The organism is Paracoccus salsus (assembly GCF_021556615.1).
GTDB lineage: Bacteria > Pseudomonadota > Alphaproteobacteria > Rhodobacterales > Rhodobacteraceae > Paracoccus > Paracoccus salsus.
The window spans coordinates 1-55,960 of record NZ_JAKGGD010000004.1 but is presented as its reverse complement, the minus strand read 5'-3'; the positions used below and the strand labels follow the sequence as shown (position 1 = coordinate 55,960).

52 protein-coding genes and 4 pseudogenes (1 of these 56 cut by a window edge) are annotated in these 55,960 nt (G+C 66.0%); 25 read left to right on the top strand and 31 right to left on the bottom strand.

From position 1 onward, the window contains the following. Both xylB and rpsD read left to right on the top strand, forming a co-directional pair. Positions 1 to 737: the 3' portion of a xylulokinase gene (xylB, locus tag L1965_RS09520; protein WP_235756200.1), read on the top strand. Its footprint begins 682 nt before the window's first position; 737 of the gene's 1,419 nt are visible here — the last part of the coding sequence; its start codon lies beyond the left edge, outside the window; the stop codon is at positions 735 to 737. 132 nt (positions 738 to 869) lie between these two features. After that, positions 870 to 1,490, top strand: a complete 621-nt coding sequence (gene rpsD / locus L1965_RS09515; protein ID WP_235756199.1) for a 30S ribosomal protein S4 — start codon at positions 870 to 872, stop codon at positions 1,488 to 1,490. 139 nt (positions 1,491 to 1,629) lie between these two features. Here the strand turns inward: rpsD and L1965_RS09510 are convergent, their stop codons facing one another. After that, positions 1,630 to 2,895, bottom strand: a complete 1,266-nt coding sequence (locus L1965_RS09510) for a glycosyltransferase family 4 protein (RefSeq protein WP_235756198.1) — start codon at positions 2,893 to 2,895, stop codon at positions 1,630 to 1,632. 124 nt (positions 2,896 to 3,019) lie between these two features. On the opposite strand from L1965_RS09510, the gene hisC reads away from it, so the two are divergent. Together hisC and L1965_RS09500 are read left to right on the top strand one after the other, a co-directional pair. Next, positions 3,020 to 4,111: a histidinol-phosphate transaminase gene (gene hisC / locus L1965_RS09505; RefSeq protein ID WP_235756197.1), complete on the top strand. Its 1,092-nt coding sequence runs from the start codon at positions 3,020 to 3,022 to the stop codon at positions 4,109 to 4,111. Next, positions 4,108 to 5,034 (top strand): prephenate/arogenate dehydrogenase family protein, encoded by a 927-nt coding sequence (locus L1965_RS09500; protein WP_235756196.1) that lies wholly within the window; start codon positions 4,108 to 4,110, stop codon positions 5,032 to 5,034. Before hisC ends, L1965_RS09500 begins: the two co-directional genes overlap by 4 nt. Positions 5,035 to 5,039: 5 nt before the next feature. Here the strand turns inward: L1965_RS09500 and L1965_RS09495 are convergent, their stop codons facing one another. Continuing rightward, a complete protein-coding gene (locus L1965_RS09495; protein WP_235756195.1) occupies positions 5,040 to 6,077 on the bottom strand; it encodes a DUF2125 domain-containing protein in 1,038 nt (345 codons plus the stop codon). Between the two features lie 121 nt (positions 6,078 to 6,198). Between L1965_RS09495 and L1965_RS09490 the strand changes: the two genes are divergently transcribed. From L1965_RS09490 to L1965_RS09480, 3 genes are all read left to right on the top strand, one after another. Then, complete coding sequence (locus L1965_RS09490) at positions 6,199 to 6,765, top strand: gamma-glutamylcyclotransferase (RefSeq protein WP_235756194.1); 567 nt, start codon at positions 6,199 to 6,201, stop codon at positions 6,763 to 6,765. Positions 6,766 to 6,849: 84 nt separating this feature from the next. Next, on the top strand, positions 6,850 to 8,229 hold the full coding sequence (locus L1965_RS09485; RefSeq protein WP_338421480.1) for a hypothetical protein: 1,380 nt from the start codon (positions 6,850 to 6,852) through the stop codon (positions 8,227 to 8,229). A 3-nt stretch (positions 8,230 to 8,232) separates the two neighbouring features. Further along, positions 8,233 to 9,954 (top strand): peptidoglycan -binding protein, encoded by a 1,722-nt coding sequence (locus L1965_RS09480; RefSeq protein ID WP_235756193.1) that lies wholly within the window; start codon positions 8,233 to 8,235, stop codon positions 9,952 to 9,954. Between the two features lie 3 nt (positions 9,955 to 9,957). On the opposite strand, the gene L1965_RS09475 is transcribed toward L1965_RS09480, so the two are convergent. From L1965_RS09475 to L1965_RS09465, 3 genes are read right to left on the bottom strand one after another with little or no spacing between them, the layout of a single operon-like run. Beyond that, positions 9,958 to 10,296, bottom strand: a complete 339-nt coding sequence (locus L1965_RS09475) for an SMR family transporter (RefSeq protein WP_235756433.1) — start codon at positions 10,294 to 10,296, stop codon at positions 9,958 to 9,960. Continuing rightward, positions 10,296 to 11,333, bottom strand: a complete 1,038-nt coding sequence (locus L1965_RS09470) for a YihY/virulence factor BrkB family protein (protein ID WP_235756192.1) — start codon at positions 11,331 to 11,333, stop codon at positions 10,296 to 10,298. The genes L1965_RS09475 and L1965_RS09470 overlap by 1 nt, the downstream gene beginning before the upstream one ends. Before the next feature lie 54 nt (positions 11,334 to 11,387). Next, positions 11,388 to 12,131: a hypothetical protein gene (locus tag L1965_RS09465; protein WP_235756191.1), complete on the bottom strand. Its 744-nt coding sequence runs from the start codon at positions 12,129 to 12,131 to the stop codon at positions 11,388 to 11,390. A 147-nt stretch (positions 12,132 to 12,278) separates the two neighbouring features. On the opposite strand from L1965_RS09465, the gene purB reads away from it, so the two are divergent. From purB to gap, 4 genes are all read left to right on the top strand, one after another. Next, complete coding sequence (purB, locus tag L1965_RS09460; protein ID WP_235756190.1) at positions 12,279 to 13,592, top strand: adenylosuccinate lyase; 1,314 nt, start codon at positions 12,279 to 12,281, stop codon at positions 13,590 to 13,592. An 82-nt stretch (positions 13,593 to 13,674) separates the two neighbouring features. Continuing rightward, entirely contained in the window at positions 13,675 to 14,697 is a 1,023-nt protein-coding gene (locus L1965_RS09455; RefSeq protein WP_235756189.1) for a FliG C-terminal domain-containing protein, read from the top strand. 60 nt (positions 14,698 to 14,757) lie between these two features. Beyond that, entirely contained in the window at positions 14,758 to 14,901 is a 144-nt protein-coding gene (locus L1965_RS09450; protein ID WP_235756188.1) for a hypothetical protein, read from the top strand. Between the two features lie 185 nt (positions 14,902 to 15,086). After that, positions 15,087 to 16,088, top strand: coding sequence for a type I glyceraldehyde-3-phosphate dehydrogenase (gene gap, locus L1965_RS09445; protein ID WP_235756187.1), 1,002 nt, complete (start codon positions 15,087 to 15,089; stop codon positions 16,086 to 16,088). An 81-nt stretch (positions 16,089 to 16,169) separates the two neighbouring features. On the opposite strand, the gene L1965_RS09440 is transcribed toward gap, so the two are convergent. Beyond that, positions 16,170 to 17,156 (bottom strand): LLM class flavin-dependent oxidoreductase, encoded by a 987-nt coding sequence (locus tag L1965_RS09440; RefSeq protein ID WP_235756186.1) that lies wholly within the window; start codon positions 17,154 to 17,156, stop codon positions 16,170 to 16,172. A 118-nt stretch (positions 17,157 to 17,274) separates the two neighbouring features. On the opposite strand from L1965_RS09440, the gene L1965_RS09435 reads away from it, so the two are divergent. The 3 genes from L1965_RS09435 to L1965_RS09425 are packed head-to-tail and all read left to right on the top strand — an operon-like array spanning position 17,275 to position 20,969. Further along, positions 17,275 to 17,808, top strand: coding sequence for a 2Fe-2S iron-sulfur cluster-binding protein (locus L1965_RS09435; protein WP_235756185.1), 534 nt, complete (start codon positions 17,275 to 17,277; stop codon positions 17,806 to 17,808). Beyond that, positions 17,805 to 18,767: an FAD binding domain-containing protein gene (locus L1965_RS09430; RefSeq protein ID WP_235756184.1), complete on the top strand. Its 963-nt coding sequence runs from the start codon at positions 17,805 to 17,807 to the stop codon at positions 18,765 to 18,767. The genes L1965_RS09435 and L1965_RS09430 overlap by 4 nt, the downstream gene beginning before the upstream one ends. 3 nt (positions 18,768 to 18,770) lie before the next feature. Further along, positions 18,771 to 20,969, top strand: coding sequence for a xanthine dehydrogenase family protein molybdopterin-binding subunit (locus tag L1965_RS09425; protein ID WP_235756183.1), 2,199 nt, complete (start codon positions 18,771 to 18,773; stop codon positions 20,967 to 20,969). Between the two features lie 12 nt (positions 20,970 to 20,981). On the opposite strand, the gene L1965_RS09420 is transcribed toward L1965_RS09425, so the two are convergent. After that, the gene (locus L1965_RS09420; RefSeq protein ID WP_235756182.1) at positions 20,982 to 21,896 is read right to left on the bottom strand and encodes a DMT family transporter; all 915 of its coding nucleotides are present in this window, start codon (positions 21,894 to 21,896) and stop codon (positions 20,982 to 20,984) included. 135 nt (positions 21,897 to 22,031) lie between these two features. Here L1965_RS09420 and chrA point away from each other — a divergent pair, with 135 nt between their 5' ends. After that, a complete protein-coding gene (gene chrA, locus L1965_RS09415; protein WP_235756181.1) occupies positions 22,032 to 23,444 on the top strand; it encodes a chromate efflux transporter in 1,413 nt (470 codons plus the stop codon). A gap of 432 nt (positions 23,445 to 23,876) precedes the next feature. Here the strand turns inward: chrA and L1965_RS09410 are convergent, their stop codons facing one another. Both L1965_RS09410 and L1965_RS09405 read right to left on the bottom strand, forming a co-directional pair. After that, positions 23,877 to 24,620: a cytochrome c biogenesis CcdA family protein gene (locus L1965_RS09410; protein ID WP_235756180.1), complete on the bottom strand. Its 744-nt coding sequence runs from the start codon at positions 24,618 to 24,620 to the stop codon at positions 23,877 to 23,879. Positions 24,621 to 24,737: 117 nt separating this feature from the next. Then, complete coding sequence (locus tag L1965_RS09405; protein ID WP_235756179.1) at positions 24,738 to 27,413, bottom strand: ribonuclease E/G; 2,676 nt, start codon at positions 27,411 to 27,413, stop codon at positions 24,738 to 24,740. Positions 27,414 to 27,562: 149 nt separating this feature from the next. On the opposite strand from L1965_RS09405, the gene L1965_RS09400 reads away from it, so the two are divergent. Continuing rightward, entirely contained in the window at positions 27,563 to 27,982 is a 420-nt protein-coding gene (locus tag L1965_RS09400; RefSeq protein WP_235756178.1) for a hypothetical protein, read from the top strand. Between the two features lie 151 nt (positions 27,983 to 28,133). Then, positions 28,134 to 29,030: an alpha/beta fold hydrolase gene (locus L1965_RS09395; protein WP_235756177.1), complete on the top strand. Its 897-nt coding sequence runs from the start codon at positions 28,134 to 28,136 to the stop codon at positions 29,028 to 29,030. On the opposite strand, the gene L1965_RS09390 is transcribed toward L1965_RS09395, so the two are convergent. The 4 genes from L1965_RS09390 to L1965_RS09375 are packed head-to-tail and all read right to left on the bottom strand — an operon-like array spanning position 28,983 to position 32,344. After that, entirely contained in the window at positions 28,983 to 29,810 is an 828-nt protein-coding gene (locus L1965_RS09390; protein WP_235756176.1) for a glycosyltransferase family 25 protein, read from the bottom strand. The genes L1965_RS09395 and L1965_RS09390 overlap by 48 nt on opposite strands. A gap of 1 nt (position 29,811) precedes the next feature. Continuing rightward, entirely contained in the window at positions 29,812 to 30,420 is a 609-nt protein-coding gene (locus tag L1965_RS09385; protein ID WP_235756175.1) for an inner membrane-spanning protein YciB, read from the bottom strand. A gap of 16 nt (positions 30,421 to 30,436) precedes the next feature. Next, on the bottom strand, positions 30,437 to 31,336 hold the full coding sequence (locus L1965_RS09380) for an EamA family transporter (RefSeq protein ID WP_235756174.1): 900 nt from the start codon (positions 31,334 to 31,336) through the stop codon (positions 30,437 to 30,439). 57 nt (positions 31,337 to 31,393) lie between these two features. Continuing rightward, positions 31,394 to 32,344, bottom strand: a complete 951-nt coding sequence (locus L1965_RS09375; protein ID WP_235756173.1) for a DUF1223 domain-containing protein — start codon at positions 32,342 to 32,344, stop codon at positions 31,394 to 31,396. Positions 32,345 to 32,586: 242 nt separating this feature from the next. Between L1965_RS09375 and acnA the strand changes: the two genes are divergently transcribed. Continuing rightward, positions 32,587 to 35,358, top strand: coding sequence for an aconitate hydratase AcnA (gene acnA / locus L1965_RS09370; protein WP_235756172.1), 2,772 nt, complete (start codon positions 32,587 to 32,589; stop codon positions 35,356 to 35,358). A 170-nt stretch (positions 35,359 to 35,528) separates the two neighbouring features. Here acnA and ggt read toward each other — a convergent pair whose 3' ends face one another. The 10 genes from ggt to yajC form a co-directional block, all read right to left on the bottom strand. Beyond that, on the bottom strand, positions 35,529 to 37,340 hold the full coding sequence (gene ggt, locus L1965_RS09365) for a gamma-glutamyltransferase (protein WP_235756171.1): 1,812 nt from the start codon (positions 37,338 to 37,340) through the stop codon (positions 35,529 to 35,531). A gap of 227 nt (positions 37,341 to 37,567) precedes the next feature. Next, positions 37,568 to 38,110, bottom strand: coding sequence for a DsbE family thiol:disulfide interchange protein (locus tag L1965_RS09360; protein WP_235756170.1), 543 nt, complete (start codon positions 38,108 to 38,110; stop codon positions 37,568 to 37,570). Continuing rightward, positions 38,103 to 38,246 carry a heme exporter protein CcmD gene (gene ccmD, locus L1965_RS09355; RefSeq protein ID WP_235756169.1) on the bottom strand — a complete coding sequence of 48 codons (144 nt, stop codon included), beginning with the start codon at positions 38,244 to 38,246 and terminating at the stop codon, positions 38,103 to 38,105. The genes L1965_RS09360 and ccmD overlap by 8 nt, the downstream gene beginning before the upstream one ends. Continuing rightward, positions 38,243 to 38,968, bottom strand: coding sequence for a heme ABC transporter permease (locus tag L1965_RS09350; protein WP_235756168.1), 726 nt, complete (start codon positions 38,966 to 38,968; stop codon positions 38,243 to 38,245). The genes ccmD and L1965_RS09350 overlap by 4 nt, the downstream gene beginning before the upstream one ends. A gap of 41 nt (positions 38,969 to 39,009) precedes the next feature. Next, the gene (ccmB, locus tag L1965_RS09345) at positions 39,010 to 39,666 is read right to left on the bottom strand and encodes a heme exporter protein CcmB (protein ID WP_235756167.1); all 657 of its coding nucleotides are present in this window, start codon (positions 39,664 to 39,666) and stop codon (positions 39,010 to 39,012) included. Positions 39,667 to 39,829: 163 nt separating this feature from the next. Continuing rightward, positions 39,830 to 40,459: a heme ABC exporter ATP-binding protein CcmA gene (gene ccmA / locus L1965_RS09340; RefSeq protein WP_235756166.1), complete on the bottom strand. Its 630-nt coding sequence runs from the start codon at positions 40,457 to 40,459 to the stop codon at positions 39,830 to 39,832. Further along, positions 40,456 to 40,809 carry an Mth938-like domain-containing protein gene (locus tag L1965_RS09335; protein WP_235756165.1) on the bottom strand — a complete coding sequence of 118 codons (354 nt, stop codon included), beginning with the start codon at positions 40,807 to 40,809 and terminating at the stop codon, positions 40,456 to 40,458. Before L1965_RS09335 ends, ccmA begins: the two co-directional genes overlap by 4 nt. Further along, entirely contained in the window at positions 40,809 to 41,789 is a 981-nt protein-coding gene (secF, locus tag L1965_RS09330) for a protein translocase subunit SecF (RefSeq protein WP_235756164.1), read from the bottom strand. The genes L1965_RS09335 and secF overlap by 1 nt, the downstream gene beginning before the upstream one ends. Before the next feature lies 1 nt (position 41,790). Next, positions 41,791 to 43,455 carry a protein translocase subunit SecD gene (gene secD / locus L1965_RS09325; protein WP_235756163.1) on the bottom strand — a complete coding sequence of 555 codons (1,665 nt, stop codon included), beginning with the start codon at positions 43,453 to 43,455 and terminating at the stop codon, positions 41,791 to 41,793. Between the two features lie 34 nt (positions 43,456 to 43,489). After that, positions 43,490 to 43,822, bottom strand: coding sequence for a preprotein translocase subunit YajC (gene yajC / locus L1965_RS09320; protein WP_235756162.1), 333 nt, complete (start codon positions 43,820 to 43,822; stop codon positions 43,490 to 43,492). A gap of 294 nt (positions 43,823 to 44,116) precedes the next feature. Here yajC and mazG point away from each other — a divergent pair, with 294 nt between their 5' ends. Next, entirely contained in the window at positions 44,117 to 44,956 is an 840-nt protein-coding gene (gene mazG / locus L1965_RS09315) for a nucleoside triphosphate pyrophosphohydrolase (protein WP_235756161.1), read from the top strand. A 7-nt stretch (positions 44,957 to 44,963) separates the two neighbouring features. Here the strand turns inward: mazG and L1965_RS09310 are convergent, their stop codons facing one another. Both L1965_RS09310 and dusA read right to left on the bottom strand, forming a co-directional pair. Further along, positions 44,964 to 45,773: a sulfite exporter TauE/SafE family protein gene (locus tag L1965_RS09310; RefSeq protein ID WP_235756160.1), complete on the bottom strand. Its 810-nt coding sequence runs from the start codon at positions 45,771 to 45,773 to the stop codon at positions 44,964 to 44,966. Positions 45,774 to 45,822: 49 nt separating this feature from the next. Next, the gene (gene dusA, locus L1965_RS09305; protein WP_277882956.1) at positions 45,823 to 46,800 is read right to left on the bottom strand and encodes a tRNA dihydrouridine(20/20a) synthase DusA; all 978 of its coding nucleotides are present in this window, start codon (positions 46,798 to 46,800) and stop codon (positions 45,823 to 45,825) included. A 113-nt stretch (positions 46,801 to 46,913) separates the two neighbouring features. On the opposite strand from dusA, the gene L1965_RS09300 reads away from it, so the two are divergent. The 3 genes and pseudogenes from L1965_RS09300 (at position 46,914) to L1965_RS16240 (ending at position 49,307) form a co-directional block, all read left to right on the top strand. Continuing rightward, positions 46,914 to 48,002 carry a site-specific integrase gene (locus tag L1965_RS09300; protein ID WP_235756158.1) on the top strand — a complete coding sequence of 363 codons (1,089 nt, stop codon included), beginning with the start codon at positions 46,914 to 46,916 and terminating at the stop codon, positions 48,000 to 48,002. 122 nt (positions 48,003 to 48,124) lie between these two features. After that, positions 48,125 to 49,231 (top strand): annotated as a pseudogene (locus L1965_RS09295) (DUF932 domain-containing protein); the annotation flags it as partial. Beyond that, positions 49,206 to 49,307: an AmiS/UreI family transporter gene (locus tag L1965_RS16240; RefSeq protein ID WP_439332077.1), complete on the top strand. Its 102-nt coding sequence runs from the start codon at positions 49,206 to 49,208 to the stop codon at positions 49,305 to 49,307. The pseudogene L1965_RS09295 and the gene L1965_RS16240, both read left to right, overlap by 26 nt. Before the next feature lie 431 nt (positions 49,308 to 49,738). Here the strand turns inward: L1965_RS16240 and L1965_RS09290 are convergent, their stop codons facing one another. The 3 genes from L1965_RS09290 to L1965_RS09280 are packed head-to-tail and all read right to left on the bottom strand — an operon-like array spanning position 49,739 to position 51,776. Beyond that, complete coding sequence (locus tag L1965_RS09290; protein WP_235756157.1) at positions 49,739 to 50,527, bottom strand: metal ABC transporter permease; 789 nt, start codon at positions 50,525 to 50,527, stop codon at positions 49,739 to 49,741. After that, positions 50,527 to 51,291: an ATP-binding cassette domain-containing protein gene (locus tag L1965_RS09285; protein ID WP_235756156.1), complete on the bottom strand. Its 765-nt coding sequence runs from the start codon at positions 51,289 to 51,291 to the stop codon at positions 50,527 to 50,529. The genes L1965_RS09290 and L1965_RS09285 overlap by 1 nt, the downstream gene beginning before the upstream one ends. Further along, positions 51,288 to 51,776, bottom strand: a complete 489-nt coding sequence (locus L1965_RS09280) for a transcriptional repressor (protein ID WP_439332071.1) — start codon at positions 51,774 to 51,776, stop codon at positions 51,288 to 51,290. Before L1965_RS09280 ends, L1965_RS09285 begins: the two co-directional genes overlap by 4 nt. An 86-nt stretch (positions 51,777 to 51,862) precedes the next feature. Between L1965_RS09280 and L1965_RS09275 the strand changes: the two genes are divergently transcribed. Then, positions 51,863 to 52,864, top strand: coding sequence for a zinc ABC transporter substrate-binding protein (locus L1965_RS09275; RefSeq protein WP_235756432.1), 1,002 nt, complete (start codon positions 51,863 to 51,865; stop codon positions 52,862 to 52,864). A 291-nt stretch (positions 52,865 to 53,155) separates the two neighbouring features. Here L1965_RS09275 and L1965_RS09270 read toward each other — a convergent pair whose 3' ends face one another. The 3 genes and pseudogenes from L1965_RS09270 to L1965_RS09260 all read right to left on the bottom strand — a co-directional run. Then, the gene (locus L1965_RS09270; RefSeq protein WP_235756154.1) at positions 53,156 to 53,329 is read right to left on the bottom strand and encodes a hypothetical protein; all 174 of its coding nucleotides are present in this window, start codon (positions 53,327 to 53,329) and stop codon (positions 53,156 to 53,158) included. Between the two features lie 21 nt (positions 53,330 to 53,350). Further along, entirely contained in the window at positions 53,351 to 53,695 is a 345-nt protein-coding gene (locus tag L1965_RS09265; protein ID WP_235756153.1) for a hypothetical protein, read from the bottom strand. A gap of 199 nt (positions 53,696 to 53,894) precedes the next feature. After that, positions 53,895 to 54,473, bottom strand: a pseudogene (locus L1965_RS09260) (VirB4 family type IV secretion/conjugal transfer ATPase); the annotation flags it as partial. Positions 54,474 to 54,518: 45 nt separating this feature from the next. On the opposite strand from L1965_RS09260, the pseudogene L1965_RS16115 reads away from it, so the two are divergent. Then, positions 54,519 to 55,439 (top strand): annotated as a pseudogene (locus L1965_RS16115) (DUF7146 domain-containing protein); the annotation flags it as partial. A 104-nt stretch (positions 55,440 to 55,543) separates the two neighbouring features. After that, positions 55,544 to 55,960, top strand: a pseudogene (locus tag L1965_RS09250) (transposase); the annotation flags it as partial.

Below are 55,960 nucleotides of genomic sequence, written 5' to 3'. Positions count from 1 at the left end.
GTGCGGGCGACAACGCCGCCACCGCGATCGGCGCGGGAATCACCGGGCCGGGACCGGGGCTTGTGTCGCTTGGCACCTCGGGGGTGGTCTTCGCGGCGACCGACCGCTTCCTGCCGGCGCCCGAGACCGCCATCCACGCCTTCTGCCATGCGCTGCCCGGTCAATGGCACCAGATGGGCGTGATCCTGTCCGCTGCCGGCTGCCTGGAGTGGTGGTCGCGCATCGCCGGACGACCGGCGGCTGATCTGCTGGCCGAACTGGACCCGGCTTCGATCGCGCCGGGCCGCATCGCCTTCTGGCCCTATCTGTCGGGAGAGCGCACGCCGCTGAACAACCCGGCGCAGCGCGCGGGCTTCACCGGGCTTTCGTCGCGCAGCACCCGGCCCCAGTTGACCCGCGCGGTGCTGGAGGGCGTGGCGCTGGCGCTGGCCGAGAACATGGCTGCCTTGCGGACGGCGGGCGGCGGTGCCGACTCGCTGATCGCGATGGGCGGTGGCGCGCGGTCCGACCTTTGGCTGTCGATGCTGGCACAGGCGACCGGCGTGCCCGTACTGCGTCCCTCGGGCGCCGAAACCGGCGCCGGCTTCGGTGCGGCGCGGCTGGCGCTGATGGCCGCGACCGGCGCCGGCGCCGAGGTGCTGACCACGCCCGACATCGCGGCCCGCTTCGATCCGGACGCCGCGCTGCTGCCCGCATGGGGCGAGGCCTTGTCGCGGTTGCAGGACCAGCGCGCCTGAGACTCTGGTTGACACCGTCCCGCAGCCCTCTATAAGCGCGCACTTCATTGGTGTTGGTGGCCCTCGCAAGGGGATGCCTGTCGGGCGCAAGCCAAAGGACAACGCCCTTCGACAGATAGAAGGAGATCAGCCGTGACCAAACGCACGTCTGCCAAGTACAAGATCGACCGCCGCATGGGCGAGAACATCTGGGGCCGCGCCAAATCCCCGGTGAACCGCCGCGAATACGGTCCCGGCCAGCACGGCCAGCGCCGCAAGCAGAAGCTGTCGGATTTCGGCACCCAGCTGCGCGCCAAGCAGAAGCTCAAGGGCTATTACGGCGACCTGACCGAAAAGCAGTTCCGCCGCATCTATGCCGAGGCCGAGCGTGTCAAGGGCGACACCGGCGAGAACCTGATCGGCCTGCTGGAGCGTCGTCTGGACGCCGTCGTGTATCGCGCCAAGTTCGTGCCGACCATCTTCGCCGCCCGCCAGTTCGTGAATCACGGCCATGTCGAGGTGAACGGTCAGCGCGTGAACATCGCGTCCTACCGCGTCAAGGAAGGCGACGTCATCTCGATCCGAGAGCGTTCGCGTCAACTGGCCATCGTGCTGGAAGCCGTCGGCCTGCCCGAGCGTGACGTGCCCGATTACCTGGACACCGACCACAACAAGATGACCGCGACCTTCGTTCGCACCCCCGCGCTGGGTGACGTGCCCTACGCCGTGCAGATGGAACCGAACCTGGTCGTCGAATTCTACGCGAAGAACTGATCTTCGAGACAGCGAACACGCTGAAAGGGGCCGCATCTTCGGATGCGGCCTCTCTCATGACGGTCCTCTCGTGCGGCATCGCCACCCGGGCAGATCGCAAGGCGCGGAGGCACGATGCCGGCCCGTCTGCGGCCGGCATTCAACCCGCTGCCGCCGCCTCGCGATAGACATCGACCATCCGGTCCACCTTCTTCTCCCAGTCGAAATCCCGCCGCACGATTTGCTGGCCCGCCTGCCCCATGCGCGCGCGCAGATCGGGATCGTGCGCCAGCGTGGCGAAGGCGTTGGCGAGGCGCTGGGGAAAGTCCTCGCGTGGCGCCGGATGGACCATGATGCCGCTGTCGGCGTTCAGGTAGTCCAGCGGACCGCCCCAGGCGCTGGCGACCACCGGCAGACCCATCGCCATTGCTTCCAGCACCACCGCCCCACCGCATTCGCGCAGCGAATTCAACACCAGCGCGTCGGAGCCGGCCAGAACCTCGGCGCAGCGTTCCTGCGGCTGGAACCCGTGAAAGGTGACATGATCCGCGATCTGCAGGTCGGCGGCCAGCGCGGCAAGATCCGCGCGTCCCTCGCCGTCACCCAGCAGATCCAGCGTCACATCCGCCCCACCCTCTCGTGCCAGCGCGACCGCGCGCAAGGTGATGTCGATTGCCTTCCAGCCGACGAACCGGCCCAGAAAGGCCAGCCGCAGCCGGTCAGGCCGGGGCGCGGCTCTTTCCTGCTGCGGCGCGCGCCAGCGGGTGAAGTCGATGCCGTTCTCGATCAGCGTCACGATATGGGGGTGCCGCGGGTCGGGCAAGGCCCGGCGCGTGCGTTCGTTGGCGACCAGCAGGACGGCGGCCTTGTGCTTGCCGGGATTGATGCGGTTGAGCAGCAATGCGATCCGGCGACCGACCCCGATCGTGGCGCGCGTGGCGCCCCCCTCGTAATCCTCATAACCCGGCGGATAGTCCATGCCCCCATTCATCGGCCCGATCACCAGCGGCACGCCGAAGCGGTGCAGGTTCGACGGGATCAGCGGCGACACCGGAATCGGCTGATGGATCAGGTCGACCTCGCCCTCGGCGACCAGCTGGCGTATCAGCCGAGCCTGATAAAGCTCGTTCAGCCATGTCATCAGCCCGCCGCCGATCAGATCGCGGACCCGTTCGGGAAAACGCGAGAAGCCTTGCCAGATCATCCGGTGCCAGCGCGTGTCAGGCACGAAATGCATCCGCTCCGGATCGCAGTCGGGCAGCGCCAGCAACTCTTCGGCGTTGCGATGGTGGGCGATCAGATGGACGGGATGGCCGCGACGCGACAGGATGCGAAAATAGTTGAGCGGCAGAAACGCCTCGCCGCCGAACCGGGCCGAGGCATTGGGCGCGACGATCAGCACCTTGGGCAGATTGCGATCAGACATGGCACTTCACCGTTACTCGTGACCGGGCCCTTATCGGCCAGCGGACGCGGAAGGGCAAAGAATTTCCGCACTTCCAATGAACGCCCGTGCCGATTAGACCGGCCCGGACCGAAGGAAAGGCCAGATGACACAGATCACCCCGCAGCCCGGCATCATGGACATCGCGCTTTACGTCAGCGGCGAAAGCAGCCTGGCGGGGCATCAGCAGGTGCTGAAACTCTCTTCGAACGAAAACCCGCTGGGGTGCAGCGACAAGGCGCGTGCGGCATTCGCCGCCGCGGGCCGGGATCTGCACCGCTATCCCTCGACCGATCACGCTGCCCTGCGTGCCGCCATCGGCGAGGTGCATGACCTTGACCCCGACCGGATCATCTGCGGCGTCGGATCGGATGAGGTGCTGCAATTCGTGACGCAAGCCTATGCCGGCGTGGACGACGAGATCATCACCACCGAGCACGGCTTTTCCATGTATCCGATTCTGGCGCGGATGGTCGGGGCGATCCCGGTGACGGTCCGCGAGGCCGAACGGCGCGTCGATATCGACGCGATCATCGCCGCCGTGACCGCACGCACGAAGATTGTCTTCATCGCGAATCCCGCCAATCCGACGGGCACGATGCTGGACCAGGATGAGGTGCGGCGGCTGGTTGAAGGACTTCCCGCGCATGTGATCCTTGTCCATGACGGAGCCTATACCGAATTCGCCGGGAATTCCGACGGAGGCCGGTCGCTTGTGGACCGTCACCCCAACGTGGTGATGACGCGCACCTTCTCGAAGATCCACGGCCTTGGCGGGCTGCGGATCGGCTGGGGCTATGCACAACGTTCGATCATCGACGTGCTGAACCGTATCCGCCAGCCCTTCAATCTGTCGAACGCGCAGATGGCCGCCGCCGAGGCCGCGATCCGCGATACAGCGTTCAGTGCAGGATGCGCCGATCTGAACGCGCGGATGCGGCAGCAATTGCGGGAATCGCTGATCCGGCTGGGACTGGATTGCGACGAAAGCTTCGCGAATTTCGTGCTGGCCCGGTTCGCAGACCCCGCCGAGGCCGGGGCCGCAGACGCCGCCTTGCGCATGGATGGCATCCTCGTGCGCCGCGTCAGCGGATATGGTCTGCCCTCGGCGCTGCGCATCACGGTGGGTGACGAGGCGGGCTGCGCACGCGTCGTCCACAGCCTCGGCCGCTTCATGGCCGAACGGAGAGGGGCATGAGCGTGATCTACGACCGTGTGGCGCTGATCGGGCTGGGGCTCATCGCAGGGTCGATGGCCCACGCGATGCGCGAGGGCGGGCTGGCGCGAGAGATCGTCGGCCATGCCCGCAGCGCGGCGACGCGCCAGACCGCGCGCGAGATCGGTTTGTGCGACCGCGTGACGGACAGCGCGGCCGAGGCGGTGGACGGTGCCGATCTGGTGGTGCTGGCCGTGCCGGTCGGCGCGATGGGCGATGTCGCCGCCGAGATCGGGCCGCGGCTGAAACCGGGTGCGACCGTGACCGATGTGGGCTCTGTCAAGCAATCGGTGATCGATGCTGTCGGGCCGCACATCCCCCAGACCGTGCATTTCATCCCCGGTCACCCGCTTGCCGGGACCGAACATTCGGGCCCACGGTCGGGCTTTGCGTCCCTGTTTCGCAACCGCTGGTGGCTGTTGACGCCGCTGCCGGACAGCGACCCCGAGGCAGTCGCGCGGCTGTCGGGCCTGGTGCTCGCAATGGGCGCAAAGACGGACAGCATGGAGGCTGGCCATCACGATCTGGTTCTTGCCGTGACAAGCCATGCGCCGCACCTGATTGCCTACACGATGGTGGGCGTCGCCGACCACCTGAGCCGGGTCACGGACGAAGAGGTGATCCAGTATTCGGCCGCCGGCTTCCGCGACTTTACCCGGATCGCGGCCAGCGACCCGACCATGTGGCGCGACGTGTTCCTGCACAACAAGGAGGCGACGCTGGACATTCTTGGCCGCTTCACCGAGGAGCTGTTCGTCCTTCAGCGCGCGATACGGATGGGCGACGGGCAGCAGCTCTTCGACTATTTCACCCGCACCCGCGCGATCCGTCGCGGCATCATCGAGGCCGGACAGGACACCGAGGCCCCCGATTTCGGACGCTCAATCGTGGCACCGAAGGGCTGAGCCGGCTACATCGCGCGCGGAAAGTGCGGCGCGGGACCGATCTCGACATCGCCGATGAACAGCCTGCCCGACTTCATGACGACCGGGAAGCGCAGTTCGCCCTCGATCGGTTCGGGCAGCATCAGACCGTCCTCTTCGCTGTTCTCGGGGAACGGCATCCGTCCGATGCCGTTAATCAGCGCCGATGCCAGCATCGCCGCATCCGTCGGAATCAGCCCCGCGTCGCTGGCCCGACGCAACAGGGCCGCGCCATCGCGCGTATAGATCGCCAGTCGCCCTTCGACGCGGCCATCCGCCGATCTGCGCAGATATCCGGCCAGCCGTGCCCTTGCATCGCCCAGTTGCAGATCCAGCCCCTCGCTGCGCAGTCCTACGGGTTGCGGCGGCACCGTCGCCCCGGAAACCGAATCCAGATCGAGGATTCCGTCCAGCCACAGCGTCGCCATGCCCGTCAGCGACACTGTCCCCGGCACCGATACCGCCGCGATGCCAAGATGGGCGAGGGCGTCGAGATCCAGCGCCGTCAGCGAAAGATCGACATCAAAGGCCGAACGCGCGCCGCGCGGTGCGGCGTGGCCCAGCCCGACCATCTGGCCGCTTGCGAAGATGCCTTCGGCCAGCAGCCACGCGTCCAGCGAAAGCGCGGCAAGGTTCAGTGTTGCCTGACGGACCGCACCACCATGCAGGGGCGAAAGGCGCAGGCTGAACCCGCCATCACGCAGCGTCAGCGGCAGGCGGCGACCGTTCAGGCGCAGCATCGCCTTGTCGGGCAGGCCGATCCGCGCCTCGGCCGGGGATAGCGGTGCAATCCATGCCTCCAGCCAGGGCAGGTCCAGGCCAAGCTTGTCCCCCTCATAGACCGGCCGCGTCAGCCGCACCCCGATCCGGTCGTGCCGGCGCAGCGGCGCCACTGCCTCGACTGCCAGACCGGGGTGCGCGCCAGCCTGCGATCTGACCCGTTCCGCCATCCAGCTTTCGCCGCCCAGCCAGAAAACGCCGGCTGCCAGCAGCATCAGCAACAACAGCCCATAAATGAAGCGCATCGAACCCCCTGCCCCGCCCCGCGGCCCCGCCCTGGCTTCTGCGGCGCCCAGTCGGGGCGCGGGGCTTTCATCCGGGCGCATCGTGACCTAGTTTTCCATCCCAAGGAAGGGTTCGACCAAGATGCAAAAAAATTCCTGGGTTTTCGGCTATGGCTCGCTGATGTGGGATCCGGGCTTCAGACCGGTCGAGACCGTCAAGGCGCGACTGACAGGCTATGCACGCAGCTTCTGCCTGCGATCAACCCGTTATCGTGGCACGGAAGATGCGCCGGGCCTGGTCCTTGGTCTGGACGCCGAACCGGGCGCGATCTGCAGCGGCCTGGCGCTTCGTATTCCCGATGACCAGCATGACGAGATCATGGTCTATCTGCGCGAGCGCGAGCTGGACACCGGCGCCTATCGTGAAATGGTGCTGCCATTGACGCTTGAGGACGGGCGGCAGGTCGAAGCGCTGTCCTATGTGATGCGGCGCGACCACTGGCAATACGCGGGCGGGTTGTGCCGGCGCGAACAGGCCCGGATCATCGCACGGGCCCAGGGCGGGCGTGGTCCCAATTGCGACTACCTGTTCAATACCGCCCGCCATCTGGCGGAAATCGGACTGGCCGATGAATGGCTGGACCAGTTGGCGGACGAGGTACGTCGGCTGCTGGCGACCGAATTGCCGGAACAGGACAATCCGACCTGACTTTCGGATCGCTTGGCAAGTGGCAGCACCCGCCCTACAATCGCCTGATCACGAATTCGGCAACGATAACGGGACCGAGATCTCTTGAGCGATCCAGACAGCGGCCAGAGGCCGGACGACCCCGAAGGCGCCGCCCGACCAGAGGAAGACCGGCTGCACCTGCCGAACCGGCGCATCACCGCGACACGTGCCGGCGGCGCAATTCCGCCCGCGACGCCGCATTTCTCGCAGCCGGTTCGGCAGATCGTGCTGATGCTGACGGTGCTGGTGCTGGTGCTGGCCGGGGGATGGGTGGCTTACAGCCGTATCCTTCCGATCTTCATGGCGAATCGCTGGCTGAACGGGCTGATCCTGACCGTCTTCGCCGTCGGTGTCCTCGCCTGCTTCTGGCAGGTCGGGCAGTTGGTGCGGTCAGTCAGCTGGATCGAGCGTTTCGCCGATCGCCGCCGCAATGCCGTTGAAAAAGGCGTCGCCGCCCGTGGCAGCGCGGACAGCGATGTTCCGCCGCGGCTGCTGGCACCGCTGGCCGCGCTGCTGGGCATGCGCGGGCCATCGGGCGGGGTCATCTCGACCGGATCGGCGCGCTCGATCCTCGATTCGGTGGCGACCCGCATCGACGAGTTGCGCGAAATCACAAGATACCTATCCAACCTACTGATTTTCCTTGGCCTTCTTGGAACGTTCTACGGGCTTGCGACAACCGTCCCGGCGGTCGTGGACACAATCCGCGCGCTGGCGCCGCAAGAAGGCGAAAGCGGAATCGAAGTGTTCGAAAAGCTCATGGGCGGCCTCGAGGCGCAGCTTGGCGGCATGGCGACGGCATTCTCATCCTCGTTGCTGGGCCTGGCCGGATCGCTGGTGGTGGGTCTGCTGGAACTGTTCGTGACCCATGGCCAGAACCGCTTCTACCGCGAACTGGAGGAATGGATGTCCGGCTTTACCCGCGTCGGACTGGCCGGGGCCGAGGGCGACGCGATCGATCAGGCGGCGATGTCGGGCTTTCTGGAACAGATCGGCGCGAACATGGACCGCTTGCAGCAGTTCCACGCGGAACGCGATGCGGCGCGCGACGACGCGGCCGCCATGGCGGATGAACGCGTCGTGGTGATGGCCGAGGCGATCGAGGCGCTCGCACATCGGTCCGAGGCCGAACGGGAGGCATCGCTGGCGCGCGTCGCGACACTGAGCGAGGGACTTGCCCGGATGGCCGACAGTCAGGACAGGATGCTGGAACTGGCGCGTCAGCGCAGCGACCGGCCCGCCCCGACGGCGCCGGACCTGTCCGGCATCGAGGCGGCCCTGTCCCGGCTGGTTGCGGATCTCAACGAGGGCCGGGACGAGATGGTGGCCGAACTGCGCTCTGACATCCTGGTGTTGACGCGGGCCGTGCGGGCCGCGCGCTTCAACGACCCCTTCCGCGACGACCTGCTGAAAGATCCCTTGCTGACCCGCGGGGACGACTAGGGAATGGCCCTCAACCGCGCCTCGTCGGGGAACCGCTTCTCGTCCACGATCTGGCCGGGCTTCGTGGATGCGATGACGGCGCTGCTGATGGTGCTGATGTTCGTGCTGACGATCTTCATGATCGTGCAATCGGTGCTGCGCGAGCAGATCACCACCCAGGACGACACGATCGCCAAACAGGTGGCCGCGCTCTCTGCCCAGGAACGCAGGCTCGACGACCTGGGACGACAGGTCACGGCCCTGGGTGATGCGCTGACGGTTTCCGAACGGCGCGAAGCTGCCTTGCAGGATCAGTTGAACGCCGAAGCCCGCCGCGCACAGACCGCGGAAGAGGCTCTGGCGCAAGGCGAAGCCGAGGCGCGCGAGCGTGCGGCGCGGATCACCAGGCTCACCAACCAGCTTGAGACCAGCCGTGCGCAGCTGGGAGAAGCGCGCACGATGCTGACCGATTTCGAGGCCGAGGTCGCGGCGCTGATCGCCGCCCGTGCGGACGATCAGGCGCAGGCACAGGCGGACCTGCAGAGCCTGAGGGTGCAGCTTGAGGATCAGCAGGCTCGTGCCTCGGCGGCGGAACTGGCGGTGGCGGCCGCGCGCCAGGAAATCGACGCGCAGCAGGAACAGGCGCGCCTGGCAGCGGCGCGCCGCGAGGCGCTGCAGGCCTTGATCGCCGACCTGCGCCGGCGCAGTGCCGGAGCCGAGGCGCAGACCGCGGCTCTGCAAACCGAACTGACCGCGAAAGAGGCGCAGCTTGACGAGGCCGAGGCCGACCGACTGGCCGAGGCCGAGGCCGCGCGACTCTTGCGCGCGCGGCTGGAGCGTGCGGACAGCGAGCTGACCGCCATGACCCTGTCGCTGGAGGAAACCCGCAAGCGGGCCGAGGAAACCCTGACGCTGCTGGCGGCAGCGCAAGCCGCGCGCGACAACCTGTCCACCGAGGCGGCGCGGAATGCCAGCGAGGCCGAGCGTCAGTCCGCGCTGCTGGCGACCGCACAAAGCGAATTGGACCGGCAGGAGGCGCTGTCGGACGAAAGCCAGCGCCGGGTCGCGCTGCTGAACGAACAGGTGGCCTCGCTGACCGCGCAGCTCGGCTCTTTGCAGGCACTGCTCGAGACGGCGGGCGCCGATCAGCGCGATGCGGAATTGCGGGTCGAGGATCTGGGCCAGCAGCTCAACGCCGCCCTGCTGCGCGCCGCCGAGGAAAAGGACCGTCGCCTGACCCTGGAGGCAGAGGCCCGCCGGATGGCAGAGGACGAAGCCCGCGACCTGGCGCGCTATCGGTCCGAGTTCTTCGGTCGCCTGTCTCAGATCCTGTCCGGGCGCGAGGGGGTGAAGATCGTCGGCGACCGGTTCGTGTTCCAGTCAGAGGTGCTGTTTGCGCCGGGCGAGGCCACGCTGTCGAATGCCGGGCGCGCTCAGGTTGCGGGCGTGGCGCAGATGCTGTCCGAGATCTCGGGCGACATCCCGGACGAGATCGACTGGATCATCCGGGTGGATGGCCATACCGACAGCACGCCCCTGTCCGGGACCGGTCGCTATCGGGACAACTGGGAACTAAGCCAGGCCCGCGCGCTGGCGGTCGTACGCTATCTGATCGATAATCTCGGATTCCCACCCAACCGTCTGGCAGCGACGGGTTTTTCCGACACGAGACCTGTGGCCGAGGGTTCCGATCCGGACGCACTTGCCCAAAATCGGCGGATCGAACTCAAACTGACGGAACGCTGACTTTCAGTGCCCGATCGTCTTCGAGAACAGGTTCACCACGATCACCCCGGTCACGATCAGCCCCAGACCAATCGCGGCCGGAAGGTCCAGCCGCTGACCGAAGACGAGCAACCCGATCAGCGCGACCAGCACGATCCCCAGCCCGCTCCAGATGGCATAGGCTATTCCAAGTGGCAGCACCCTCAGGCTGAGCGACAGAAGGTAAAAGCTGGCCAGATAGCATAGCGCCATGCCGACAGTCGGCCAGGCCCGCGTGAACTGTTCCGAACGCTGCAGGAAGGACGTGCCGACGACCTCGAGTCCGATCGCGAGGACCAGGGCGACATAGGGAGATCCGATCATCATGCCTCCGCCGCATCCGGCACATCCTCGCCGGCCAATCGCCGCATCCGGCGTTCGACCTCGGAATTGAGTTCCGCGCCGACCAGCACGATGGTCGCGTTCAGCCACAGCCACATCATCAGGCCGATCACCGCACCAAGCGAGCCATAAGTCCTGTTGTAGTTCGCGAAATTCGCCGCATACCAGCTGAACAGCATCGAAGCGATCACCAGGGCGACGGCGGCAAAGACCGCGCCCGGTGAAATCCAGCGCCAGCGCGAATTGGGCGTCGCCGGTCCCCAGCGATAGACCGCTGCGAGAGCCAGGATCAGCACGGTGAACAGCACTGGCCAGCGCACCAGGGTCACCAGCATCTCGCTGCCGGCGGACAGAGGCAGCATCGCAAGCAGGACGGGGACCACCGCGACCACGCCCAGCATCAGCGCAAGCGTCAGCAGCCCACCCAGGGTGAAGCACATCGCCACCAGATTGAGCCGAAGAAAGCCCCGCGTCTCGCGCTGGAAGAACGCCACGTTCAGAGCCGAGAGAAGCGCCTTCATGCCGCCATTCGCGGAATAGAACGCAAGCAGCAGCCCTGCGATGCCAGCCAGAGACAGCGCCGAACGGGGCGAGGCGGCGATCGATTCGACCTGCGAGCGGATGATGTCCAGCGCACCGGACGGCAGGAACCGCTGCAGCGTGTCGATGTGACGGGTAATCGTGTCCGGGTCGGCGACGAGGCCATAGAGCGACACGAAGGCCGTGATCGCGGGAAACAGCGACAGCAGACCGAAGAAGGTCACACCGCCGGCAACCGCCGTAACCCGGTCGGCGCCGATCTGCGTCACGGTGGCCTTCGCGATCGCGATCAGATCGCCTCGTTGCAGGTCCCGCAACCGCATCGCTGCTACATCCGGGGTGACGGATCCGGGCCGCCCCTCCTCGGCACGGCCACCATCCCCGCCCTCGGTCTTGCCAAGCCGGTAGCGGCGGCGCGTCTCATCGTCCAGATCTCCGAACAGCGCGTCATAAACGCCGCGGCGGTCGCCATGTCCCATTCCGTCTGCTTTCGCTTGCATGTCCCGGATACGCTATCGCGCCGACGGACGCGCCTACAAGTTGTGACGGCGCCTTTCGTCCGGATCGTCGTCACCCCGGCGCGCCGGCTGGTCCGCCGCGGGGCGCCCATCGTCATGCCCGTCGCGCAGGGCGCTGCGGACCGACTCGGCAGCTTCCGCGAATTCGCTTACGATGGCTTTGGCCTGCGCCGCGACACTGCGAAAGCCCTGGAATGCCGCAACCAGCGACTGCGCCACGCCGTTCAGGCTGCGCGACAGGTCATTTGCCGTATCCGTCAGTTCGTGGGCCAGGTTGCCGCGCGGCGGCGCGCGTCGCTCGGCCGCGGTTGCCCTGGCCTGAGCGGATTCCCTGCTGTCACGCCGGGCCTGATCGCGGACCCGCCGGCGCACGGCCTCCTGTTCGTCGGGCGTCATCCCGGCGAAGGCCGGCGCGTGCGTCCGTTGCTTCGTCGCACGGCGATGCGGGCGCGGCCGATCCTCTGATCCGGAGTCCGACAGCTTGCGGGCCGCCATCAGCGCCCCGGCCGTAAGCCCCGCGACGCCCAGGGCCACCCCGCCCCAGACGATTATCTTGCTGGACAGGGAAGGTGCCGGATAGGCATGACGACCGTCGGGCGACATCGGCGCCGATGGGATGACCCGGCTGGCCCGCATCGGCTTGTGCGGATAGGGGCTGGCGGTCTTGTGTCCCTTTGGCACCGGACGCGGCCCGAACCGTGTCTGGCTGGTGCGGTCGGCTTCGGTCAGGTTGTGAATATCGTCGTCGGTCGGTCGCATCGTCGTCGCCTCCGGAAATGCAGCGTGATTTGTCTCATGAACCCGCGCGGGCGGTGGAATGTTCCGCAGGCGGCGGCTTGCCCGCCATCAAATCTTGCCCATGCGGCACGTCAAGGCTATGCCCGCGCCAATGACAAGGAGTCCGCCATGATCCCTCGCTATGCCCGCCCCCAGATGACCGCGATCTGGTCGCCCGAAACGAAGTTCCGCATCTGGTACGAGATCGAGGCGCATGCCTGCGACGCCCAGGCCGACCTGGGCGTGATCCCACGCGCCAACGCCGAGGCGGTCTGGCGCGCGAAGGATGTCGAATTCGATGTCGCGCGCATCGACGAGATCGAGGCCGTGACCAAGCATGACGTGATCGCCTTCCTGACCCATCTGGCTGAACATATCGGCAGCGACGAGGCGCGATTTGTCCATCAGGGCATGACGTCCAGCGACGTGCTGGATACGACGCTGAACGTCCAGCTGGTGCGCGCCGCCGATATCCTTCTGGCCGGTATGGACAAGGTTCTGGACGCGCTGAAGCGACGCGCCTACGAGCACAAGGACACATTGCGGATCGGCCGCAGCCACGGCATTCATGCCGAACCCACCACCATGGGTCTGACCTTCGCGCGCTTCTATGCGGAAATGGCCCGCGGCCGGGTGCGTCTGGAACGCGCCCGCGACGAGATCGCGACCGGGGCCATCAGTGGTGCGGTCGGCACCTTCGCCAATATCGACCCGGCGGTCGAAGAGCATGTCTGCGCGAAGATGGGCCTGCGCCCCGAGCCGATCAGCACCCAGGTCATTCCGCGCGACCGTCACGCGATGTTCTTCGCCACGCTCGGCGTCATCGCCAGCAGCATCGAGAACATCGCCATCGAGATCCGGCACATGCAGCGCACCGAGGTTCTGGAGGCCGAGGAGTTCTTCAGCCCCGGCCAGAAGGGGTCGTCGGCGATGCCCCACAAGCGCAACCCGGTGCTGACCGAAAACCTGACCGGTCTCGCCCGGCTGGTCCGCATGGCCGTGATTCCCGCGATGGAGAATGTCGCCCTGTGGCACGAACGCGACATCAGCCATTCCTCGGTCGAACGCGGGATCGCCCCTGACGCGACGATCACCCTCGATTTCGCGCTGAACCGCCTGGCCGGCGTGATCGAAAAGCTGGTCGTCTATCCCCAGAACATGCTCGCGAACATGAACAAGTTCAAGGGATTGGTGATGAGCCAGCGGGTCCTGCTGGCGTTGACCCAGGCCGGCGTGTCACGCGAGGATGCCTATCGTCTGGTCCAGCGAAACGCCATGAAGGTCTGGGAGCATGGCAAGGATTTCAAGGAAGAACTGCTCTCCGATCCCGAGGTGACAGCGGCCCTGTCCCCCGCGCAGATCGAAGAGAAGTTCGACCTTGGCTATCACACGAAGAACGTCGACCGGATCTTTTCGCGCGTATTCGATTCAAATCCCTTGTGATTTTCGTGCACGGATAACGGCGCGTTAGGGAATATATGCCAGATTTCCTGCATGGCGGAAGCACAGGGATGATCGGGGGCAGATGATGAACGCGCAGACCGGACTCAGCCAGCGGCAGAAGGCGGCGGTGATCGTGCGGCTTCTGCTGGACGATGACGAGGTTGTCAGCCTGTCACGGCTGGACAGCGATGCGCAGACGATGCTGGCCGAGGAAATGGCCGGCATGGAACTCATCGACCGCAAGACCCGTGATGCCGTCATCACGGAATTCTGCGATCGGCTTGAATCGGTCGGGGTCACCTTCCCCGGCAATCTGGACGGCACGCTGGCAATGCTGGGCGGCAAGCTGTCAGAGGACAGCACCGATCGCCTGCGCCGACTGGCCGCGATGTCGGGTCGTGGTGATCCGTGGCAACGTGTGGCGACGCTGTCGAAGGACAACATCCTGACGCTTGCCAACTCGGAATCGATCGAGATCGTGGCGTTGATGCTTTCCAAGCTGCCGGTGGTCCGGGCCTCGGACATCTTCAGCGCCCTGCCGCGCGAACGGGCGCGGGCCGTGGCGCAGGCGATGTCGATGACCGGCGCGGTGACGCCGCAGGCGCTGCAGCGGGTCGGGCTGATCCTGCTTCAGGCTGCCGATGCGCTGCCCCGGCCCGCGATCGACACGCCCGCGGCCGACCGCATCGGCGCGATCCTGAACTTTGCCACCGCGGACTTGCGCGACGAGGTCCTGGAAACCCTGGAAAAGGACGACGCTGGATTTGCCGGCGGGGTACGGCGTGCGATCTTCATCTTCGGCCACATCCCCCACCGGATCGAAACGCGCGACGTGCCGCGGATCGTGCGCGAGGTCGAGCAACCCGTGCTGCTGCGCGCGCTGTCTGCACCGGACCCCGATGACGCTGCAGCAGCCGAGTTCATTCTGACAAACCTGTCGCAGCGCATGGCGGACGGGTTGCGCGAAGAGATGGAAGGACTGGGCAAGGTCCGCGCGCGTGACATCGAGGACGCCAAGACCGAAGTGATCGCCGCGATCCGGAGGCTCGAGGAGGCCGGTGATCTGACCCTGATTCTACCGGATGATGACGACGAGGAAGCTTGACCGCTGCGCGGACTTGTCCGGGGCCGACGGTCGCGGGATAAGCGGGTCAAGGGGACACCAATGACCAACCGCATCGCGATCGCGCTAGCCATCCTCATCGTCGCGCTGCTCGTCGCAGACGGCCTCTGGCTGCATCTGGACATTCCGGTTCGGGGTGGAAAGGTGCTTGACGGAGCAATCGAATATCTCAGCTTCTGGCGCTGATCGGGTCGCCGCCAGGCCATCCCATGCGGACCAGAAACTGCCCGCCGCGGACCGGCCCCGCAGGGCGGTCCGGACATTCGGCCCCCAGGGTCCGGTTTTCGGGCATCTTCGGCAACGGGTATTTGCATCGGCCGGACGGTCGCGCTAGAGCATGGCGCAACATCATCTGGTCGGGAGAGAGAACCATGGCTGTCAAGGTCGCCATCAACGGTTTCGGTCGCATCGGTCGCAACGTGCTGCGGTCCATCATCGAATCGGGCCGCACCGATATCGAGGTGGTCGCGATCAACGATCTGGGTCCGGTCGAGACCAATGCTCATCTGCTGCGCTATGACAGCGTGCACGGTCGCTTTCCCGCCGATGTGAAGGTCGACGGCAACAGCATCGATGTGGGCCGCGGGCCGATCAAGGTCAGCGCCATCCGCAACCCCGCGGACCTGCCCTGGGGCGATGTGGACGTCGTGCTGGAATGCACCGGCATCTTCACCTCGAAAGAGAAATGTCAGGCGCATCTGGAAAACGGATCCAGCCGCGTGCTGATCTCGGCACCGGGCGAGAACGCGGACAAGACCATTGTCTTCGGCGTCAACGACGACACGCTGACCAAGGACGACATCGTGGTGTCGAATGCCAGCTGCACGACCAACTGCCTCGCGCCCGTGGCGAAGGTCCTGAACGACGCGATCGGCATCGACCGCGGCTTCATGACCACCATTCACAGCTATACTGGCGACCAGCCTACGCTGGATACGATGCACAAGGACCTGTATCGCGCCCGCGCCGCCGCCCTGTCGATGATCCCGACCTCGACCGGCGCGGCCAAGGCTGTCGGCCTGGTGCTGCCGGAACTGAAAGGCCGTCTGGACGGCGTCGCGCTTCGCGTGCCGACCCCGAATGTCTCGGTGGTCGACCTGGTCTTCGAGGCCAAGCGCGAAACCTCGGTCGAGGACATCAACCAGGCGATCAAGGCGGCCGCCGATGGCGCGCTGAAAGGCATCCTGGGATATACCGAGGAAAAACTGGTCTCGTCGGACTTCAATCACGACCCTCACTCGTCCATCTTCCACATGGACCAGACCAAGGTGATGGAAGGCAAGCTGTGCCGCATCCTGACCTGGTACGACAACGAATGGGGTTTTTCGAACCGCATGTCCGACACAGCGGTCGCGATGGGCAAGCTGATCTGACCGTCTGACCCGGACGACACGAACGGCCGGCAGGCACGCCCTGCCGGCCGTTTCGCGTCTTGCTGGGCGACTCATGCCGGGCTAGAGATTCTGCATCACCTCGGCGGCGATCCCGAAGCTGCGCAGCCGCGCGGCGTGATCATGGATCTGACCGGTCAGGATCACCTCGTCGGGATCATGCGTCCTGATCAGCGTGGCAAGCTGATCGTGGACCTGATGCCTGTCGCCCACCGCACTGATCCGCAGCGCCTGATCGACCTGCCGCCGCATCCGCGGATCGATCTCGGCGTCCAGGTCACGGGTCGGTCGCGGCAGCTTGCCCGGCATGCCGCTGCGCAACCGCGCAAAGGCCAGTTGCATCGTCGTGCGAAGATACCGCGCCTCGTCCGCGTCGGCGGCGGCGAAGACATTGATCGCCATCATCACGCAAGGACGATCGCGCCAGGGAGAAGGGCGGAACCGATCCCGATAGTCCGCCAGGGCCTGTGCCAGATCGCCGGGCGCGAAATGGCTGGCAAACGCATAGGGCAAGCCCAGATGGGCGGCGAGCTGAGCACCGAACAGACTGCTGCCCAGAATCCAGACCGGCACTTCGGTCCCCTCGCCCGGCAGCGCCCGCACCGCCGCTTCATCGCGCGCAGGGCCCAGATAGTCCAGCAGCTCGACCACGTCCTGCGGAAAGCGGTCGGCCATCGGATCGCGGCGCAGGGCCCGGATCACCGCCCCATCGCCTCCGGGCGCACGGCCGAGCCCCAGATCGATCCTGTCGGGAAACACGGTGGCAAGCGTGCCAAACGCTTCGGCGACAGTCAGCGGCGCGTGGTTTGGCAGCATGATCCCGCCGGCCCCCACGCGCATCTTGCGGGTCGCCTGCGCGACCAGCCCGATCAGCACGGCGGTCGCGGAACTTGCGATGCCGGGCATGTTGTGGTGTTCGGCCATCCAGAAGCGATGATATCCCCAATCCTCGGCGTGGCGGGCAAGATCAAGCGTGTTGCGAATGGCGTCGGCCGCCGTGAACCCCTCGGGCACCGGCGAAAGATCAAGAAGGGAATACGGAGTCGTCATCAGAGGCAGGTAAGGGCCGCCTCGCGGATTTCAATCGCCGGAATCGGAGACGGCATGGAACTTTGCGGGACAGCGCATGTTGACCGCCGACCCCGCAACACGGCCGCAGGAGGAAATCATGCCTGATACGCCGCAAGCCAGGCTTGTCGTCAACGGAACCCCGCGGAGTTTCGCTGGCGATCCGCGTCGGACGCTTCTGGACTTTCTGCGCCTTGACCTTGGACTGACCGGCACGAAGAAAGGCTGCGATCACGGCCAGTGCGGGGCATGCACGGTGATCGTGAACGGGCGACGGATCAATGCCTGCCTCAGCCTCGTCGCCATGCATGACGGCGACGACGTCACCACGATCGAAGGGCTGGGCTCGCCCGAGGCGCTCTCGGCCCTGCAACGCGCCTTCGTCACCCATGACGGCTTTCAGTGCGGCTACTGCACGCCCGGCCAGATCTGCTCGGCCACCGCCATGCTGGACGAGTTGCGGGCAGGCTGGCCAAGCGTCGTGACCGAGGGCCTGTCCGGTCCCTCTGACCCCAGCGACGACGAGTTGCGGGAACGCATGAGCGGCAATCTGTGCCGCTGCGGGGCCTATTCCAACATCATCGCCGCCATTCGCGAGGTGCTTCAGACCGAACCGCGCGAGGCTTCGGCATGAGGGAATTCACCTATTCCCGCGCCGCGTCGCTGGATCAGGCGCTAGGGACCCATGCCCGTCCGATCGCGGGCGCAACCAACCTTGTGGACCTGATGAAGCTCGAGGTCGAGACGCCGGACGCGTTGATCGACATAACCCGCCTTGATCTGTCGCGCATCGAAAGGGCGGGCGACGGTGTCCGGATCGGGGCGCTGGTACCGAACGCGGATTGCGCCGCCGACCCGCTGATCCGCCGCCACTGGCCGGTGCTTTCATCGGCGATCCTTGCCGGCGCCAGCCCGCAGTTGCGCAACAAGGCGACGACGGGCGGCAATCTGTGCCAGCGCACCCGCTGCGGCTATTTCACCGATCTGTCCACATGTTGCAACAAGCGGACCCCCGGTTCTGGGTGCGACGCGCTGAAGGGCGTGAACCACAACCACGCCATCCTCGGCACCTCCGACGCCTGCATCGCCACCTATCCTGGCGACATGGCGGTGGCGCTTGCCGCACTGGATGCCTGCGTGCAGATCCAGGGCCCGGACGGCATGCGTCAGGTGCCGCTGCGCGAGTTTCATCGCCTGCCGGGGACGGCAGAGGCCCCGGACAACGTGCTTCAACCCGGCGAGATCATCACCGCAGTCACCCTGCCGGCACCGCCGCCCGGACGGCAGATCTACCGCAAGGTCCGCGAACGGTCGTCCTACGCCTTTGCGCTGGTGTCCATCGCAGCGGTCATCAAGGTCGAATCCGGGCTGATCTCGCATGCGCGGCTGGCATTCGGGGGGCTGGCCCACAAGCCCTGGCACGATCCGGCGGTCGAGGCCGCGCTGATCGGCCAGCCGCCCGGCCAGGCCGTTTTCCAGCGCGCCGCCGACATCCTGCTGAAGGATGCGCGCGGCTTTGGCGGCAATAATTTCAAGATCCCGCTGACGCGCCGCACCCTGGCCGCCGTGCTGATCGAAGCCACAAGGGATTGAGCCATGTCCGCAACCTACGACGCGCCCGACCGGCGCAATCTTCTGGACCACATGCGGCAAGGCGTGATCGGCAAGCCGCTGGATCGACCCGAAGGCCCGCTGAAAGTCACGGGCCGCGCACCCTATGCGGCGGAATACGACCTGCCACGCTGCGCCGAGGGGGTTCTTGTCGGCGCCAGGGTCAGCAACGGCCGGGTAACGGCCATCCACCGCGACGAGGTCAGCGCCATGCCCGGTGTGCTCGGGGTGTTCGCCGATCCCGCGATGCTGCGCCGCCCCGCGCAGGGTGGGGCCGGCAAGGCGCCCGCACAGGATGTGACACAGGTGGACTACAAGGGTCAGCCGGTGGCCCTGGTGGTGGCCGAGACCTTCGAACAGGCCACCGCCGCCGCCAAGGCGCTGCGGATCGACTACGAGGACAGCTCGGATTCGGCGCATTTCGATCCTGACGCGGCCGGCGTCGAACCTCCGAAGAAGCCGACGGACCTGGGCGATCTGGAGGCGGCGATGCGCGACGCCCCCCATCATGTCGACCTGATCTTCCGGACCGAGGGACATGCAAGCGCCGCGATGGAGCCCCACGCCGCGATCGCCGCATGGGATGGGGGTGAACTGACCCTGCATGGCAGCTTTCAGATGGTCGCCTACAACGTGCCGGAACTGGCGGCTTCTCTGGGTGTCGACCCGGCCAGGGTCCGGATCGTGTCGCCCTATGTCGGCGGCGGCTTCGGGTCCAAGCTGGGCATTTCGCATGATGCGGTTGCGGCGGCCGTGGCCGCGCGCGAACTGGGCCGCCCGGTCCGCGTGGTTCTGACCCGGCAGCAGGTCTTCGAAAGCGTCATTCGCCGGTCCGAGACCCGGCAGAGACTGCGGCTGGCCTGCGACGAGACCGGGCGTCTGGTCGGCCTCGGCCACGAGGCGCGGGTGTCGAACCTGCCCGACGAGAAATTTGCCGAACCGGTGACCCAGGCGACGAAATTCCTTTATGCAGGAGACAACCGCCGCCTGGCCGTCCAGGTGACGCGGGTCGCGCGGCTGACCGCCGGCTCGGTCCGGGCGCCCGGCGAAGCCGTCGGCATGCAGGCACTGGAGGCGGCGATGGACGAGCTGGCGGAAACCGCCGGGATCGACCCGATCGCCCTGCGCAAGCGCAACCTGCCCGACAAAGCGCCCGGCGAGGGTATTCCCTTTTCCTCGCGCACACTGGTCGAGGCGCTGGACCGGGGGGCCGCCGCGTTCGGCTGGGACCGCCGCCATGCCCGTCCCTGTCAGACGCGTGAAGGCGAATGGTGGATCGGCATGGGCGTGGCCTCAGCCGCCCGGGTGAACATGCTGGCCCCCGCCGAAGCGCGGGTGCGATTGCACCCGGATGGACGGGTCGAGGTCGAAAGCGATCAGACCGATATCGGCACGGGCAGCTATGCCATACTCGGGCAGATCGCGGCCGAAATGCTGGGCTCGCCGATCGACCGGGTGACGGTTGCGCTTGGCGACAGCCGGCTGCCGCCCGGCGCCGGGTCCGGCGGCAGCTTCGGGGCGGCGTCCACCGGCTCGGCGGTGTTGCGTGCCTGCGAAGCGATCCGCGCGGAACTGTCCAGCCGTCTGGGGGTCGCCGCCGAGGAACTGACCTTGCAGGACGGACTTGCACGTGGCGGCAACCGCAGCGACACGCTGGTCGGTCTGCTGGGTGGGGACATGTTGGAGGAAACCGGTCGCATCGAACCGGGCAGGACCGGCAAGGACTACAGCCAGGCCACATACGGCGCGTTCTTCTGCGAGGTGGCCGTCAACGCCTTCACCGCCGAGACCAGAATTCGCCGCATGACCGGTGCTTTCGGGTTTGGCCGCGTGCTGAACGCCAAGACGGCACGATCGCAATGCCTGGGCGGCATGGTCTGGGGGATAGGCAGCGCGCTGACCGAGGCGCTGCAATTCGACCTGCGCGACGGCCACCTGGTCAATCACGACCTGGCCGGATACCATGTCCCGGTCCACCGCGACGTGCCTGCGCTGGACGTCATCCTGCTTGAGGAACGTGACGCCGTCGCCAGCCCGCTGCAAGCCAAGGGTGTGGGCGAGTTGGGAATATGCGGTGCGGCCGGCGCGGTCGCGAACGCCATCTACAACGCCTGCGGCGTGCGCCCCTATCGCTTTCCGATGACACCCGACACCCTGCTTGACCAGATGCCGGATCCGTTCTGACTGCCGCAACGGTCAGTCGTGCGCGTGACGTTCGCGATGAAAGACATACAGCCCCGAGGCAAGGATGATGCCGGTGCCCAGCCATGTCATTGCATCCGGCAGGTCACCGAAGATGACGTAGCCGACCAGCGTCGCTCCGACGATTTCCAGATACTGGAAGGGCGCAAGCAGCCCGGCCTCGGCCTTGCTGAAGGCGACCGTGATCAGCACGAAGGACAAGGCCGCCAGCGCACCCGCCGCGACGACCGAAAGCTGCGCCCACTCCGGCGCCTCGATGAAAGAGACGCCTTCGCGCTCCAGGAAAAACCCGGCACCGGCATGAGCCGCCAGCAGCATCGCGGCCGCGAAGATCGTCGCGCCAAGTTGCACTGACAGGGCCGATCGCGTGCGCGTGGCGCTTCGCAGCAGGATCATGTTCAATGCGAATGCAAGGGCAGCGCCAAGCGGCAGCAATGCGACCGGCCCGAACACCGAGAAATTCGGGCGGATGACGATCAGCGCACCGATCAGCCCGACGCCGACCGCGATCAGCCGCCGACGGCCCGGCACCTCGTTCAGCAGCGGGCCTGCCAACAGCGTCAGCAACAGGGGCTCGACGAAGAAGATCGCGATGGCGGTCGCGATCGGCATCTGCTGAAACGCGCTGATCAGGCAGAACATCACCACCGAGATCAGCGCGCCCGAGGCCAGCGCCGGCCATGACAGCACCGATCCGGTCAGCTGCCGCCGAAACACAAGCGCGACAGGTATCAGGAACACCGCCTGCATGACGGTGCGCCACATCGTCACCTCGAACGGCGGGACGATGCCGGTCAGAATCTTCGAGATGGCGTCTCCCACCGGCAACAGCAACGTCGCCGCAACCATCGCGACCATCCCCTGCCGCGCGGATCGCGCGACTGCATCCTCTTTCCGAACGTCATCCATGTGGGCTTCTGACATCCCGGACGGTCGGGTTGCAAGCGTGGGGAACACCGCAGAGGGCTGCTTGACGCACCCGGTGCCGCGCGCGAAGGTCATCACAGCGCTACCACAGCCAGCCTTCCGCCAGAGAGAACGCCGATGGAATTGCCCTCGGGACGGACACCGGACGACGAGCGGGGCCCGCCTTGCCCCCCCGAGCTTCAGCGCCCGACCCTGGCCGAGGCGGTCCCGATCTGGGCGCGCATCGCAGCCCTCAGCTTCGGGGGGCCGGCGGGTCAGATCGCCGTGATGCACCGGATCCTGGTCGAGGAACGCCGCTGGCTTGGCGACGCGCGTTTCCTGCATGCGCTGAATTTCTGCATGATCCTGCCCGGCCCCGAGGCGCAGCAACTGGCGACCTATATCGGCTGGCTGATGCACGGCGTGCGCGGCGCGCTTGTTGCGGGCATCCTGTTCATCCTGCCCGGCGTCGCCGCGATCATGGCGCTCAGCTGGCTTTATGCGGCGTTCGGCGATGTCGCGGTGGTCTCTGCGATGTTCTTTGGGCTGAAGAGCGCTGTGCTGGCGATCATCATCCAGGCCTTGCTGCGGATCGGCCGCCGCACGCTTGGCAACCCTGCCATGCGCCTGATCGCGCTTGCCGCGTTCCTGGCCCTGTTCCTGTTCGACGCGCCGTTTCCGGTGGTGATCGCACTGGCGGCGCTGACGGGCTGGGCGGGTGCGGCGGCGGGACTTTCCGGATTTCACCACAATCGCGCGGCGGCAGATCCCGAATCAACACGGATCCCCGATTCCGCGACCGTGCTGGGCGGCGAGGACGGTCCCTCTCCTGCGCTGGTGCGCGACACGCGACGCGCTGCGGTGGTTGCGCTGGTGGCGTGGCTATTGCCGGTCGCGGCGCTTTGGTGGCTGCTGCCCGACAGCGTCTTCACCCAGATCGCCACGTTCTTCGCCAAACTTGCGGTGCTGACATTCGGTGGCGCCTACGCGGTGCTGGCCTGGGTCGCTCAACAGGCGGTGGACAGCTATGGCTGGCTTGCCCCCGGCGAGATGCTGGACGGGCTGGGAATGGCCGAAACCACGCCAGGCCCGCTGATCATGGTCCTGCAATTCGTAGGATTCATGGCCGCCTTCCGGGACGCCGGCTGGGACAACGCGCTTCTGGCGGGGACCGCGGGCGGCTTGCTGGCAACCTGGGTGACCTTTGCGCCGTGTTTCGCATGGATCTTTCTGGGCGCGCCCTACATGGAAACGCTGCGCCGCGATCCCCGGCTTGCCTCGGCGCTTTCGGCGGTGACAGCCGCGGTGGTGGGCGTGATCCTGAACCTTGCCGTGTGGTTCGCGATGCATGTCATCTGGCGCCAGACCGTCAGCCTGACGCCCGGCCCGTTGAGGATGGAACTGCCGCTGCCCGCTACGCTGGACCCAGTCGCGGCGATGCTGTCGGTCCTCGCACTTGCAGCCATCTTCGCGCTGAGGCTGGGCATGGGGGCCACGCTTAGCTTGGCGGCTGCGGCAGGGGTCGGCCTGCATGCGGCGGGGCTTTTGTAACGGTGGCCGGGTTTCAACCGCTCGACAAAGGCGCCGAAACATCGCGCGGGCCCATATGACCTGAAAGGCCGGGCGATCCCGGCACCAGCGGATGACCGACCCTTGCGATCCGCAGGTCCAGAAGGTTCGCGCACTCTGCGGCCAGACCTTGCCCTCGCGGGCGTCCGCCCAATGCGCCATGTGCCCGCCTGGCGAGAATCAGATCGCGTTGGCGACAGTGATGTCTCCGACCCGCTTTCGCAAACTCCGCGATGGTGGCGACGGATGGACCCTGCCCCGGTCCGGGCCGATTATCCATCGTTCCAGTCCAGAACCCGCCAGGCCGGGCACCATCAATCGCGGCTTTGTCCTGGCGCACGCACGGGCATCGCGCGGCCGGTCCATCGCCGCGGTATGGCGACCGGCCTGGACAGGGGCACCGCGGGCATGGTCCTAGCCCAGCAAGGCCAGGGACGGAAAGGTTTCCAGAATCCAGTAGGAAAAGGCCGAGAAAGCCCCGGTCAGCAGCATCAACCCGACAATGACCAGAAGGCCGCCCATCGCCCGCTCGATCGCCTTCAGATGGGGCTTCAGCCTGTTCATCAGCCCGATGGCGCGCTTGATAAAGATTGCGGCCAGCAGGAACGGAACGCCCAAGCCCAGCGCATAGACCCCCAGCAGCGCCGTTCCGCGCGACAATTCGCCGCCAGTGGCTGCCAGAGACAGGATCATGCCAAGCTGCGGCCCGATGCAGGGCGTCCATCCGAACGCGAAGGCCAGTCCCAGAACATAAGCCCCCAGCGCGCCCCCACCCTGCTGGCCGGTTTCGATTCGCGCCTCCTGGTCCAGGATCGGGATCCGGAAGACATGCAGAAAATGCAGGCCCATGACGATCACGGCGACGCCGGCCAGCTTGGACAGAAGGTCCTGATACTGAAGAAACGCCCGGCCAAATGCGGACGCCGCGAAGCCCATCACGATAAAGACGGTCGAAAGACCAAGAACGAAGAACACCGCCGGCAGCACGGCGCTGCGCTCGCCAGTCTTCAGCCCGTTCACGCCGACCCCTGTCATATAGGCCAGGTAAGGCGGGACGATGGGCAGCACACAGGGAGAAAGGAAGGACAGGAATCCGGCCAGCATCGCCACAAAGGCGGCAGGCAGGAACGCAGCAGTGGCAAGTTCGATTCCAAGCATGGCGGGACCTTAGCCACTGACAAAGCCGGGCACAGGGGGGCAATTCGTCACGGTTGCGTGCGCCGACCTGTCTCGGTTGAGCGGCGGGGCGCGTCCGATCGCGCCCCGCCCTGTCGATCAGCTTCCGGCGGACCACCAGCCGCGACGTTTCGGCCGGTCCGATTCCGCCTCGGCGTCCGCTTCGGCCATTGCGGACTCGCGGCCGTCATCGGCGTCGTCAGGCGGGGTGCCGGCATCTGCGGGGTGGTCCACCAGCGCAATCGTCGGCTGGTGGCTTTCTTCGGTGGTCGCGACGTGTTCGTCGACATGCGGCGCGGAAGGCCGGGGTTCCGGCGCAGCCTCTGCCTGGAAGACGGCGGGCTCGGCCTGACCGATCGCTTCCGCGGTCGTCTCGGAGCGTTCCGTCGCAGAGACGTCTGCCGCCGCAGGTTCGTTCTGCGCGTCGGCCAGCGCTTCGGCCTGGCCATCGTCAGAGCGCGCCTCCTGGACGGCCGTGCTCTTGTCATAGGCGGCATTGACGCCCGGCAGCGAGTCGGCACGATCCTCATCCCTGTGGTCGCGCAGATCGACGACCTCGGGCAGGGCAATGTCGCCGGTATCCTGTCCGACGGAAGCACGGCCACCGCGGCGACGGTTGCGCGAACGCGTGCGGGGCTTTCGACCTTCGACGTCATCCTGTTCCGCGCCTGCGTCCTGTGCGGACGCTGCTTCGGCCTCGGGGATCTCGTCCGACTCCTGCGGATCGCCATTGTCGCCGCCAACTTCATCCGCCCGGTCACCGGTTTTCCGCCGACGACGCCGGCGGCGGCGATTGCGACCGCGACCGCCATCATCCTCGGCTGCGGCCTCACGGGCGTCCTCGACGGGGCTGGCCTCGGCCGGTTCCCGCTCGACCGCAGTTTCGACCTCGACCTCGGCCTCGACCTCGTCTTCGTCCTCGTCCGGATAGTCCTCATCGTCGATCTGCGCCATCAGGTCGGCATTGACCGACAGGACCGGCTGCGCGGAACTGGGGACGACGCGGGTCGCGGTCTTGAATTTCTCAAGCGCGAAGTCGGGCGAGATAAGCGTCGGATCGCCCTCGATCCGGACCGACATGCCATAGCGCAGTTCGATCCCGGCGATGTGCTCACGCTTGACGTTGATCAGGAAGTTGGCCACCGCCACGGGCGCGCGGACCAGAACTTCGAGAGACCGCTTGCGCGTGCCTTCTTCCTCGATCGCGCGCAGGATGGTCAGCGCAAGGCTGTCATCGCTGCGGATCAGGCCGGTGCCGTGGCAATGCGGGCAGGGCTGCGTGGTCGATTCCAGCATGCCCGGGCGCAGTCGCTGACGCGACATCTCCATCAGGCCGAAGCCCGAGATGCGACCGATCTGGATACGGGCACGATCGGATTTCAGCCGATCCTTCATGCGCTTTTCGACCGAAGCGTTGTTCCTGCGCTCTTCCATGTCGATGAAGTCGATGACGATCAGTCCGGCAAGGTCGCGCAGGCGCAACTGGCGGGCCACCTCGTCGGCGGCCTCCAGGTTGGTCTTCAGCGCGGTCTCCTCGATCGAGCCCTCCTTGGTGGCCCTGCCCGAATTCACGTCGATGGCCACCAGCGCCTCGGTCACGCCGATGACGATATAGCCGCCCGATTTCAGCTGCACGACCGGGTTGAACATGGCCGAGAGGTAGCTTTCGACCTGGAAACGCGCGAACAGCGGCATCTGATCGTTGTAATGCTTCACGTTCTTGGCGTGGGACGGCATGATCATCTTCATGAAGTCCTTGGCGACGCGATAGCCGCGCTCGCCCTCGACCAGGACTTCGTCGATCTCCTTGCTGTAGAGATCGCGGATCGTCCGCTTGATCAGGTCGCCTTCCTCGTAGATCGGCGCAGGCGCAACCGACTTGAAGGTCAGGTCGCGGATCTGTTCCCACAGCCGCAGCAGATATTCGTAATCACGCCGGATTTCGGTCCGGGTCCGCTGGCTGCCGGCGGTGCGGATGATCAGGCCCGCGCCCTTGGGCACGTCCAGTTCGCCGGCGATATCCTTCAACTTCTTGCGGTCAGCGGCGTTGGTGATCTTGCGGCTGATTCCGCCGCCACGCGCCGTATTCGGCATCAGCACGCAATAGCGGCCGGCAAGCGAAAGATAGGTGGTCAGCGCGGCACCCTTGTTGCCACGTTCCTCCTTGACGACCTGAACCAGCATGATCTGCCGGACCTTGACGACTTCCTGGATCTTGTAGCGGCGCGGCCGAGACTTCTTGGTGCTGCGGATTTCTTCGCTGACATCGTCGTCGGCCACCGATTCGATGCTGTCATCCTTGGCCGCGGCATCGCCGTGGTCATCGGAATCGGCGTCGTTGTCCCCGTTTGCGGCAGCGTCGTCGGCGTTCGCGCCGGTTTCTTCTGCAAGCGTCTCGTCGCCCGCCTCGGCCTTTTCGGCCCTGGACGCGGACCTGCCGCGCCCTCGCTTGCCGCGCGCGCTTTCCTCGGCCTCCTGAGCCTCGGCCTGGGCGCGTTCCTCGGCGATCAGCGCCTCGCGGTCGGCGGCCGGAATCTGGTAGTAATCCGGATGAATTTCGGCAAAAGCCAGAAAGCCGTGCCGGTTTCCGCCATAGTCCACGAAGGCTGCCTGCAGGGAGGGCTCGACCCTTGTGATCTTTGCGAGATAGATGTTTCCAGAAATCTGGCGCTTGTTTATCGTCTCGAAATCAAATTCTTCGACCTTGGTTCCGTCCGCCACGACCACCCGAGTTTCCTCGGCGTGGGTGGCGTCTATCAGCATCTTCTTTGCCATGTTTATGTCTTTCGTGCAGGCATGGGCCGGGCGGCGCCAAGGGCGACGCGGTATCATGGCTGCTGTGTGATGGGGACGCCGAGGCTGCCACGAAGCGGTCGGCCGGTCCGGCGCGGCCTTTGGCCTGCCCTTCGCGATCCTGTCCGTTCATGGCGCGCGTCATCGCGTCTGTTCCTTGCAAGGACCCGGCGACCTTCGGCCGGCCGGGCCACTGTCCGAATTCGCCCCGGCGGCAGCAGTTGCGCGCCTGGGAGCGGGTTTTCCGCGTGACAAAAGCAGCCTGCCTGGAGGGCTTCGGCCAGAGATGCCACGCTGAGAAACTGATGGCGCCCTACAACCCGCAGTTGCGGCAGCATTGCGCATATCTGCAACATAGGCGTGATCACAGGCAAATTTCAATGCCCAAAATCATTCGGCTTCAGGCGCGGCGCCTGTCGCGCCCGTGCATCGCCGTTCAGCGGAAGCATCGCATGGAAGCCTGGCCTGTCTGGCAGGACGGTCCGATCACGCCACGCATATCCCCGGGCGGCCCCGCGCGCGACCGCAACACCAGCCAGGATCCGCCATGATGTTTCCATGACAAAGCCATGAAAGAAAAAGTTTATTGATCTGCGCGGCGGCACAGGCCGCTGCTTCACGCAGGCTTAACATTTCTTTCACGCCGCTGTCGCAACATCGGGATATCGCTTCGCCCGACAGGGACTGTTCAGGAGATCTGCAATGCCGGTCGTCAGGGTCAACGCCAATCACGCGCCTTGCCCGCGACTGTGGCAGACCGCCGCGATGCTTCCCGAAGGCGCACCCATCGTCGTGATGGTTCACGGATATCGATATTCGCCTTCGGAGCCTGCCCATGACCCGCATCGTCATATCCTTGCGCTTGATCCCGACCACCGCGCGCGCCGCGCAACCTCGTGGCCACGCGCACTGGGTTTTGGCGCGGACCAGCCGCAAGAAGGCCTGGCGCTGGCCTATGGCTGGGAGGCACGCGGCAGTCTTGGCCGGGCCTATAGAAACGCGGGCGATGCTGGCGCGGCGCTGGCGGGGCTCGTTTCCCGGCTGGCGGATCAGGCCGGGCGGCCGGTTGCGCTGATCGGCCATTCGCTTGGCGGCCGGGTCGCCTTGCAAGCCTTGCACAAGGCCGATCCGGGCAGTGTCGGGCGCGTGATCCTGTTGACCGGCGCCGAGTTCCGCGACACGGCAGCAACCGCCCTGACCTCGCCCGCCGGCGAGCAGGCCGAAATCATCAACATCACCTCGCGCGAGAACGATCTCTTCGACTTTGCCCTTGAGCAATGGCTGGCGCGCGGCCGGCGGCAAGCCCTGGGCTTCGGGCTGGACCGATCGGCAAGGAACTGGGTCGATGTGCAGATCGACCATGGCGAGACGCTCGCGGCGCTGGAAATGCTTGGCTTTCCGACCGAAAGGCGACCGCTGCGGCTGTCGCACTGGACGCCCTATCTGCGGCGCGGGCTGTTCGATTTCTATCGCACCGCGCTGTGCCAGCCCTGGGCGCTGCCGCTTGGGATGCTGCATGCGCGCCTGCCTGGCCGGATCGAGCCGCGCTGGTCACGCCTTCTGGCCGGACCCGCGGCCTTTGGCGTGGCGAACACCTGAAAACCACCGCGCAACGACAAGCCGTGTCCCCCTGCACATCACGCGACTCAGCTCAAGCCATGCGCGATAGGGCAGAACCGTGGCGTAGCGCCAGCGCGGAAGCTTGCTTGCCGCGACCCCGGACTGGATCTGCGTCGGGTGGGACGAAATCTGGCTGGCCGGAAGCGGCTCGACAAAGGCGGCGCGCAGGCCATGCAGATATTCCAGATCGAAGGCGATGTCGAACGCCAGACGCATCGGCAGCAGGTCCCGCGCGAACCAGCGCGCCGCGCGCCGGTCGATGACATAGGCCCCCGCCCCCTTCTCGCGGGTCAGCGCGATCGCCAGCCAGCGGCCCGGCCCCAGTTCTCGCACCGGGAACTTGCGGCCACGGTTGACAGTCGTCAGGCGCAGGATGTTCCACAGTTCACGATGCGCCGCTGCGCGATCCAGCGTCGCCAGGAAATCCGGCTGGAACGTCACGTCGTCTTCCAGGATCAGCGCCAGGTCGGCATCACCGTCGAGAAAAGCCCGCGCGCAGCCGATGTGGCTGAGATAGCAGCCAATCTCGGCGGGCGAGGTTCGCCGTCCGTGCAGCAACCGATAGCCGCGCTCGTCGAATTCCGGAATCGGGAAGGACTTGGCCCTTCCATCGACGCCAACGATCCGGCAGAACGGCAATCCGGCCGCGGCCAGCTTGTCGCGCATGGCAGACAGCCGTTGATCGGCGCCCTCCATGTTGATCAGAAAGACAGCCAGGCGCAGGCCCGACACTGGCAAGGTGATCGTCGCCGCCGCCACGCTAGCTGTCCTGATCCTTGCGGCCCGGTTCGATCGCGTGGGCGCGGAACAGCCCCGCATTGCCCATCAGAAAGACGAACAGGATGATGGGCAGGCCGAAGGTCTTGAAATAGACCCAGGTCGTTTCGGACATCAGACGCCACACCACTTCGTTCGCGGCTGCGAGAGCCAGGAACAGCAGCGTCATGCGCAAGGTCAGCTTGCGCCAGCCCACTGCATCCATCGGCAGCGCCTCGGACAGGACAGCGCCCAGCCAGTTCCGGCGTGCCAGCAGGCTATAGCCGAGGATGGCGGCGAAAAGCAGATAGATCAGCGTCGGCTTCATCTTGAAGAAACGCGGATCGTTCAGCCAGACCGACAATCCCCCGAACACGATCACCAGCACAAGCGTCGCGATCTGCATCGGCGCCAGCTTGCCGGTCAGTCGCCACTGAATCATCGATGCCAGCACCAGAACCGGCACGAAGATCAGCGTGGCAAAGACAAAGGCGCTGTAATCCTGCCCCCAGACGGAGACGGTCTCGCCGCGCTTCAGCATGAACACCATGAAGAACAGCAGCACCGGCCCAAGCTCGAGCGCCGGTTTGATCCAGGGTTTCTGTTCCTTCATCGCATCATTCCTTGTCTCAGGCGGCGAATTCCACCACCACCGCACCGGCCGCGATCAGCGCCATCAGCCCGGTCCGCACCGGTCCCACCTTTTCGCCCAGGATCAGCCAGCCGACAAGGGCCGCAAACACGGTCGAGGTCTCGCGCAGGACAGCCACGCGGCCGACCTCGTCGATCCGGGTGGCCAGCATGATGGCCCCGAAGCTGCCAAGGGCCACACATGCACCGACGACACCTCGCACCGCCAGAGGCCCGATCTCGTGGCGTGCAAGGCGCATCAGGCGGCGCATGCTCCAAAGCGGCATGAAGATCGCATCCAGCACGAAGAACCATGCCAGAAACGTGAACGGATCGGCGGCCAGCCGGATGCCCCAGGCGTCATAGGTGGTATAGACCGCGACCATCCCGCCCGTGACCAGCGCCCAGGCCAGTGCAGGTCCCAGCGTCTCGCGGCCGACGACCAGCCGCAACCGGTTGTAGCCTGCCAGCCCGAAGATCCCCCCGACCAGCAACAGGATGCCCACCCACTGCAGCGGATTGTAGCGCTCGCCGAATACAAAGCCCGCCGCGATGACCGCAAACAGCGGACCGCTGCCGCGCACCACCGGGTAGACCACCGTATAGGCACCGCGAACATAGGTCAGCGCCTGCGCGACCTTGTAGGCGATGTGGATCGCCATCGCGCCGAACAGCGCCAGCCAGAGTTCCGGCTCGGGCCAGGGCACGACGAACAGCGCGACCGGCAGGGCAATCAGCCCATAGCTGAGATCGATCGCAGCGCGGCTGAGCCAGGGGTCGTGCCGACCTTTCTGCAAGGCGCCGAAGATCGCATGCAGAAAAGCCGCCGCCAGCGCCAGGGCCGACGCTGTGCGTGCGCCCTCGGGCGTTCCCGCGATGCCGATGACCCAGTCACTCATGCCAGCTAGCTGACCTGAAAATGCACAATCTGCAAGCTGCGTCGTCGGTCGGGCCCGTCAGTCCAGCCGGATCGCCGCGACGATGGGACCCGGATATTGTTCGTCCGCCACCAGTTTCTGGATCAGCAGCGCATGACGCGTATCCTCGGGAAAATGCGCGTCCGGCTGACCATCGGGCTTGATGGTCAGCTTCAGCGTCGCCATGCCATCCCAGTGCGCCAGCCTGTCCATATGCAGAACGACATTGGTGTAAGTGACCGTCCGCCCCCGGTTCTCGCCCGCCGTCATGTCGCTCTTGCGCTCGGGCGCATAGCGCACCAGCAGGATCTCGACCTGCCCGCCCAGATCGGAAAGCGGCATCAACTCGATCACCTCGCCATCCGCGACAGATTCGCGTCGCAGGCTGATCATCGCCGGCGACATGCGGTTCGCGTCGATCAACCCCATCAGCTCCGCGGGGCCGGGCGAGACGGCCGTATCGCGCCCGTCCACGATCAATTGCGGTGTGTAAAGCGCACGCTCGCCCGAGGCGCGGGCATAGCGTTCCTGCCGCGCGGTGAATTCCGGTCGGGCGAACTCATCAGCCCAGCCCAGATAATCCCAATAGTCCACGTGATAGGACAGCGGCAGGACGCCGGGTTCCCCGGCCAGCTCCGCAAGCATCGCGTCCACGGGCGGACAGGACGAACATCCCTGCGAGGTGAAAAGCTCGACCACCACCGGCAGTCCTGGCGGCGTGAAGCTGTCCAGCGACGGCGGCACCGATTCGAAGGGTGAGAAACTGTTGAGGCCACGCTCGGCGCCCGCATTGAAACCCATCGCCCCGGGCACCGCGCGCCCGGGCGTGGCGGGAGCCGCGATCACCGGTGCCGCGCTGCCCGAAGTCGTGGACGCGCCCTGCTGCGCCGCAACCGGTCCGACCGGGAAAGACGCCGTGACCGCCAGTGCCGCCGCAGCGCAGCGCCACGCCGCGCTGCCCGTCCCTAGCCCTGCCGGCCGTTTCCGCATTTCCCGATCCATGTCTCGTGATATCTGGCATCCTGCATAGCGGCTGCACGGCGCACGCCACAAATCAAGGCTTTGTTAGCCGATGCGTGAACACTGCACCGTGCCCCTTGAGCAACAGCAGGGCGCGTGGTATGCTATGGCATACAATCCCTCCCACGATACCCTTGCGCGGCACCGGCACATCGGGCAAATCAGGAGGGAAGCATGCCAGACCCATCCATCTTGCAGACAGGGAGGCCCTGATGCCGATCCAGACCGGAACCGATACCGCCAAGACCCGCCGCACGCTGCGCGCGGGGGACCAAGAGGTCGATTACTATTCGATTGCCGCCGCCACCGAGGCGGGACTTGGCGATTTCTCGAAGCTTCCATCCGCATTGAAGGTGGTGCTGGAAAACATGCTGCGCTTCGAGGATGGCGGCAAGACCGTCAGCATCGACGACATCAAGGCTTTCGCCGAATGGGCTGAAAAGGGCGGCAAGAACCCGCGCGAGATCGCCTATCGCCCGGCCCGTGTCCTGATGCAGGACTTCACCGGTGTGCCGGCGGTGGTTGATCTGGCGGCGATGCGCGACGGCATCAAGGCGCTGGGCGGCGACGCGCAGAAGATCAACCCGCTGAACCCGGTCGACCTGGTCATCGACCATTCCGTGATGATCGACGAATTCGGCACGCCGCGCGCGTTCCAGTTCAATGTCGAACGCGAATACGAGCGCAATATCGAGCGTTACCAGTTCCTGAAATGGGGCCAGAAGGCGTTCCGGAACTTTCGCGTCGTTCCGCCCGGCACCGGCATCTGCCACCAGGTGAACCTTGAATATCTGGCCCAGACCGTCTGGACCGACACCGACCAGACGGGCGCGACCGTCGCCTATCCCGACACGCTGGTCGGCACCGACAGCCACACCACCATGGTCAACGGCCTGGCGGTTCTGGGCTGGGGCGTCGGCGGGATCGAGGCCGAGGCCGCGATGCTGGGCCAGCCGATCTCGATGCTGATCCCCGAGGTCGTCGGATTCCGCATCACCGGCGCGATGGTCGAGGGCGTGACCGCAACCGACCTGGTGCTGAAGGTCGTCGCGATGCTGCGCAAGCATGGCGTGGTGGGCAAGTTCGTCGAATTCTATGGCGACGGGCTGGACAACATGCCGCTGGCCGACCGTGCGACCATTGCCAATATGGCGCCCGAATACGGCGCAACCTGCGGCTTCTTCCCGATCGACGCGGAAACCCTGCGCTATCTGGAACAGACCGGCCGCGACAAGGACCGTATCGCGCTGGTCGAAGCCTATGCCAGGGAAAACGGCATGTGGCGCGACGAGGGCTATGAGCCGGTCTATTCCTCGACCCTGCATCTGGATCTGGCCGAGGTGGTGCCCGCGATCTCGGGGCCCAAACGTCCGCAGGATCACACGCCGCTGGACCAGTCGGCCGATGCGTTCCTGAAGATGGTGCGCGGCGTGCGCTTCCCCGACGTCTCCCCGGAGGAAGAGATCGACTGGCGCGAAGAGGGCGGCGCCCGCGATCCCGGCTATGTGCCGGGCGGTCGTCACCAGGGCTTTTCCGAGGGCGAGGTCGAGGGCAAGGACTACAAGCTGCATGACGGGTCCATCGTGATCGCGTCGATCACGTCCTGCACCAACACCTCGAACCCGTCGGTGATGATGGCGGCGGGTCTGGTGGCGCGCAAGGCGCGCGAGCTGGGCCTGACCCGCAAGCCGTGGGTCAAGACATCGCTGGCGCCCGGGTCGCAGGTCGTCACCGAATATCTCGAGGCCGCCGGCCTGCAGGACGATCTGGACGCGATCGGCTTCGACCTGGTCGGCTATGGCTGCACCACCTGCATCGGCAATTCGGGGCCGCTTGAGCCGGCGATTTCCAAGTCGATCGCCGACAACGACCTGATCGCGGTTTCGGTGCTGTCGGGCAACCGCAATTTCGAAGGCCGCATCAGCCCCGATGTGCGCGCCAACTATCTGGCCAGCCCGCCGCTGGTCGTGGCCTACGCACTGGCCGGCGACATGAATATCGACCTGACCCGCGACCCGCTGGGAACCGACAAGGATGGCAACCCCGTCTATCTGAAGGACCTGTGGCCCAGCACCAAGGAGGTCGCCGATCTGGTCGCCAGCGTCGTCACGCGCGAGATGTTCATCGACAAATACGGCGACGTGTTCAAGGGCGACGAACGCTGGCAGGGTGTCGAGGTGACGGACAGCGAGACCTATGACTGGCCCTCGACCTCGACCTATATCCAGAACCCGCCGTATTTCCAGGGCATGTCGAAGGAACCGGGCAAGATCGCCAACATCGAAGGCGCCCGCATCCTCGCCCTGCTGGGCGACATGATCACCACGGACCACATCAGCCCCGCCGGTTCCTTCAAGGAAACGACGCCAGCGGGCAAGTATCTGACCGAACGCCAGGTGCCGCCGCGCGAATTCAACAGCTACGGGTCGCGCCGAGGCAACCACGAGGTGATGATGCGCGGCACCTTCGCCAATATCCGCATCAAGAACGAGATGCTGGAGGACGTCGAGGGCGGCTACACCAAGGGACCGGACGGCAAACAGGAATCGATCTACGACGCCGCGATGGACTATGCCGGCAACGACACGCCGCTGGTGGTCATCGGAGGCATCGAATACGGGGCGGGCTCGTCGCGCGACTGGGCGGCCAAGGGCACCAACCTGCTGGGCGTCAAGGCCGTGATCGCCGAGTCCTTCGAGCGCATCCACCGCTCGAACCTCGTCGGCATGGGCGTGATCCCGTTCGAGTTCACCGAAGGCGACAACCGCAACTCGCTGAACCTGACCGGTGACGAGACGATCTCGATCGAGGGCCTGGAAGGCGAATTCAAGCCGCTGTCGCAGGTTCCGTGCACGATCCGTTATCCGGACGGCACCGAAAAGACGATCCAGTTGAGGGCCCGCGTCGATACCGAGGTCGAGATCGAATATCTGAAGAACGGCGGCGTGCTGCACTACGTGCTGCGCAATCTGGCTGCCGCCTGAACCGACCCGACGACAACGATATTGAAGCCCCCGGCCTCAGGCCGGGGGCTTTCTTGCAACCCCGAGGACCGTCGCGCCTTCGGGAACGGAACGCGAGGTGATGGCCACCGCCGTCCCGAAGGCGACGATTCCCTGGGGTCGGGGCGCGCGGGGTGGCGGCGGCCCCTGTCTCAGCCCCCCAGCGCGATCCCCTCGCGGCGCGGATCGGCGCCGCCGGACAGCCCTTCGGGCGTGATCGCGATCGCGTGCAGACCAGAGGTCAGCTCGGTCTCGCCCACCTCGAAGCCCAGATCGGCCAGGGCTTGCATCATGCCGGTGGCCGACGTTCCGGCCTCGACGTCCATCGTGCCGAAACGGTTGACGACATTCGGCAGCGCGACGGCCTGCTGCACGTCCAGCCCCCAGTCCAGATGACCGATGACGGCCTTCGCGACATAGCCGATGATCCGGCTGCCGCCGGGCGAGCCGATGACCAGCACCGGCTTGTCGTCCTTCATCACGATGCTGGGCGCCATCGACGATCTGGGCCGCTTGCCCGGCTCCAGCCGGTTGGCGATCGGATAACCTGCGTCGTCATGCGTCTCGAAGCTGAAATCGGTCAGCTCGTTGTTCAGCAGGAAGCCCTGCGTGAACAGGCGCGACCCGAAGCCGTTCTCGATCGTGGTCGTCATCGACAGCGCATTGCCCTGCGCATCCACGATCGAGATATGCGAGGTCGAGGGCAGTTCGATCGCGCTGTCCTGCCCCCACAGCATCGCATGGCTCCAGCCCGGAGAGCCCGCGCTGACCTCGGGCAAGGCGTCGTCGCCGGCCAGCAGCTTGCCGCGTTCGCTCAGATAGGCCGGGTCGACCAGGCCCTCGACCGGCACCGGCACATAGTCGCTGTCGGCCATGTAGCGGCCGCGATCCGCGAAGGCCAAACGCGACGCATCGCCGATGAGCCGCCAGCTTTCAGGATTTTCTGCGCCCAGCCCTGCCAGGTCATAGCCCGCCAGCATGCCAAGGATCTGCCCGACCGTCAGGGCTCCCGACGAGGGAGGGCCCATCCCGCAGATGTCGTGATCGCGATATTCGGCGCACACAGCCGGACGTTCGATCACGCGATAGCGGGCCAGATCCTCGGCCGACAGCAATCCGGGATTGCCCTCGGCATTGCGCACGGCGTCCACGATGCCCTCGGCGATCGCGCCGACATAGAATGCGCGGCTGCCCTCGGCGGCGATCCGGCGCAGGACATTCGCGTAATCGGGATTCTTCAGCCGGTCACCCGCCACGATGGCCGTGCCGCCGGGAAGGAAATAATCCCTGGTGGCGGGAAAGCGCCCCAGCCGCTCGCTGTCCTCCAGGACCTGCGATGCCAGCCGCGGCGAGACGGCGAAACCACCCTCGGCCAGCGCGATCGCCGGATCGAACAGGCGGCCCCAGTTGGTCTTGCCCCAGCGACGATGCGCGTCCTCCAGCAGCGCCGGCGTGCCGGGCGTTCCCACCGAGCGCCCGCCAACCACCGCATCATAGAAGGCCAGCGGCTCGCCATTCTCGTCCTGGAAATAGGTGGGCGTCGCGGCCAGCGGCGCCGTCTCGCGCGCGTCCAGCGTGGTCAGCTCACCGCTTGCGGCATCGTACCAGACCAAAAACGCGCCCCCTCCCAGCCCCGAGCTTTGCGGCTCGACCAGCCCAAGCACGGCCTGGACGGCGATCATGGCGTCGGCAGCGGACCCGCCGCGTTCCAGCACCGCGGCCCCCGCCTCGACGGCCAGCGGATTTGCCGCGGCAACCATCCAGTCCTGCGCGGTCACGGGCTTGCCCTCGTCCCGCGCAGCCAGCGCGTCGCGCGCCGCTTGGCCCAGCTCCGCGAACGCGTCCGCTTCGGTTTGCGGGGCCGCTGCCTCCGGCGCGACCGCATCGGCGGCCTGCTGCGCGGCGGCGGGCCATGCCCAGATGCTGCATAGAAGCAGCGCCCCTGTCAGGCTGTTCCGTGTCATCTTCGACCTCCCCTCATGTCATCGGATGAGGTCAGTCTGTCCCGCACAACCTTTTGGCGCAAGCCGGGACAGGTTCGGGGTGGGGATCGCCCGACGCATCGCGTCGGGCAGCGACCGGCCTCCCGGTCTTGCAGGGACAGGTCTGGATCGGCATTGGCAGCGGGCGCGACGCCGGGCGCTTCGCCTCCGCCGGCCGCGCAGCGCCGGCCATGATCGGTGGCGAAACCCTAGTCCTCTGCGACCATGGCCCGCTGAAGCTCTGGCAGGAACCGGTTGGTGTAGTCCTCTCGGACCAGAGGACCGGCAAAGCGGAACAGGATCGTCCCGTCACCGTCTATGATGAAGGTTTCGGGCGGGGCGGTCACGCCCCAGTCGATGGCTGCGCGCCCGCGCGGGTCGGTCGCCAGCGCGTGGAATGGATCGCCATCCTTGTTCAGGAAATCCAGCGCCTGCGACTCGGGGTCCTTGAGGTCGACGCCATAGACCGGCAAGCTCCTCGACAACTCCATCAGGGTCGGATGCTCGGCGCGGCAGGGCGGGCACCAGCTGGCCCAGAAATTGACCAGCTTCACCCCAGGCTCACGCAGCATCGCATCGGTCAGCTGGGTCTTGCCCGGCAGGGTGGTCACCGGCACCGGCGGTGCCGCCCGCCCGATCATGGCCGAGGGCAGCGAGTCGGGGTCCTCGCGACCCATCCCCCAAAGGAACAGGCCCGCGATCGCGGCGAAGGCCAGCGGCGGCACTGCCACCAGCGGCGAGATCCTAGCCATGTCGTTCCTGCCTCTCGAGGGCGCGGCGCGCGCGTGCATTGGCCGCGACGCTCTGCCAGACAAGGGCGACCAGCAACAGTGCCGAGACACCGTAAGCCGACAGCACCGTGCCCGCGTATTTCCCCAGTTCCATCATGCACGCATCTCCCTTGCCTGCAATGCGGCCAGCCGCCGCCTGCGGATCTCGGTCCGGGTCCGGATCAGCAAAAGTGCCAGGAACAGCAGGAAGAATCCCAGCATCGAAAGATAAAGCGGATAGCGATAGACGGCGCTCATCCGTTCCCCCGGCGCGACCGACAGCGAAGCCCCCTGATGCAGGCCCTGATTCCAGAACAGCACCGCATAGCGTGACAGCAACGCAAAGACGGATCCCACCAGACAGAGCACCCCGGTCAGGTCCGCCGCGCTGTCGGGGTCCTCGATCGCGGACCACAAGGCGATATAGCCGGCATAGAACAGGAACAGGATCAGGAAACTGGTCAGCCGCGGATCCCACTCCCACCAGGTCCCCCACATCGGCTGGCCCCAGATCGCCCCGGTGACGAGCGCGATCAACGTCATCACCGCACCAACGGGCGCCGCCGCCTTGGCCGCCAGGGCACTGACATGATGGCGGCGGATCAGCCAGATCAGCGAGGCGGCGAGCATCATCACCCAGATATTGATCGCCATCATCGCGGCCGGCACATGCAGGAAGACGATCTTGACCGTCGCGCCCTGCTTGTAATCCTCGGGTGTCAGAACGCCCCACGCGATGCCACCGGCCGTGCACAGGACGGCGCTGGCGACCACCCATGGCAACATTGCGCCGGAGACGCGCATGAACTTGACGGGGTTTGCGTATTCCCAGATGGACATATGTGTTCCCTAGCGGCGACGGCGGGCAGGCTCAAGTCACATCAGCGCAGGTTCACGCGCAGGGCGGCGGCGGCGGCGAACGGAACCAGCGCGACGACGCCGGCGGTGATGCCCGCCAGGAACAGGATCGGCGTGGCAGGATCGCCCCGTTCAGCGCCACGGCGGATGATCTCGGTCCCGAAGATCAGGGTGGGGATGTACAGTGGCAGAACCAGGAGCGACAAAAGCAACCCGCCGCGCCTGAGCCCCACCGTGATGGCCGCGCCAAACGCACCCAGCATCGACAGCGCCGGTGTCCCGATCAGCAGCGAGGCGACCAGCCACGGCATCGCCGAACCCGGAAGATGCAGCAGCACGCCGAACAGCGGCGCCGCGGCGACCAGCGGAAGGCCGGTGGTGATCCAGTGCGCCAGCGCCTTGACGGCGACCACACCCTCGAGGGGTATCGGGGCCGTGGCCAGCAGGTCCAGGCTGCCATCCTCATGATCCAGAGCAAATATCCGGTCGAGCGACAACAGGCAGGCAAGCAGCGCGCCGACCCACAGGATGCCCGGCGCGATCGGACGCAGCGCCGTGGTCGCGGGTCCGACCCCGAAAGGCACCAACGCGCAAAGGATCAGGAAAAAAGCCACGGCAAGACCGAAACCGCCCCCGGCGCGCGTAGCAAGCGACAGATCACGCTTCAGAAGGGAGAGCACGGCGGCATCCCCTGTCCTGCCGGCGCTGCGCTGCCGGCGATGGCACAGCGCCCGCTGGCACGCGGGCTGCCAGGCGACCGCCCTGCCTGGACCGCACGGGACCGGGATGCCGGGCGCTGCCCGACGCGTGGCGTCGGGCGTGCGGCGCATCCGGCCGGAGCACTCATGCGAAGGCCTCGTTGAAGCTGGCGGGGTCCGCGACGCCGCCCTCCACCGCGCGATAGGGCGTCAGGTCCAGCACCCGGGCCTCGGCCAGGCCCAGGTCGATATGGGTGGCCATCAGCGCCGCTCCGCCCGCCCCCAGATGCGCGCGGACCGCCGCCGCGAACCGCCCGACCGACACGTCGTCGAGCGACACGGTGGGCTCGTCCAGGACCCAGAGCGGCCGCCGCGTCACCAGCAGCCGCGCCAGACCCAGACGGCGTTTCTGGCCGGCCGAAAGCGCGGCGGCGGGCCGGTCGGCCAGAGATACGAGATCCATGGCTGCCAGCGCCGCGCCGATCTGTCCCCCGCCGAATATCTCGGCCCAGAACCGCAAGTTCTCGGTCACCGTCAGCGCGGCCTTCAACCCATCGGCGTGAGCGGCATAGGCGACGGCGTCGTCGGCCATGCTGATCCGCCCCGCGACCGGCAGCTGAAGGCCCGCGACGGTCCGCAGAAGCGTCGTCTTGCCGATGCCGTTCGGGCCGCGCAGGATCAGCGCCTCGCCCGCATCGAGCGCAAAGCTGACGCCTTCGACCGCCCTTGTCCCGCCGCGTGCGACGGACAGGTGATCGACGGCCAGAAGCCTCATACCGGCAGGAGCGCACAGGCGACGCGGCGTCCCTCGGACAGGGTCACGTTATACGTGCGCGCCGCGGTCGGCGATGCCATTGTCTCGACGGCGATGCCCACCTCTTGCAGGGCATCGACCAACGCACTGGGCGCATGGGCGATTTGCGGCCCCATGCCGAGAAACAGCACGTCGACACGCCCCGCCAGCGTCAGCAGCGTGGCGTGATCGTCCAGCCCGCCCCAGTCGCGTCCGCCGCCCTGGGTGACCAGCACCGCGCCGTGGAAAACCGTGCCACCGACCCGGAAAAAGCCGGGACCATAGCCGTCCACCGGCACGGCGCCATCGAATTGGGTCGGCTTCATCACCATCAGGGCGCCTCGGCGCCCGAAAAGGGCGAGCCATCATCGCTGCGATCCTTCTTGGACCAGTCCCGCTTGACGCCCAGCCACAGCACCACGTTCTTGGCGACGTAGATCGAGGAATAAGTGCCGATGACGATGCCGAAGGTGATCGCGAAGACGAAGCCGCGGATCACGTCGCCGCCCAGAACCAGCAGCGCGATCAGCGCCACCAGCGTCGTCCCCGAGGTCATGACCGTGCGCGACAGGGTCTCGTTCACCGACAGGTTCATCACCTCGCGCAACGCGCGTTTCTTGAACTTCATCAGGTTTTCCCGCAGCCGGTCGAACACCACCACGGTATCGTTGATCGAGTAACCCACGATGGTGAGCAGCGCGGCGATTGTGGTCAGATCGAAGCGGATCTGGAACAGCGCGAAGACCCCCATCGTGATCAGCACGTCATGCAGCAGCGACACGATGGCGCCCGCGGCGAACTGCCATTCGAATCGCAGCCAGATATAGATCGATATCGCAATCAGCGATGCCAGCACCGCATAGATCGCCGTCTGGATCAACTCGCCGGAAACCTTGGGCCCGACCGATTCGACAGACGGGAAGCTGACCGCCGGATCGACCGTCTTCAGCGCAGCCTCGACCGCGGCGACGGTTTCCGGAGTCACCGATTCGGCACCCTCCTGTGCACTGATCCGCACCTGCGCGACATGCTGATCCGCGCGGAAGCCCGGATCATAGACCTGGGTGATCGCAACCTCTCCAAGGCCAAGCGGCGAAAGCGCCTGACGATAGACCCCCACATCGACGGGCTGGGTCGATTCCGTGCGGATCGTGGTGCCGCCCCGGAAGTCGATACCGAAATTCAGCCCGTAGATCACCAGAACCACCACCGACAGGATCGCCATCGCCGACGAGATGCCGAAGGTGACGAACTGCCAGCGGAAGAAGTCGATCCTGGTATCCTGAGGAACCAGTTTCAGACGGAAAGCCATGTTACACCTCGATCTGGCGCGGACGGGCGCGTTCGAACCATGTGATGGTCATCAGCCGCGTGACGTAGAGCGCGGTAAAGACCGAAGTCACGATGCCGATGGTCAGCGTCACCGCGAAGCCCTTGACCGGACCCGAGCCGAGAACGAACAGGATCGCGGCGATGATCAGGGTGGTGATGTTGGCGTCGATGATGGCCGACATCGCCTTCTCGTAGCCAAGCTCGATCGCGCGGGCCGGCCCGCGCGCGGTTCGCAGCTCTTCGCGGATGCGCTCGAACACCAGCACGTTGGCATCGACCGCCATGCCGATCGTCAGCACGATCCCGGCAATGCCCGGCAGCGTCAGCGTGGCTCCGATCATCGACAGGACGCCAAAGATCATCCCCATGTTGACCGCCAGCGCCACCGCCGCGAACACGCCCAGCAACCCGTAGGACAGGACCATCAGCACGATCACCGCCACAAAGCCGACGGTGGCCGCAATCTGGCCCGCGTCGATGCTGTCCTGGCCCAGTTCGGGTCCGACGGTGCGTTCTTCAAGGAATGTCAGTTCCGCCGGCAGCGCGCCCGCCCGCAGCAGCACCGCAAGCCGGGTGGCTTCCTCGTAATCCATCGAACCCGAGATCTGGCCGGACCCGGTGGTGATCGCCTGCCGGATGACCGGTGCGGAGATCACCTGATTGTCCAGCACGATGGCGAAGGGCTGGCCGACATTGGCGCTGGTATAGGCACCGAACTTGCGCGCGCCGGTCGGGTTGAAGCGGAAATCGACGGACGGCATGCCGTTCTGGTCGGTCGAGGGCATCGCATCGGTCAGCTCCTCGCCGGTGACCACCGGGGTCTCGTCGATCGTGTAGAAAACGCCTTCCCGGTCCGACGCAGGCAAGACGATCTCGCCGATTCCGACGCGTGCATCGGGGTCGGACCCGGTGCCGATGACCGCGTTGAAGGTCAGCTTGGCGGTGGTGCCGATCAGCGCCTTGAGTTCCGCAGCCGAGCCGATCCCGGGAACCTGAATCAGGATCCGGTCCTCGCCCTGGCGCATGATGGTCGGCTCGCGCGTGCCAACCTCGTCCACGCGACGGCGGATGATCTCGAGACTTTGCTGGATCGTGCGGTCGTCGGTGAGGGATTTCTCGGCATCCGAAAGGCTGATGGTCAGGGCTTTGCCCTGCGCGTCGATCGCAAGGCTGGTCTGCCCGGCCCCGGTCAGCGTCGTCACAGGCTCGGAAAAGCCCCGCACGATCTCGACCGCGCGGGCAAGCTGCTCCGGAGTGCCGATCTCGATCTTCAGCGTGCCCTCGGGCGAGGCGACGCGACGCACCGCACCAATGGTGGCGCGTTCGTCGGCCAGGGCGCGCCGCAGCTCCGGCCACAGCGAATCCATGCGCGCCTTGTAGACCTGATCGACCTGAACCTCGCCCAGCAGATGCGCGCCTCCGCGCAGGTCCAGGCCCAGGTTGACCAGCCCGTTCGGCAGCCAGCCGGGCCAGCCGTCGCGCGCCTCGACAAGCTCGGGCGTCGTCACCCCGGTCTTTTCAATGGCGGCGACAGCGTCGTTATGCGCCTCGACCCGCTTGTAGAACAGGTTGGGCATGGCGTAGGCCAGCCCCAGAAGGCAGATCCCGATGATCAGGATGCGCTTCCATCGGTCGATCTGAAGCATCTGGCTTACGCCCCTTGTCTGGTTTCGTGGCGGCTCAGCCGTTGGCCGCGACTGGCTCGGTCTTGCTCAGGACCTGCGAGACGGTGCTGCGGACGATGCGGACCTTGACGCCCTGGGCGATCTCGACCTCCAGTTCGTCGTCGCGCACCGAGGTCACCTTGCCAAGAATGCCGCCCTGGGTGACGACCTGGTCGCCCTTCTTGAGAGCCTCGACCATGGCGCGATGCTGCTTGACCCGCTTCTGCTGCGGCCGGATCATCAGGAAATACATGATCGCGAAGATCAGGATCAGCGGGATGAACTGCGCGAAGGCGGCACCGGTACCGGCACCGCCAGAAGCCTGCGCAAAGGCGGGGGTTGCGAACATCAATCTTCCTTTCGGCTTGCGGGCCCGTGAAACCGGACCCTCGAATTGGCGCGCAACCTATCCGCGCCTTCGGCCCTTGGCAAGAAAGCGCGACCGCGGGCGGAACCATGCGCGTCAAAGTCATCGTGATCGCACCCGTCAGCGTTGCGCCGGCCACGCCGGTTCCATCATCGGCCGCGCGCTGTCCGGGGCAGATCCGGGCCAAGCGGCGGCGCGGTCCGGGATGGACCTGTGGACTTGCGCCGTCCGCTGTGGCAGTCGGGACGCTTCCGGACCCGCCAGTGGGGAACTGCAATGCCCGACACGAAGCCCGCGCAGCCCGATGACGCGCCGCGCGACCCCGCGACCGAAATCACCCGGCTGATCGGGATCATGGCCGCGCTGCGCGATCCGAAGACCGGCTGCCCCTGGGACATCGAACAGGATTTCGCCTCGATCGCGCCCTACACGATCGAAGAGGCGCACGAGGTCGAGGACGCGATCCAGCGCGAGGCCTGGGACGAGCTTCCGGGCGAGTTGGGCGACCTGCTGCTGCAGGTGGTGTTTCACGCCCAGATGGCTTCCGAGGCGCGGATCTTCGACTTTGCCGATTGCGCCGCCGCGATCTCGGACAAGCTGATCTTCCGCCATCCGCATGTCTTCGGCAACGAAAGCCGCGACAAGTCGGCCGAACAGCAGGTCAGGGACTGGGAGGCCATCAAGGCGCGCGAACGCGCCGGCAAGGCCGAACGCGGCACGCTGGACGGCGTGGCGCTGGGGCTGCCCGCGCTGACCCGTGCCGTCAAGCTGCAGAACCGCGCCGCCCGGGTCGGCTTCGACTGGCCCGGTCCGGCCGACGTGCTGTCCAAGATCACCGAGGAAACCGCGGAACTGATCGAGGCGCGCGACGAGCTGGGCCCCGAGGCGCAGGAGGAGGAGTTCGGCGATCTGATGTTCGTCATGGCCAATCTGGCGCGTCACCTGAAGATTGACCCCGAACTGGCCCTGCGCCGCGCCAATGCCAAGTTCACCCGCCGCTTTCAGGCCATAGAGGCCGCGCTGGCAGCCGAGGGCCGCCGCCCCGAGGACAGCAACCTGGCCGAGATGGACCGGCTGTGGGATCAGGCAAAGCGGGACGAAAAGGCCGGCAGCTAGGCAAGGTTCAGCCGGTCATGGCCTTTCGCAGCATGTTCAGGGCAACAAGAAAAAGGAAGATCGCGAAATAGCGCTTGAGTCGCGTCGCATCGGTGCGATGGGCCAGCGCCGCGCCCATCGGCGCCGTGACAAGCGTCATGCTGATGGTCACCAGAAACGCCGGCAGATTGACGGACCCGACGGTCCAGGGCGGCGCATTCGTCACCGGCAGCAGCAGGAAGGCCGCGACCGACGGTACCGCGATCAGCACACCGAAACCGGCCGCGGTCGCAACCGCATGATGGATCGGACGCCCGTGCAGGGTCATCAGCGGCACGCCGATGCTGCCGCCACCAATTCCCAGCAGGACCGAAAAGAACCCCACCAGCGGCGAGATCAGCGCCCTCCGCCAGCCCGTCGGCATCTGCTCGGCCAGCCGCCAATGGGGGCGCGATAGCGCCATGTAGCTGGCGATGACGATCACCAGCACCGCGAAGATCACCTGCAGCGTATCGGTCCGCAGAGCCCCGACCATCCGCACGCCGATCAGCGAGCCGACCCCGATCCCCAGCGCCCAGCCCTTCAGGATCGACCAGTCGACCGCGTGCTTGCGGTGATGCGCCAGAACCGACCGGATCGACGTCACGATGATGGTCGCCAGCGAGGTTGCCAGACAGATCTGCATGACGTCCGGGCCGCCATAGCCGGCCTGGATGAACACCAGCAGGAAGGCAGGGACCAGCACGATCCCGCCCCCCACGCCCAGCAGCCCTGCCAGGATTCCCGCGAAGGCGCCGGTGGCCAGAAGGGTCAGGCCGGGAAGGATCACGTCGTTCATGCGGAACGGATTAGCGCGGCTCCGCGATGTCCGCCAGCGCGAAACCGGATCACGCGGCCAACCGCGCGACCTGCGACAACGCCGCGTCATAGACCTCGATGCCCCCGGACGAGGCCCCCTCGGACAGGACACGCTTCCAGCCGCGCGCACCGGGCCGGCCGTGAAACAGGCCCAGCATGTGCCGCGTGACCTGATGCAGGCGCCCGCCCTGGCGAAGATGGGCCTCGATCCGCGGGCGCATGGCGCAGGCGACCTCTGCGGCGTCGGCAAAAGGCGGCGCCACGCCCCACAGCAGATCCGCGCCGCCAAGCAGATCCCACGGCTGGTGATACGCAGCGCGGCCCACCATGACCCCATCCATGATCCGCAGATGTTCGCGCGCCTCGGCCAGACTCCCGATGCCGCCATTGACCGACAGATGCATGTCCGGGAATTCGCGTTTCATGCGATGAACCAGGGGATAGTCCAGCGGCGGGATGAGCCGGTTTTCACGCGGGCTCAGCCCCTTGAGCCATGCCTTTCGGGCATGGATGGCGACGCGGCGCACCCCGGCCTCGCGCATCCGCGCAAGGAAGGCTGGCAGCGCATCGGCAGGTTCCTGATCGTCCACGCCGATGCGGCATTTGACCGTGACCTCGACCGGGCTGACCGCCATCATCGCCGAGACACAATCCGCGACCAGGTCGGGCTGCTTCATCAGGACGGCGCCAAAACATCCCGACTGAACGCGATCGCTGGGGCAGCCGACATTCAGATTGATCTCGTCATAGCCCCAATCCGCCGCAATCCGCGTGGCCTCCCGCAACTCGGCAGGATCCGACCCTCCAAGTTGCAGGGCGACCGGATGCTCGACGGCGTCGTAGTCCAGAAGGCGCCGACGATCACCGTGCAGGATCGCTGCAGAGGTAACCATCTCGGTGTAAAGCAGAGCCTGCCTGGACATCATCCGGTGCAGCACCCTGCAATGGCGATCCGTCCAGTCCATCATAGGGGCACAGGATAATCTAGAGTGTTGATTTATTTGCATTTTTTGTGTATCTTCAAACTGTTGGCGGCGGATGCTTCTACGCTGGAATACGCCCCGATATCCCCGAATTTGCCCCTCTACGACGACTCATTGCACACACAGCGCACACGAAAATGGCCTCCATCACCAAGCTCCCCTCCGGTGCCTACCGGGTCCAGATCAGACGAAAGGGCCGCTACGCCAGCGAGACGTTCCTCCGCCGCGACGACGCCCATCGTTGGGCCCGCCAGGCGGAGACCCGGGTCGATCAGGGGCTGGCGCCGAACAAGTCGTCCGTTTCCCGCCTCCAGACCTTTGGCGACCTCATCGACCTTCATATAACCGATATGTGCGAGGTAGGGAAACCGCCGCGTCGCAGCAAGGCCGCCACGCTCACGACGCTCAAGCGCGATCTCGGCAAGGAGAAGATCGGGCACCTGGACCGGCAGAAGCTGATCGACTACGGCAAGATGCGGGCGGAGCAAGGTGCGGGCCCGGTGACGCTCGGGATCGATATCGGGGTGATCAAGATGATCATTACCCACGTGGCAGCCGTGCACGGGCTCGACATTTCTCCGGAACCCGTCGATCTGGCACGCGTCGCGCTCAAGCGTCTCGGCCTCATCGGCAAGGGCACAGAGCGGGATCGTCGTCCCACCACGGACGAGTTGAACCGCCTCTTCCGTTGCTTCGATGACAACGAACGCCTGACCCTGCCGATGACGCGGATCGTGAAGTTCGCGGTGGCCACGGCGATGCGGCTCGATGAGATCTGCCGCGTTGCATGGACCGATCTCGACGTCGACCGCCGGATGCTCATGATCCGCGACAGGAAGGACCCGCGCAACAAGACCGGGAACGACCAGCGGATCCCGCTCTTCGCCGCCACGGGGTTCGACGCCTGGGCGCTGGTCACCGATCAGGCAAAGGAACTCGGGCACGCAAGGGGCCGGATCTTTCCCTACAACTCGAAATCGGTCGGAACGGCCTTCCGGCGCGCCTGCGTCGAGGTCAGCGTGAAGGACCTGCATTTCCACGATCTACGCCATGAGGGCACAAGTCGCCTGTTCGAGGCCGGCTTCGCCATTGAACAAGTCTCGCTGGTCACCGGCCACAAGGATTGGAAAATGCTGCGCCGGTACACGCATATCCGCCCGGAAACGCTGCACCGGCTCGCCGCGTCGCGCGCCCCTTCCCCGCTCGAGACCCGTGCAGCCGAGTGATCCGAGAGTCAGAGGGGTGCCGTCCCGGCCCGTGACGGGTTTGGAGGTCGAGAGAGAGGCTTTCGGCCGCCCGTCGCGGGAGAAAACCCACGAATACCGAGATTATCGCTGCCGGGCGTGACATCAGCGGCGGCTACAAGGTGGATGTGTCGCGCGGTGAGAATGTGGATCGCGTGTCGTCCGAGTGGTTTTCGCGGCCGGATGACGAGCGGTATCTGTCGCTCGACGATCTCTTGGCCTCGGTCAAGGGCCGGGCGGAGCGGAGCCGGACGCGCACGGTGGAGAGTGCGGCGATCCGGGTCGAGGCGCATCGGGACAACCCGGAGAAGCTGGGGCTGGTCCTGCCCGGTGCGGATGAACCCATCGCGCCGACGCATTGGTCCTTCGGTCAGCTCTCCAGCCTGGTCGGTGCACCGGCCGCCTATCTGCGGCAACTACCCGCACCGCTGGCGGGCATCAACCTGCAATACGGGCTGACCAACCACCGGGCCGAGCAGATCAAGACCATGGAGGTCGCCAATGGCCGCACGGAACTACGCGCCGTGACCGGCCCCGATTATGGCCGCATCTACGACCACGAACTGGTTTCCGCCGTGCAGCGCATCGCGGGCAATGGCACGGGCGACACGCGTTGGAAGGTGCCGGGCGTGCTCGACTGGTCGACTGGCATCTACAACCCGCGCGTGGGCGTGACGAAGGAGACGACGACGCTCTACGCCTCGGACCGCGACGTGTTCCTGTTCCTCGTCGACGATCTGAACCCGATCGAGGCGGGACTGCTGCCCGATGGCTCGCCCGACCTCTACTTTCGGGGATTTTATTGCTGGAATTCGGAGGTGGGTGCGAAGACGCTCGGCATCGCCAGCTTCTACCTGCGGGCGGTGTGCCAGAACCGGAACCTCTGGGGCGTCGAGGATTTCCAGGAGATCACCATCCGGCATTCGAAATACGCTGCCTCCCGTTTCGCCCACGAGGCTGCCCCGGCGCTCAGCCGCTTCGCCGAGTCCTCGCCCGCACCCTTCATCGACGGCATTCGCGCGGCGCGCGAGAAGATCGTTGCGCGGTCCGACGAGGACCGTCAGGACTTCCTGCGCAAACGCGGGTTCTCGAAGGCGGAGACGGGACGGATCGTCGAGAAGGTGCTGGCCGAGGAAGGCCGCCCGCCCGAGAGCGTGTTCGACTTCGTGCAGGGGATCACAGCGGTTGGGCAAACCAATTCTCAAGCAGACTGCCTGGGTCACGCTTCTGGCGGGTATCTTCACCGGCTGGCTCCCAGGCTGGCTTCTTCTCGATGGTCTCATGTGACGGAGGGCGCGATGCCGATCTACGATTTCAACTGCACCGATCACGGCGTATTCAGCGGCTGGGCCGACTACGAGGCCAGCCGGCAGGGCTTGGCCTGCCCGCATTGCGGCCGCGAGAGTCCGGCGCTTGTGGCGCTTCCCCAGATCAGCCGGCTGTCCAGCAGCCTGCGCCGGGCCGAATCGCGGGCGGAGACGACGTCGGCCGAGCCGAAGGTGCTGAAGCGCAAGCACCTGCCCAGTTGCGGCTGCAGACTGTGCAACCGCAAGGCACCCGCAACGTCACGGCGCTGGATGATCGGGACATGCTAGACGTCGATCACCGGAATCTGGTGGATCGAGGACTCACCACTTCGAAACCGCGAAACCGGGCGGAAATGTCAGGGTCAGGATGAAGGCAGCGGTCACGCTTCGTTGGGCAGGAGCATCCGCCCTTCAGGATCGCAAGCTTTGCAGAACGCTTGTGCCAAGAAACACGAGTGCCGCGACGCAGACGATCGATGGTCCCGCTGGCGTGTCGAGCGTATAGGCGGACTGCAAGCCGATTACGGCAGACGCACTGCCGATGATCGCTGCAGTCAAGGCCATCTGTTCGGGTGTGCGTGACAGAGGGCGGGCGGCAGCCGCGGGAATGATCAGCATGGCCGCGATGAGCAACACGCCGACCACCTTGATTGCGACCGCAACCGTGACGGCCAGCGCCAATGTCAGAACAAGCTGTTCGCGCTTTGGGTCGATCCCGCTGGCATAGGCCAGTTCCGAGCTGATGGTCGAGGTCAGCAGCGCCGACCAGCGCCAGCCGATCAGACCCACGACGAGCGCCGCGCCGCCCCAGATCACCGCCAGATCACCGCGTGACACGGCCAGGATATCTCCGAAGAGGTAGGCCATGAGATCAATGCGGATGCCAGACAGGAAAGAGACAGCGACCAGCCCGAAGGCGAGGGCGGAGTGCGCCAGCACCCCCAGAAGCGTATCCATCGCATAGCCGCGTCCGGTCAGCACCGTCACGGTCAGCGCCATCGCCAGCGCCACGGCCACCGCCCCTGCGAAGATGGATATCTGAAGCGCCAGTGACAGGGCCACGCCAAGAATGGCGGCATGGGCTGTGGCATCGCCGAAATAAGCCATGCGCCGCCAGACCACGAAACTGCCCAAGGGGGCCGCTGCAAGGGCCACGCCGACACCTGCCAGCGCGGCGCGTGTCATGAAATCATCCAGCATTACTCGGCGGCCTCGATCCGTTTGTCCTGTGGCGCATGGTCGTGCGTGCAGATTGCGTCATGTGTGTGGTCATGCTCGTGCCGATAAAGCGCAAGCGCGCCACCCGTACCGGTGCCAAAAAGCGCGCGGTATTCGGGAGCGGCGGAGACGATTTCGGGCGCGCCTTCGCAACAGACATGTCCGTTGAGGCAGATCACTCGATCCGAAGCCGCCATCACGACATGAAGCTCGTGGCTGATCATCAGGATGGCGCATCCGGTTTTTTGACGAACTTCCTCGATCTGAAGATAGAAGGCGGCAGAGCCGGGCTGGTCCAGCCCCTGTGTCGCCTCGTCGAGCAACAGCAGGTCCGGCTCGTTGATGAGCGCACGTGCCAAGAGGACCCGCTGGAACTGGCCGCCCGACAACGCGGACATCTGGCGCTGTGAAAGGCCGGGCACGCCAGCCCTCTCCAAAGCGGCCGCGCAGGCCGCGGGCGTGTTGCCGCCGGGAAGGCGGAGAAAACGTTCTACCGTGATCGGCAGGGTCGGATCCATGTGAAGTTTCTGCGGGACGTAACCGATGCGCAGCCCGGGTTTGCGCGTGATCTGCCCTGACTGCGGTCGTTCTGCGCCGATGAGCAGCTTCAGCAAGGTGGTCTTGCCGGAACCATTGGGTCCTACGACCGTCACGATCTCACCGGACTCAACGGCAAGGGACACGTCGCGCAAAACCGTGTTCGCGCCATAGCTGACGCTGATATTCTCTGCCGCGATCAGGCTCATGCGTCAGCCTTGTCCGCACAAGCAGGACAGATGCCCTCGGCTTCGACCACGGTCCGCTCTATCCTGAATCCCGTAGCGCGCGCTGCTTCTCCAATGGCTCCACGCGCTGGCGAAGATTGCGCCTCGGCCACCGAATCGCACAGTCGGCAGATCATGAACGCGGGGGAGTGATTGGCCCCGGGATGGGCGCAGGCGATGAAGGCGTTGAGGCGTTCGATCTTGTGCGCAAAGCCGTTGGCGACGAGGAATTCAAGCGCCCGGTAGGCCACGGGCGGTTGCGAACCGAATCCGGCATCGCGCAGCCTGTCGAGCATTTCATAGGCCCCAAGAGCGCGATGCTCTTGCAAGAGGATTTCCAGTGCTTTGCGGCGGACCGGCGTGAAACGCAGGCCTTCCGCCAGACAATGCGCCTCGGCGGCAGCGATGCCCACGCTGATGCAGGATCCATGATCGTGTTTCTCGAACCCGATCGGATCGCTCGGCATGATCTTTCCGGCCTGAGCGGCGCTTGTCATGTTATCTCATTTCCTGTACCCAAAACGTAACGTTATTTAATCACATGGAGCCAGGCATGTCCAGAAACCTCATTCCCCTGTCTGTTGCCGCAACCCTGTTCGGGGGCACGGCTTCGGCGGATGTACCAAACGTGGCTGCAGATATCGCGCCTTTGCATTCGCTGGTGGCGCGCGTGATGCAGGGTGTGGGAGAGCCATCCCTGATCGTCGCGCCTGGGGGAAGCCCGCATGAATACAGCCTTCGCCCATCAGAGGCGACCGCGTTGCAGGAGGCCGATCTGGTTTTTTGGGTCAGCCCCGAACTGACGCCTTGGCTGGAAGGCGCGATCGCGACACTGGCCAGCGACGCGACCGTCACGGAACTGCTGGACGTCGATGGAACGATGGGCATTCCGTTCCGGGAAGGTCCGCTGTTCGAAGCGCATGGCCACGGCAACGAAGACGATGGCGAACAGGACCACGAGGATCATGCGGAGGGCGATCAGCACGAGCATGACAACCACGAAGCGCATGCCGACGCTGATCGGCACGAAGGCCGCGACCATGGCGAACACGACCCGCATGCCTGGCTGTCGCCAGACAATGGCGCTGTCTGGCTGAACGCCATCGCGGCACAACTTTCCGCGGCCGATCCGGACAATGCTGGCGCTTACTTTGCCAATGCGGCGGCGGGACGGGAAGAGCTGGCCACGCTGAGTGCCGAGATCAACGGCATCCTAGAGCCCGTTCGGGGACGCAACTTCATCGTATTCCATGACGCGTATCACTACTTCGAGACAGCGTTCGACTTCCCCGCATCGGGCGCGATATCCGTGTCCGATGCCTCCGATCCCAGCCCGGCGCGCATCGCAGAGATCCAGGCGCGTGTGGCAGAGCAAGACGTGACATGCGTCTTGTCTGAACCGCAATTCGATCCCGGCATGGTCGCCGCGGTGATGGACGGGTCTGAAGCCAACACCGGCGTGCTTGATCCCTTGGGCTCCGACCTCGAGCCCGGTCCAGACCTCTATGGTAACGTCCTGCGCAACCTCGCCACGGCGCTGGCGGACTGCCTCTAGACCGTTTTGACCGCGTGCTGCCAAACGTCTCCGGTGGCACGCGGTACGCGCTCTGTCTTGTGTGATGTGGCCTCGCCGAGCAAAGGCGAGATTTGCGGCCTTGCGCGCTGACCACGTAAAGATCAGCCTCAATGATCGCCGCGATGGGCCAATGGATCACAAACCCGCGCCGGACCATGTCGAGGCCAAGGATCGTGATCCGGGTCGCCGGACCCGGACCAGCGGGATCATCACAAGGTATCTCGGTGACTGAGACGAGCGCATGGCTCCCAAGCTGCATCCGTTCGCGAATCATGCGCTTGAAGTATCCGCGCATTGCGCATCGCGCGCTCGTCCAGCGGATAGTTCCAGGCCGGGCCGGCCACGGTGAAGACCGCGCTGAGATGGGAGAGGTAAAGCGCCGTCGTCGAAATCGTCGAACATCGCGTCTTCCTGGTAGCCGATGATTTCAAAGGTCAGTTCCATGTTCGCCATTCTCAAAATGCCTCACGAATAGGCAATGTCCGAGCGGGGCATCGGGAAATCGCCCACCGGCGGGCAGGCAAAGGGTCCGGGGATCGTCGTCTCACCGCCGTAGCGCCGGCTTCCGGGGATGCGGGAGCGGCCCGTCGGGCTGTAATGCGGAGAGGTCTGCAATCGCTGGCGGATGAAGGTCTCGTTCACTCGGCCGTCCGGTGTGCGGTAGCCCGGAACCGTCTCCGGCCAGCCTCGGTCGATCGCCATCTGTTCTGCTACGATGCGCGCCTGGATTTCGCTTTCAAGACCGCGTGGGCCACTCCGTGTTTGCCGGTGTATCCAGTGTTGGGTTTCATGAAACAGGGTCTGGAGCATCTGCCTGTCGTTTAGGCTTTCATTGATCCGGATGATCCCGTGCCCGGTGGACGGATCAACGAAGAGATTGCCTCGAACCCGCGACGACAGATCCTCGTCTTGCTCCGTGCCGTCGTCGAGCCGCCACCGGTCGGACGCCGTCCTGAAGAAACGGATTTCGACATTGTCCTGGTCGATACGGTCCAGGATCGACGCTGTGTCGGAACTGCAACGCCATCAACGCTAGCAGGACTGATTTGCCTGCCCCGGTCGGGCCGACGATCAAGGTATGGCCGACATCGCCCACATGAGTCGAAAACCGGAACGGGGTCGTGCCGTCGGTTTCGGCCTGAAACAGCGGCGGGCCGTCGAGGTGGTCGTTCCGATCCGGCCCCGCCCAGACCGCCGAGATCGGGATCATATGGGCCAGGTTCAGCGTCGAGATGGGTGGCTGAGGGACATTAGCGTAGAGATGGCCGGGCAGGGAGCCGAGCCAGGCCTCAAGCGCGTTCAATGTTTCTGGGATGCAGGTGAAATCGCGTCCTTGCACGATTTTCTCTGCGGCCTTCAGCTTGGCCTCGGCGGCTGCTGCGTTCTCGTCCCAAACGGTAATCGTGGCGGTGACGTAAGCCGCGCCCGCCACATCGGCGCCGTGTTACTGCAGCGCCTCGTCTGCATCTGCCGCCTTGTTGGCCGCATCGCTGTCGAGCAGGGTCGAGGCTTCGTTGGTCATCACCTCCTTGAGGATCGCGGCCACCGACTTTCGCTTGGCGAACCACTGGCGGCGGATACGGGTGACATCCACATCCTGCCGCCCGATGCCGAAGAAATCACGCGCACCGGCATGCCCGGCTGCCCGACCACCCGCATGTCCGTCGCCCAACTGGCCGACATGCTGGAAGACCGCATCGCGGACCTGGCCCGCGAGTTGCTGGGCGAGCCGAACCGGGAGCTTTCCAGCGCGCAGACCCTGCGCTTCGGCACCAAGGGCAGCGTCGCCGTGGAAATCGACGGCGCGAACAAGGGCCGCTGGTATGACCACGAGCATGGCGCCGGGGGCGCGGGGCTGGAACTGATCGGCTATAGCCTCGGTCTGGACGACAAGGCCGCGTGGACCTGGGCGCGGTCGTGGCTGGGCGAACCCGACGCCGGTCCGTCCTGGACGGCAACGCCGCCCACCGCGCCCGCGCTTTCCGCCTCGGGCTCGGCCAGGCCCAAGGAGCCGACGCCCGAGGAACGCGCAGCGAAGGTTGCCGAGATCGTGCGCCGCACGGAGACCCTCGTCTCGACGCCGGTGCTCGCCTACCTGCGCCATCGCGGGATCACCGCCACGCCGCCGGACTGCATCCGCTACCGCCAGTATGCCTTCGGCAAGTTCGGCGCCATGGTCGCGCTCGCCACCGACGAGGCGGGCGAGGTGCTGGCGATCCAGCAGGTCTATCTGACGGCCGAGGGGCGGAAGGCCCCGGTCAAGGTTGTCAAGCGCACCAACAAGGCCGTCGATGGCTGGGCCGCGAAGGCCGCGGTGCGTCTCCCCGGCCGGGAACCGCTGATCCTCTGCGAGGGCGTCGAGACCGCGCTCTCGGTCTGGCAGGCGACGGGACAGGAGACCTGGGCCTGCCTCGGCATCTCGAACATCGGCCGCGCGCCGGTGCCCGAGAACGCCACGGTGATCATCGCCCGTGACGGCGACCTGCCCGGCAGCAAGGCCGAGGGTCAGATGGCCCGCGCCGCGAGCCAGCTCGCGCATCGCGGCATGACCGTGCTGATCGCCACCCCGCCCGAGGAGCAGGACTTCAACGATGTGCTGGTCCGCGAGGGCGAGGCGGCCGTGCGCGACCGCATCGAAGCCGCCGAACGCTTCAGCGCAGCTACTTTCCCGGCTTCCTCGAAGCCCGGAAGACCTCGGAGCAGGCGCTCGTCGCCGTCATCCAGGAAGCCTGGATCAGCGGAGTTTCCACCCGCCGCGTCGACGATTTGGTGCAGGCTATGGGGCTGAGCGGCATCTCGAAGAGCACGGTGTCAAAGCTGTGCAAGGATATCGATGAAAGGGTCGGCGAGTTCCTGAACCGCCCGCTGACCGGTGATTGGCCCTATGTCTGGCTGGACGCCACCTACCTGAAGCAGCGCCAGGGCGGGCGGATCGTCAGCGTCGCAGCCATAATCGCCGTTGCCGCTAACACAGAAGGCCGCCGCGAGATTATCGGCCTGGGGATCGGGCCATCGGAGGCTGAGACCTTCTGGACCGAGTTTCTGCGCTCGCTGAAGGCCCGAGGCCTCGATGGC

What these genes read in the sequence shown, in the direction of transcription:
- dusA (WP_277882956.1), bottom strand. Translation starts at nt 46,800, where the DNA reads ATGCAAATAAATCAACACTCTAGATTATCCTGTGCCCCTATGATGGAC.
- L1965_RS09360 (WP_235756170.1), bottom strand. Translation starts at nt 38,110, where the DNA reads ATGGCTAGGATCTCGCCGCTGGTGGCAGTGCCGCCGCTGGCCTTCGCC.
- secD (WP_235756163.1), bottom strand. Translation starts at nt 43,455, where the DNA reads ATGCTTCAGATCGACCGATGGAAGCGCATCCTGATCATCGGGATCTGC.
- L1965_RS09405 (WP_235756179.1), bottom strand. Translation starts at nt 27,413, where the DNA reads ATGGCAAAGAAGATGCTGATAGACGCCACCCACGCCGAGGAAACTCGG.
- mazG (WP_235756161.1), top strand. Translation starts at nt 44,117, where the DNA reads ATGCCCGACACGAAGCCCGCGCAGCCCGATGACGCGCCGCGCGACCCC.
- L1965_RS09380 (WP_235756174.1), bottom strand. Translation starts at nt 31,336, where the DNA reads ATGAGTGACTGGGTCATCGGCATCGCGGGAACGCCCGAGGGCGCACGC.
- L1965_RS09495 (WP_235756195.1), bottom strand. Translation starts at nt 6,077, where the DNA reads ATGCGCTTCATTTATGGGCTGTTGTTGCTGATGCTGCTGGCAGCCGGC.
- L1965_RS09510 (WP_235756198.1), bottom strand. Translation starts at nt 2,895, where the DNA reads ATGTCTGATCGCAATCTGCCCAAGGTGCTGATCGTCGCGCCCAATGCC.
- L1965_RS09430 (WP_235756184.1), top strand. Translation starts at nt 17,805, where the DNA reads ATGAGGGAATTCACCTATTCCCGCGCCGCGTCGCTGGATCAGGCGCTA.
- L1965_RS09395 (WP_235756177.1), top strand. Translation starts at nt 28,134, where the DNA reads ATGCCGGTCGTCAGGGTCAACGCCAATCACGCGCCTTGCCCGCGACTG.
- L1965_RS09470 (WP_235756192.1), bottom strand. Translation starts at nt 11,333, where the DNA reads ATGGGACATGGCGACCGCCGCGGCGTTTATGACGCGCTGTTCGGAGAT.
- gap (WP_235756187.1), top strand. Translation starts at nt 15,087, where the DNA reads ATGGCTGTCAAGGTCGCCATCAACGGTTTCGGTCGCATCGGTCGCAAC.
- L1965_RS09425 (WP_235756183.1), top strand. Translation starts at nt 18,771, where the DNA reads ATGTCCGCAACCTACGACGCGCCCGACCGGCGCAATCTTCTGGACCAC.
- L1965_RS09500 (WP_235756196.1), top strand. Translation starts at nt 4,108, where the DNA reads ATGAGCGTGATCTACGACCGTGTGGCGCTGATCGGGCTGGGGCTCATC.
- L1965_RS09440 (WP_235756186.1), bottom strand. Translation starts at nt 17,156, where the DNA reads ATGACGACTCCGTATTCCCTTCTTGATCTTTCGCCGGTGCCCGAGGGG.
- L1965_RS09265 (WP_235756153.1), bottom strand. Translation starts at nt 53,695, where the DNA reads ATGCTCCAGACCCTGTTTCATGAAACCCAACACTGGATACACCGGCAA.
- L1965_RS09455 (WP_235756189.1), top strand. Translation starts at nt 13,675, where the DNA reads ATGATGAACGCGCAGACCGGACTCAGCCAGCGGCAGAAGGCGGCGGTG.
- L1965_RS09275 (WP_235756432.1), top strand. Translation starts at nt 51,863, where the DNA reads ATGTCCAGAAACCTCATTCCCCTGTCTGTTGCCGCAACCCTGTTCGGG.
- L1965_RS09285 (WP_235756156.1), bottom strand. Translation starts at nt 51,291, where the DNA reads ATGAGCCTGATCGCGGCAGAGAATATCAGCGTCAGCTATGGCGCGAAC.
- L1965_RS09300 (WP_235756158.1), top strand. Translation starts at nt 46,914, where the DNA reads ATGGCCTCCATCACCAAGCTCCCCTCCGGTGCCTACCGGGTCCAGATC.
- L1965_RS09400 (WP_235756178.1), top strand. Translation starts at nt 27,563, where the DNA reads ATGGCGCGCGTCATCGCGTCTGTTCCTTGCAAGGACCCGGCGACCTTC.
- yajC (WP_235756162.1), bottom strand. Translation starts at nt 43,822, where the DNA reads ATGTTCGCAACCCCCGCCTTTGCGCAGGCTTCTGGCGGTGCCGGTACC.
- ccmA (WP_235756166.1), bottom strand. Translation starts at nt 40,459, where the DNA reads ATGAGGCTTCTGGCCGTCGATCACCTGTCCGTCGCACGCGGCGGGACA.
- L1965_RS09270 (WP_235756154.1), bottom strand. Translation starts at nt 53,329, where the DNA reads ATGGAACTGACCTTTGAAATCATCGGCTACCAGGAAGACGCGATGTTC.
- purB (WP_235756190.1), top strand. Translation starts at nt 12,279, where the DNA reads ATGATCCCTCGCTATGCCCGCCCCCAGATGACCGCGATCTGGTCGCCC.
- L1965_RS09420 (WP_235756182.1), bottom strand. Translation starts at nt 21,896, where the DNA reads ATGGATGACGTTCGGAAAGAGGATGCAGTCGCGCGATCCGCGCGGCAG.
- L1965_RS09475 (WP_235756433.1), bottom strand. Translation starts at nt 10,296, where the DNA reads ATGATCGGATCTCCCTATGTCGCCCTGGTCCTCGCGATCGGACTCGAG.
- L1965_RS09480 (WP_235756193.1), top strand. Translation starts at nt 8,233, where the DNA reads ATGGCCCTCAACCGCGCCTCGTCGGGGAACCGCTTCTCGTCCACGATC.
- L1965_RS09385 (WP_235756175.1), bottom strand. Translation starts at nt 30,420, where the DNA reads ATGAAGGAACAGAAACCCTGGATCAAACCGGCGCTCGAGCTTGGGCCG.
- hisC (WP_235756197.1), top strand. Translation starts at nt 3,020, where the DNA reads ATGACACAGATCACCCCGCAGCCCGGCATCATGGACATCGCGCTTTAC.
- L1965_RS09335 (WP_235756165.1), bottom strand. Translation starts at nt 40,809, where the DNA reads ATGGTGATGAAGCCGACCCAATTCGATGGCGCCGTGCCGGTGGACGGC.
- L1965_RS09410 (WP_235756180.1), bottom strand. Translation starts at nt 24,620, where the DNA reads ATGCTTGGAATCGAACTTGCCACTGCTGCGTTCCTGCCTGCCGCCTTT.
- secF (WP_235756164.1), bottom strand. Translation starts at nt 41,789, where the DNA reads ATGGCTTTCCGTCTGAAACTGGTTCCTCAGGATACCAGGATCGACTTC.
- L1965_RS09465 (WP_235756191.1), bottom strand. Translation starts at nt 12,131, where the DNA reads ATGCGACCGACCGACGACGATATTCACAACCTGACCGAAGCCGACCGC.
- L1965_RS09310 (WP_235756160.1), bottom strand. Translation starts at nt 45,773, where the DNA reads ATGAACGACGTGATCCTTCCCGGCCTGACCCTTCTGGCCACCGGCGCC.
- chrA (WP_235756181.1), top strand. Translation starts at nt 22,032, where the DNA reads ATGGAATTGCCCTCGGGACGGACACCGGACGACGAGCGGGGCCCGCCT.
- L1965_RS09375 (WP_235756173.1), bottom strand. Translation starts at nt 32,344, where the DNA reads ATGCGGAAACGGCCGGCAGGGCTAGGGACGGGCAGCGCGGCGTGGCGC.
- L1965_RS09290 (WP_235756157.1), bottom strand. Translation starts at nt 50,527, where the DNA reads ATGCTGGATGATTTCATGACACGCGCCGCGCTGGCAGGTGTCGGCGTG.
- L1965_RS09280 (WP_439332071.1), bottom strand. Translation starts at nt 51,776, where the DNA reads ATGCCGAGCGATCCGATCGGGTTCGAGAAACACGATCATGGATCCTGC.
- ccmD (WP_235756169.1), bottom strand. Translation starts at nt 38,246, where the DNA reads ATGATGGAACTGGGGAAATACGCGGGCACGGTGCTGTCGGCTTACGGT.
- L1965_RS09350 (WP_235756168.1), bottom strand. Translation starts at nt 38,968, where the DNA reads ATGTCCATCTGGGAATACGCAAACCCCGTCAAGTTCATGCGCGTCTCC.
- ggt (WP_235756171.1), bottom strand. Translation starts at nt 37,340, where the DNA reads ATGACACGGAACAGCCTGACAGGGGCGCTGCTTCTATGCAGCATCTGG.
- L1965_RS09450 (WP_235756188.1), top strand. Translation starts at nt 14,758, where the DNA reads ATGACCAACCGCATCGCGATCGCGCTAGCCATCCTCATCGTCGCGCTG.
- L1965_RS09435 (WP_235756185.1), top strand. Translation starts at nt 17,275, where the DNA reads ATGCCTGATACGCCGCAAGCCAGGCTTGTCGTCAACGGAACCCCGCGG.
- acnA (WP_235756172.1), top strand. Translation starts at nt 32,587, where the DNA reads ATGCCGATCCAGACCGGAACCGATACCGCCAAGACCCGCCGCACGCTG.
- L1965_RS09490 (WP_235756194.1), top strand. Translation starts at nt 6,199, where the DNA reads ATGCAAAAAAATTCCTGGGTTTTCGGCTATGGCTCGCTGATGTGGGAT.